Origin of the sequence: Serratia sp. 22278, assembly GCF_052045405.1 — a bacterium.
GTDB classification, from domain to species: Bacteria; Pseudomonadota; Gammaproteobacteria; order Enterobacterales; family Enterobacteriaceae; genus Serratia; species Serratia marcescens.
The window spans coordinates 1-56,570 of record NZ_JBQEOW010000015.1; the positions used below are offsets into that span (position 1 = coordinate 1).

A 56,570-nucleotide genomic window follows, 5' to 3' on the forward strand; every position below is an offset into this window, starting at 1 on the left:
GCTTCATAGATCATGCCCGGCTGCCGTTCGATGAAATGGCTCAATGCGTCGGCGCGCTGCGGTTGGTAATGCTCAACGCTGTGGTGATCGAACTCGACGCCCGGCTGCACCACTAGCGCGATAGTTCGCTGCCAGGCATCGTTCAGCTCGGCTTTTTGCCAGGCGATACGATGCGTTTCCAGCGTTTGCGCCACCGCCTGCGGCGTGGTGACCTGCAGACCCGCCAGCGCCTCCTGCGCGCCGCCCGGCACCGGCACCTCGGTGCCGATCACATAGACCGGCGCTTCGCCGCCGCTCTGCGCCCAGGCGCGTTCCGCCACCGCGCACAAACGCGCCGCCCGCTCGGCAACCGTGGCATCCCCCAGGGGCGAGGGATCATCGGCGCACGACATGGAACAATCGAGGTGAATTTTGCGAAATCCGGCGCGAACGTAATCGTCTATCAAGATTTCCGCCAGCGCCATCGCTTCCTGAGCCGGGCGATCTTGCCAGGCGTTTGGCCCCAGATGATCGCCACCCAGCCACACGCGCTCGCGCGCCAGGCCTACTTCATCCGCCAGACGCCACAACCCATCACGGAACTGGGCCGCCGTTTGGCCGGTATAGCCGCCGAATTGATTGACCTGGTTGGACGTCGCCTCCACCAACACCGGCGTGCCGCGGGCTTTGGCCTGCCGTAGCGCGGCCTTCAGAACCCAGGGATGAGCGGAACAGACGGAAAAGATCCCGACCGGCATACCGGCCTTGTGCTGCTCGACAAGCTGTAACAACTGCTGCATGAAGCCCCCATGCAGGCGCCCTGCTACCGATCGGCGATGATGACCTCCACGCCCAGCTCGGTTAACGCCCGCTCGTAATCGTCCGGAAGACGGCTGTCGGTGATCAGCCGATGGATTTGTCCGGCTTCGCGAATCATGCAAAAGCTCTTGCGACCAAATTTGCTGGCATCCGCCACCGCGATAATCTCGCGCGCCACCTCGCACATCACGCGATTGAGGTGCGCTTCACCGGGGTGAGGCGTGGTGATGCCGGCGCTCAGATCGAACCCGTCGACGCCCAAAAACAGCTTGTCGAAGCGGTACTGACGCAATTGCTGCTCGGCAGCCGGACCGTAGAGCGAGTAAGAGTTGCGGCGCACGCTGCCCCCCAGCACCATGACTTCCACCCCGTCGTTTCCCGAAAGCTCGTAGGCAATGTTCAGCGCATTGGTCATCACCACCAGATCGCGCCGCCCCTTCAGGAACGGCACGATCTGCGCGGTGGTTGAACCGGAATCGAGGATCAGCGCATCGCCGTCGCGCACATAGCCGGCCGCCGCGTTGGCGATCAGCGTTTTGACGTCGCGATTCAACCGCCCTTTGTCCCGCAGCGGCCGATCGAAAGCGAATTGCTGATTGAGCATCGCGCCGCCGTAAGCGCGCAGCGCACACCCTTTTCGTTCCAGAAAGCGCAGATCGTTGCGGATCGTCACCGTGGATACCGCAAACTGTTTGCTGAGCTGTTCCACGCGCACGCTGCCGTGCTCGCATAACAGATCGATAATGTGTTCACGTCGCTTTGCGGTATTCACTGGCATGAGCTGCGGTCCTCAGATTTCCGGCATCGCCGGGGAGAAGATGGCTTTCGCTCTACTGCGCTCGCATTACAGCAAAGCGAAAGCAATGAAATTGTGATCGGGATTACAGCCCCGTTTTAGCAAAAAAACCGCCAAAAAACCTTTCGAATCGAAACGGATCGAAAAGCCCAAAAGCGGAAGGGGGAAAAAGTGAAATGCCATGACGGGCGATACCCCCGGAGCGCTGAGGCGTGGGCTGCACGGAAAGCGAAAGCGGCGCATGGTGCGCTCCGCGCCATGACTTTTAGTTCACTCAGTGACCAAGATCACATAATGGCAATTATCCGGCGGCCGGCGGGGATTAACCGCCGCCATCCCGCCGGGCCGTACCCTTGTCAGCACGAGCCATCTTCCCTACACTGGCGATCGGATACCGTCGATTTTCGGTACGTAAGCGTTAACGTCAATCAACGCATCACGCCATGCAGCACTGATTGACTGCATGCCTTGGTGCGAGGAACCCATGCCGCAACCCGCTTCACCCCCAGCGTCCACCGCGACCCCGCGTCGCCGGTTACACCGCCCTATTCTGCTTATCGTCGGCATTATGCTGATCGCGGCCAATTTGCGCGCCGCCCTGACCAGCGTCGGCCCGCTGCTGGAGCAAATCCAGCAACAGCTGGCGTTGTCCGCCACCGCCGCCGGCCTGATCAATTCGCTGCCGCTGATCCTGTTCGCCATCCTCTCGCCGTTGACCCCGGCGCTGGCGAAACGCATCGGTATTGAGCGCACCCTGGGCCTCGCCCTCGCGCTGCTGATCTGCGGCATCGCCCTGCGCTCCCTGCCGCAAGACGCCATGCTATGGCCGGGCAGCATCCTGATCGGCGCCGCCATCGCCTTCGCCAACGTAGTGCTACCGACGCTGGTGAAAAGAGATTTCCCACATCGCGCCGCCGCGATGATCGCCGCCTATGCGGCGGTGATGTCGCTGGTTGCCGCCATCGCTTCCGGTCTGGCCGTGCCGCTGGCTTCGCTGGCCGACCTTGGCTGGCGGTTCTCCTTGTTATGCTGGGGCTTGCCTGCGCTGTTGGCGCTGCTGGTGTGGTTGCCGCAACTGCGGCGCTCCGCCACTCCCGCCACTAGGGAGCCGCAGCCGACGGAGCCGCAACGCTATCGCTCTCCCTGGGGCAGCGCGCTGGGCTGGCAAGTGGCGATGTTCATGGGGCTGCAATCGATCGCCTTCTACACCATCATCGGCTGGTTCAGCGCTTTTGCCGCCAGCCACGGCACCTCCGCTCAGCAGGCGGGTTTCGAACTGTTCGTTTACCAGGTGGTGGCGATCGTCGCCAACTTTGTCATGGTGGTGATTTTGCCGCGGGCGCGCGATCAGCGGGCGATAGCGTTGGGCAGCTCGCTGCTGATCTTCATCGGCGTCGGGGGATTATTGGTGCAACCCGCCAGTTCACTGGTGTGGCTGACGTTTGCCGGGTTGGGGGCGGGGAGTTCGCTGGTGCTGGCGCTGTCGTTCTTTGGATTGCGCAGTCAGCATCATCATCAGGCGACGCTGCTGTCGGGTATGGCGCAATCCGTCGGTTATCTGTTGGCGGCGCTGGGGCCCACCCTATTCGGCCTGCTGCACGATCTGACGGAAGGCTGGCGCTTGCCGTTGATCGCCCTGCTGGGCCTGACCGTCTTGCAAATGCTGTTCGGCGCGCTGGCCGGCCGCAGCCGCGTGATCAGCTAACGCTGCGGCGCAATGGGGGCCGCGCCGGCTCAGAGTCGGTGTCCTGCCATAAATCTTCAATAAAGGCGCGCTGCTCATCGCTCAGCACCCATGACGGCGGAATTTTGGACTGTGCGCGACGCTCAGCGCCCTCACGGTTTTTAGCCTGCTTTTTGTTCACGAATCGCCTTCCTGCTTAACCTGCTAACTCAGTAACCAATAAATCACGGCGGCGGTTAACAGCCAGAACAGCCCGCTACCGATAAACACACACAGCCATGCTCTACGTTTGATATCAGATCCATCCTTGCTCACCACAGCGCCCTCAACCAATAGATTAAACCATTCAAACCACAATTATCGATCTGTTTTAACGATCGATAAAGTCGTTTTTTCCTATGGAAATTTAAAAAACAGCTGCTAGCCATAGACCTGCATCACCGCCTCAGTAAGAACGGCACCGTGGATATCACTGTTATCGGCAGGCGATAACTTGAATTGATAGGCGAACGAACGTGCAGTGTGCCATATCTTTAAAGGTCAAAATTAAACCACTGGTAAATAATTCAACTATCAATTACTTGACTGGCCATAAGCCAAATCGGCAACAGACAGCGCTGAAGGCGGGGGATAAAATGAAGCGACGTACTGGGATCATGCGGAGAGAAGCACCGGCCCGCTTTAGTCTCGCTCGGGCCGGTGTGAGTTAACCGATTCTGCTGACGGAATCCCGGCTGGCGTGTTCACGCTCGCTGCCGGTCAGCTCACGTAAATGACCCGAGCGCATCTCAAGCAGCCGATCGGCGTGTTCGAAATAGTGATCGTCATGGCTGATGGCAAACACCGTTTTGCCCAGCGCGCGCAGTTCTGGCAACAGCTCGCGATAGAAAATGCGCCGGAATTGCGGATCCTGATCCGCGGCCCATTCATCCAACAGCAAGATATCGCGCTGTTCCGCCACGGCCAGTAGCAAAGCCAGACGCTTGCGCTGCCCCTGCGACAGTTGCGGGTTGGTCACCCTGGCGCCGTCGAACTGCAGTTTGCTTTTCATATTCAACCGCTCGAGCCAGCCGGCGACCAGTTCCGCATCGGGCTCGCCGCCTTCCGGCCCTTGCAAACGATCGAACTGATGAAAATCGGTGAAAATCGCCGAAAACAGCCGACGATAGCCCGGCATATCCGCCGCGGTCTGTGCGACGCCATCCAGAACGATGTGCCCGCTCACCGGCCGGTACAACCCGGTCAACAGCATCGCCAGCGTTGACTTGCCGCTGCCGTTGCCGCCGATCAAAAAGACCAGCTCGCCACGCCGCAGCGTCAGATTAAGCGGCCCGACGGCAAAACCGGGCTGTTGCTCCGTATCGGCATAGTGAAAAACCACGTCGCGCAGCTCCAGCGTCTGCCAGGAACGGCCTGCGGCGGCAGGAAACGCCGGTTGGTACTCGGCCAGGCGCAGCGTCTTCAGCTTGTTGAAGGCGACTTCGGCGCTGACCAGCGTCGGAAACGCCCCGACCGCCTGCAGTAATGGCGTGCGCAAGAACAGCAGCGTCAGGGAATACGTGGCGGCCACCGCCGAGTCCGCCCATCCCAGGCTGTTAGCCATAAAGAACACCAGTCCGATCGCCCCCAACATCATGATATTTGACCAGTTGAGCGCACTCAAATGGAAGGTATCGGCGCGAATGATATGGTGGCGGTAAGCTTGCGCATCGGGTTGATAGGTCTGTTCGTACAGCGCCTGCGCTCGCTTGCGGTTTAACGTCAGTTCCTTGCGACCGTCAATCACCGATTCGTAATGATGATAGAGGCGCTCTTCCGACTCGCGCAAACTGGCCATATGGCGATAAACCCGCGAGACCAGGCAGCCGCTGCCCACCACGGTGACGGCGACCCACACCGCCGTCACCGCCAGCATTTTCGGCGATAGCCACCCCAGATAGGCCGCCGACCCCAGGGTTAAAATCACCCCTTGCACCAGTTCGGGCAAGCGCACGAAGGCGACGGTGATATTGCGGACATCGCTGGAGAGGCTGGCCAACAATGAGGCGCTGCCTAACTGTTCAAGGCGTTCAATATCGGTATCCAGGATGCGCTTCACTAACTGCCCACGCAGGCGGTAGACGAAGTAATGGCCCAATGTCGTCAGCGCCAATTGCGATCCCAGCGTGACCGCCATCAGCAATGCCAGCAGGGCGAGAAACATCGGCAGCACAGCCAATGCATCGCCGCCGGCGTCCATCAGGTATTGATTGATAAACGCAATGATACCGATGCCCAAGCCGGCGCTGGTCATGGTCAATGCCATAACCGCCAGAAATGGCCAACGATACTGGTGATAAACCACCCGTAGCAGTTCCATGAAAAAACCTCTGAAGTCGCGATCTGGCAGGCATTGTAAGCGGCGCGAGAATGAGATCAAGACGAATTCTCATTGCTCGCGCAGCCTCTGATTTCGACGCCAAGGGCATTTTGATGATTGCTTATTGAAACGAGAGACTTACACTGGCGCCACTTGCCGCTGAAGAGAACAGCCGATTATGCTCGCGACTCACGAATACGCCAACGACCTGATTCTGTTTGCCCTGATTGTCGACTGCGGCTCGTTCAGCAAAGCCGCGGAGAGCGCCGGCATCACCAGCTCGGTGGTCAGCAAACGCATCGGGCGGTTGGAAAAATCGCTGGGCGCCCGCCTGTTGTACCGCACCACCCGCAGCCTGACGCTGACCGAAAGCGGCCAGGCGCTCTACCAGCAGGCCAAAGAGATCGGCGCCAAAGTGCAGGAGGCGCTGTACGCCGTCAGCGAAAAGAGCGAAGAGTTGACCGGCACCATCCGCATGTCGGTGCCGACCATTTCGGGCGAGCTGCTGCTGAGCGAAAGCGTGGCGGAATTTTGCGCCCTGCATCCCAGCCTGAAGGTCGAAATGCGGCTGGAAAACCGCTTCGTCGATCTGGTGGAAGAAGGCATCGATCTGGCGATCCGTACCGGGACCATGCCGGACTCCAGCCTGATTGCCCGGCCGATCTTCGATTCCCGCTGGGTGATCGTCTGCTCGCCGGGCTACCTGGAAAGCCACCCGGAACCGCGCAGCGCCGACGATCTGCTGAGCCACAACTGCCTGACCTACACCTACCAAGAGAGCGGCACCGCCAACTGGCTGATGAAGCGGCCGGGGCGCAACGACATCTACGAGCTGCAGGTTAACGGCAACCTGTCGGCCAACAATGCGCGGGCGATCCGCAAAGCGGTGATCGGCGGCCACGGCATCGCCATGGTGCCGCGCTGCATGGTGTATGAAGATTTGCAGGACGGTAAACTGACGGAGATCCTGGCCGGCCACTGCGGCAAAGTGCTGGGCATTTACGCCGTTTATCCTTACACCCGCAATCTGCCGTTAAAAACCCGTCTGCTGATCGAACATATCATCGGTTCCTACCAAAATATCAGCCATTATTTTTGAGTTTTCCTCTCGGATTATTTCCCCGCTACCGCAAAAGACCGCGGGGATTACGGCATTTTTGGACATAATCTATTGAACATTACTGCCTAATTAATGTGAGCTCGCGCACTTATCGCACATCAACACTCCCTATCATGCTGATTTTAAATCAATTAATTTAACCCCTTCTACCGGCGTTTTTCCCTGTCCCGACGCCGTTCGCCGATGTTAAAAAATTACCGCATGGCATCATCGCCAACGTTGTGATTAGAATGAAAATGTTGCGGTAATTAACCTTTCAGCTACATCTCTCTGCCCATAAAAATAATAACCCTGAGGATCTTATGCCCCTGCTTTTCAGTATTGCGCCCATCATCCTGCTGATTTGGATGATGACTAAAAGGAATGGCGTGCCCTCTTACCTCGCCCTGCCGCTGACGGCCGCCGTGGTGTATGCCGTACAGCTCCTGTGGTTCGATGCCTCGCTGCGGCTGCTGCATGCCAATATCATCACCGCGCTGGTGTCGACGCTGACGCCGATCACCATCATTGCCGGCGCCATCCTGCTCAACAAACTGATGCAGGTAAGCGGCGCGGAAAACGTGGTGCGCCGCTGGCTGGAAACCATCAGCCCCAATCCCGTGGCCCAACTGATGATTATCGGCTGGGCGTTCGCCTTTATGATCGAGGGCGCCAGCGGCTTCGGCACACCGGCCGCCATCGCCGCGCCGATTCTGGTCGGGCTGGGCTTCAACCCGCTGCGCGTCGCCCTGCTGACGCTGGTGATGAACTCGGTGCCGGTCTCCTTCGGCGCCGTAGGCACCCCCACCTGGTTCGGCTTTGCCAACCTCGGCCTGTCGGACGCCAGCCTGCTGGATATCGGCCGGCAAACCGCGCTGATCCACGTTGTCGCCGGCTTCGTCATTCCTCTGCTAGCGCTGCGCTTTATCGTTTCCTGGCAGGATATCCGCCGCAACCTGCCGTTTATCCTGCTCAGCGTGCTGAGCTGCACCCTGCCCTATCTGCTGTTGGCCCAGGTGAACTATGAGTTCCCAGCGCTGGTCGGCGGCGCGATCGGCCTGGCACTGTCGGTGCTGCTGGCGCGCGGTGGCATCGGCCTCGCCCGCGGCGACAAACCGCAGAGCGCCGCGCAGGCGGTGCCGTTCATGCAGGTGGTCAAGGCCATGACCCCGACCCTGCTGCTGATTGCTATTCTGATAGTGACGCGCGTCCACCAGTTGGGCCTCAAGGCGCTGCTCAACAACACCGCGCTGCTGTGGCAGGAAAACCTCGGCTGGCTCGGGGAGCTGCGCATCAGCCGGGCGCTGATCGTCGAACTGCAGCAGGTGCTGGGCACCGCCGCCGCCGCCGGCTACAAAACGCTGTATGTCCCGGCGCTGATCCCGTTCCTGTTGGTGGTGCTGCTGTGTATTCCGCTGTTCCGTCTGAATAGCGGCCAGGTGCGGCAAATGTTCAGCGAAACCGGCGGGCGCATCGCGCGGCCCTTTATCGCCCTGTTCGGCGCGCTGGTGATGGTTAACCTGATGATGCAGGGCGGCGACAACGCGCCGGTGATCCTGATCGGTAAAGCGCTGGCGGCGCTGACCGGCGACAGCTGGCTGCTGTTCTCGTCGTTCCTCGGCGCGCTGGGCTCGTTCTTCTCCGGCTCCAATACCGTTTCGAACCTGACGTTCGGCGGCATTCAGCAGTCGATCGCCCAGAGCAGCGGTCTTGATGTCAACCTGACGCTGGCCTTGCAGTCCGTCGGCGGCGCCATGGGCAACATGGTGTGCCTGAACAACATTATCGCGGTCTGTTCGATCCTCGGGATCGGCAACGCCGAAGGCAAAATCATCAGAAAGACCGTACTGCCGATGCTGGCGTACGGCGGGATTGCGGCCGGTATGGCAACGATCCTCACGCTCTGACCGAACACTCGTTATCGCAAGCAAGACAAGAAGGTAAACACTATGATCATCTCCGCGTCAACCGACTACCGGGCCGCCGCCCAGGCCAAACTGCCGCCGTTTCTGTTTCACTATATCGACGGCGGGGCCTACGCGGAGCATACGCTGAAGCGCAATACCGCAGATCTGGCCGATATTGCCTTGCGCCAGCGCGTGCTGCGCAATATGTCCGAACTCAGCCTGGAGACTACGTTGTTCGGCGAGCAGTTGGCGATGCCGGTGGCGCTGGGGCCGGTGGGGCTGACCGGCATGTACGCCCGCCGCGGCGAAGTGCAGGCCGCGCGCGCCGCGGCCAAAAAAGGCATCCCGTTCACGCTGTCCACCGTGTCGGTCTGCCCGATCGAAGAGGTGGCGCCGGCGATCGATCGGCCGATGTGGTTCCAGCTCTACGTGCTGAAAGATCGCGGCTTTATGCGCAACGCGCTGGAGCGCGCCAAAGCCGCCGGCGTGAAAACGCTGGTGTTTACCGTCGACATGCCGGTGCCCGGCGCCCGTTACCGCGACGCCCACTCGGGGATGAGCGGCCCCAACGCCGCCCTGCGCCGCGTGCTGCAGGCGTTTACCCATCCGCAGTGGGCCTGGGATGTCGGCCTGTTCGGCAAGCCGCACGACCTGGGCAACGTCTCGGCCTACCGCGGTAAACCGACCAGCCTGGAAGATTACATCGGCTGGCTGGGCGCCAACTTCGATCCGTCGATTTCCTGGAAAGATCTGGAGTGGATCCGCGAGTTCTGGGACGGCCCGATGATCATCAAAGGCATTCTGGATCCGGAAGACGCCAAAGACGCGGTGCGCTTCGGCGCCGACGGCATCATCGTCTCCAACCACGGCGGCCGCCAACTGGACGGCGTGCTGTCGACCGCGCGCGCCATGCCGGCGATCGCTGACGCGGTGAAAGGCGACATCACCCTGCTGGCCGACTCCGGCATCCGCAGCGGCCTGGACGTGGTGCGCATGATCGCGCTGGGCGCCGACAGCGTGCTGCTGGGGCGCGCCTTCGTCTATGCGCTGGCGGCGGCCGGCGAAGCCGGGGTGGCTAACTTGCTGGATCTGATCGACAAAGAGATGCGCGTCGCCATGACGCTCACCGGCGCGAAAACCATTGCGGAGATCAACGCCGGATCGCTGGTCAGAAACGCCTGAATCAAAGCGGCTGTACCCCTTCCGGGTAGGCGTTGTAGCTCATCTTGCTGATGAACGCCCCGGCCGGTGACACCAACACCCGGCCGGCGGCGTCCAACCCGAGGAAGGTGCCGGTGCAGCGCCCGGAGACAAAGTCGAAGAAGAACACCGAGCACACCGGGATAATCTTTTCCCGGAAGGTGAACAGGAACATCTCGTCCTCAAACTTGTAGTAAGTGGCGTAGTCCATGTCGCCGTGGCCGAATTGTTCGCCGCGCAGGTTTTGCCAGGCGTAGCGCTCGGTGTTGACGTAGAAGTGTTCGTAATAGTGGTTGGGGCTGTAGACATTCAGCGTGCGATAACCGATCAGCTCGCGGGTCAGATGCGGCGCGACGCCGCCCGGCGTGACGCCGGCAATCTGCCCAACGTGGAAGCTTTGCTTGAGGCGAGATCCCTTTTCCACCGTTTGCTCGGGCAGCAACGTGCTGCGCACCAGCAGCGCCCGGCCGCTGTCGCGGTTGAGCACCAGCGTCAGGCATTCGTTGCCCGGCGTCTGCAGCGGAATATTGAAGAAATAGCGCGCGGCGGAGGTTTGCACCTCTTCGTAAGCGTCCTCGCCGCTCTCCCCGCCCCAGGCCCACAGCACCCGCTGCCGATCGGCGCTGAAACGCAGCGTGATTTCCCCGCCGCCTTCAAAGGCGATCTGCAACGTTTTGCCACGCCAGTCCTGAGTGCCCGGCAGCCGGTTGGTATCGATGCCGCGCGCGAAATCGTCGTAATTCTTCCAGTCCGGTTCGGCATTTTGATTCAGTACGGATGGTTCTGCTGACATCTTCGCTCTCCTTGATTGAATGGGATGAAAACCGCCTCAGACGTCGGCGACGCCCGCCGGTTTCACCGCTCGGCGGTTCACCACGGCAGGGGCGGTTTCATCGAGAAAACAACTCAGTACGCCGGCGCACACGGCGCCGGCGGCCGCCAGCCACATCACGCTGACCAGCCCGTAGCGATCGGCGATCAGCCCGGCGATAAACGGCGCCAGGCAGCCGCCAATCACCTCGCCAATCCCCATCACCAGCCCCAACGCGGTAGCGATGCGAGCCGGCGATACCGTTTCAGACGGGATGGTGGCCATAAACAGCGTGAAACAGCCAAGGCCGGTATAAGACAGGAACACCAGCACGCCCAGCAGCCACGGGTTATCGACGTAGCTCAGGAACAGCGGGCAGCACACCGCCAGCAGCGAAAAGAAGATCAGCGTCGGCTTGCGGCCGAAGCGATCGGAAATCGCCGGCACCGCCACGCCCCAGAAGACCCAGGCGGCGCCGATGGCGCTCATGATGCCGCCCATCGTGCCTTCGCCGAAGCCGCGGTCGGTCACCAAAAAGTTGGGGGTGAAGGTAATGATGATCATGAACCAGGTGACGAACACGCAGGAGATCAGAATGCACAGCGCCACGTTCTTGATTTTGAACAGCTCGCCGTAAGCACCTTTGTTCGCCGCCTTGTCGACCGCCGGCGGGGCGCTGAAAGCGGGATCCTTCTTGCCGTTCACATAGCGATAGATCAGCCACGCCAGAATGATGCCCGGCACGGCGGTCAGGTGAAACGCCATGCTCCAGCCCCACTTCTGCGCCAGATAGATGATCAGCGGCGGCGCGATAATGCCGCCCAGCAGCCCCGGCGCCGCGCCCTGGATCAATCCCATGTTGAAACCGCGGCGCTGCGGCTGCGATTTTTCCACCATCAACGACTGTGCGATCGGCAATACCGGCCCTTCGGCGATCCCCATCAACGCTCGGAAGATCAATAGCATGGCAAAGCCGCTGACCAACCCCGACAGCGCGGAGAACAGCGAAAACACCAGGATCGACAAGATCAGCATCGGTTTACGGATATTAAAACGATCGGCTATCGCCCCCAGCCCGGCGCCAGACAGCGCCCAGGTTAACGCCAGCACCGCCGACAGGGTGCCGAGATGCACGTTGCTGAGCTTGAGGTCGGCGGCAATCATCGGAAACAGAAACGAGATGGTCAGACGATCGACGAACACACAGCCGAAAACGAAAAATAAAATAATCAGCAACCGGTTCTCTTCACTTAATGCGCTGCGAGGCTCTGGCGATGTATTCATAGCGTCATGTGTCCATAAGTTAACTTATGAATGGCAAGCCGCCATGGCATAAGTGTGTTAAGCGCACGGCCAAGAGAGATATTGGCCCTCCGTCACGACAACAACTCATTAACATGTTAATGACATAAAATTATCGTAAGCCGGCGGTCTGTCAACCGGCGCTTTCTTAGAGACGAATGAAGTTTTTATTCGGTACTATTTCAAAATCGCATTATCACAAAAAGATATTTTACCCCTCTGTTTTTACAGACAATAAAATAATAACGGGTATTTTTCTTCGGTTAAAAATGCCTATTTCCACGCCATTCCCGAATAATCTCAACGATCACTCTTCAGGCTTATTAATTTTTTATCCGTATTGAATGAACGCTGGGGAATATTCAGTTTTACTTTTATCTATTGAATCATTTAGTTTTATTTTATTTCCGCACAACAAACTAACTCTTATGAGGGAAAGGCTATTGGCAGGGTTACATAATTTCATCTGGACAATAGCAAAAGCGCAGAGCGTGACGTAAATCACGGCAATCATGCCGTATCCTGCAAAGCAATTATGCTCGCAACAGCAATTATCTATTGCGATTAGGGCTGTTTATCTCAATTTAGCGCCATGCAACACTTCGGGCCATCGTTCGACACCGCGCCGCAAGGCCTGAGACGGAGTGACACATGAGCATCGAAAGACTAACCCGGGAGCCGCTTTCCATCGGCATCGAGTTGCCGCTGGACAACGATTGGTCCACCAGCGGGCAGCTGAAACGCCAGCAGGACGGGCGACCGTTCGGCGTGCCGGACATGAGCGAACATGCTGCGCGCATCAAGCTGGCCGATGAGCTCGGCTTTCGCGCCGCCTGGGTTCGCGACGTGCCGCTGTACGATCCGGACTTCGGCGACGCCGCGCAGGTGTTTGAGACCTTTACCTACCTCGGCTACCTGTCCAGCCTGACGCGCAATATTCTGCTGGGCACCGCGGCCGTGGTGCTGCCGCTGCGCCAGCCGTGGCTGGTGCGCAAAGCGGCTTCCACGCTGCAAACGCTGAGCGGCGATCGTCTGCTGCTCGGCGTCGCCAGCGGCGATCGCCCCGTGGAGTACCCGCTGTTCGGCGCCGATTACGCCGCGCGCGGTGAAAACTTCCGCACCAGCGTCGGCATTCTCAAAGGGGAAGCCGACAGCGCGCTCCAGCCTGGATTGCGCCTGCTGCCGGCCACGCCGCCGCCGCCGCTGCTGGTCGCCGGGTTGGCGCAGCAAACGCCCGAGTGGGTGGGCAAAAATATGGATGGCTGGCTGTCGTATCCCGGCACGCCTGCGGACCACGTTTCGCGAGTCAAACTCTGGCGTAACGTAGCCGGTGACAAGCCCTACGTCAGCTTTATTCATCTCGACCTCACCGATAACGCCGACGCGCCGATTCAGCGCCATCGCTTCGGCATCAAGAGCGGCCGTAATGGATTGATTCAGGAACTGAGCGCCATGCGTGACGCCGGGGTCAACCACATCGGCCTGCATTTCCGCCGTAACCAGCGGCCGCTGGAAGAGACGATGCAGGAGATCGGTCAACTGGTGTTGCCGGAATTCCATCGCGCCTGACGCCCGCTTTAGCCCGCTATTCCGACCTGAGCTGGTCTTTGCCCCGTTACCGGGGCTTTTTTATTTCCGCCGCTGCTGGTTCATAACAACTCAGTCTAATCCCTGCGGCCAAACGGCGGCATGATGACGGGGAAACGAGCCACCATGAGGAATGAGCAATGACGGCAAAACTGACAGAAGCGGGCTTTTGGCGCAAAACCGCCGACTCTTCATCGCTGCGCGTGCCGCGCGTGCTGATCCGGGTCTACGTCGACGAAGGCGAGATCGACCGCGCCATCGCGTTTTACGAGCAGCTGCACGGCGTGGAAGCGGATATGCGTTTCGACTTTCCCGCGCATCGGCTGGTGCTGGCGGCGGTGGGGCCGTTTCTGATCCTGGAAGGCTCGGAAGAAAGCCTGCGCCCTTTCCGCAGCACCGTCGGCACATTGCTGGTCGATGACATTTATCCCTACCATCAGCGGCTGCTGGCCGCCGGAGCCGATATCTTCTTTGGCCCGGTGGAAGTGCCCACCGGCGCCTGTTTCAATGCCCGCCTGCCGGACGGCACGATTATCGAATACGTGCATCACCGGCCGCGCGCGGACGAATAAACCGCCTCAGGGGAGCGCCGGCGTCATGGCGTAACCGCGCAGATCCTTGCGCAGGCTGACCATGTACAACACGATCACCGCCGAGAACGGCAGGCCGCACAGCACCACCGCAGTCTGCATCGCGCTGAAACTGCCGGCGTACAGCAACCCGGCGCAGATCAACGTGGTGACCGCCGCCCAAAATACCCGCAGCCAGGCCGGCGCGTCATCGTGGGCGGAACCGCCCTGGCAGGAGAGGTTCGCTATCATCAGCGTGCCGGAATCGACCGGCGTCAGGAACAGCACGAAACTGATCGCCACCACAAAACCGGCGGTCAGCTGGGTATAGGGCAGGTATTCGAACAGCTTGAACACCGCCATCGGCGGATCGCTTTGCGCCACCTGCCCGAGGATCGCCTGCCCGCCTTCCAACACCAGGCTGATGGCGGTATTGCCGAAGATCGACAGCCACGCCAGCGTGAAGCCCAACGGGATCAGCAACACGCCGAAGATCAGTTCACGAATGGTGCGCCCTTTGGAAATGCGCGCGATGAACAGCCCGACAAACGGCGCCCACGCCACCCACCAGGCCCAATAGAACAACGTCCAGGCGCCCTGCCACTGGCGCGCCTTGCCGTACAGATACATATCGAAGCTGCGGCTGACCAGCGAAGTGAGATAATCGCCAAGGTTCTGCAACATGCCGTTGAGCAGATTCAGCGTCGGGCCGGCCAGAAACACGAACAGCAGCAACAGGCACAGGAAGCCGACGTTGATGTTCGACAGCATGGCAATGCCCTTCTCGACGCCGGTGACCGCCGCCAGCGTGGCCACCACCATCATCACCACGATCAGCGCCAGCAGCACGCCGGTGCTTTGCGGAATGTCGAACAGATAAAACAGCCCCGAGTTCACCAGCAGCGCGCCGATCCCCAGGTTGGTCACCATCGAAATCACCGTCACCAGAATGCCGAAACTGTCCACGAGATGGCCGGCGCCGCCGTGGATGCGCTCGCCGAAGATCGGGTATAACGCAGAGCGCAGCGCCAACGGCAGGCCGCGGCAATAGGCGAAATAGGCCAGCGCGGTGGCGATCAGCGCATACAGCGCCCAACCGTGCAGCCCCCAGTGCAAAAAGGTCAGCGCCATCGCCTGCCGCGCCGCCTGCACGGTGCCGCCGCTGCCTTCCGGTGGCGACAAGAAGTGATCCAGCGGTTCGTAGGCGCCGTAGTACACCAGCGCAATGCCGATGCCCGACGAGAACAGCATCGCCACCCACGAGGGATAGCTGAACTGCGGCGGTTCGTCATCCTGGCTGAGGCGAATATGGCCGAAGCGCGACAGCGCCAGCCAGAAGACGAACACCATGCAGGCGACCATCAACAGCATGTAGTACCAGCCGAACACGTCGGCAACCCAGCTTTGCGCGGCGTTCAACCACTGTTTGCTGGCGGCGGGAAACAGCACGACCAGCGATCCCAGCAGCAGGATCACCGCCGCCGAGCCGAAAAATACCGGAACATTCAATCTGACAGGTTCTTCGTCAAGCGATGGAGGAGTTTTTGTTGTCATTGGCAGGCTTCCATGATGCGAAAGACAGACGATTTAAATGCAACTTTTAATTAACATTCTATCGTCATTTATTTGACATTTTCGCAGCATATAGAGTATTGATTGACCGTTCAATCAATCAAATTCAAAGTGTGATTTGCCTATCAGTTGGGGAAAATATGTACCGCAGAGACATTCCTGAGCAGCGCAAGGAGCAGTTGATTAACGCCGCCTTCGAGACCATAAACGTCGTCGGGCTGGCCGGCGTCACCCTGTCTCAGGTGGCGAAAGAAGCCGGGCTGTCGACCGGCATCGTCAGCCACTATTTTGGCGATAAAGAGGGGTTGCTGAGCGCCACCATGCGCAAGATCCTGCGCGATCTGCGCGACGCGGTGGCCGAGTGCCGCGCGCAAGCGGCGAGCGACAGCCAGTCACAGCTGTTCGCCATTATCCAGGGCAACTTCCACCCCAGCCAAACCAACGCCGTGTCCATGCGCGCCTGGCTCGACTTCTGGGCCGCCAGCATGCATCAGCCGGTGCTGCGCCGCCTGCAGCGCGCCAACGATCGGCGGCTCTATTCCAATATTTGCAGCCAGTTCCGCCGCGAGCTGCCGCTGCAGCAGGCGCGCGACGCGGCGCGCGGGCTGGCGGCGATGATCGATGGGCTTTGGCTGCGCGGCAGCCTGGCCGGCGACGAGACAGACCTAAAACAGGACTGCCGCATCGCCTGCGACTACGTGGCGCAGCGGCTCAACGCCGCCCAGCAGCAGGGGTGAACGTGAACGGCGGCTCCATCAGTGCGGTTCCTGCTCTTCACTGTACTGGGTTTGCCACATGGCGGCGTAGCGGCCGTTCGCGGCCAGCAACGCCTCGTGCCCCCCGCGCTCGACGATCTCCCCCGCCTCCAGCACGATAATTTCATCGGCGTCCACCACGGTGGAGAGCCGATGAGCGATCACCAGCGTGGTGTGGTTGCGGCTCACCTCGCGCAGGTGCCCCTGGATTTCGCGCTCGGTCTGGGTATCCAACGCGCTGGTCGCCTCGTCAAACACCAGGATGGCCGGATTTTTCAGAATGGTGCGCGCAATCGCCACCCGCTGCTTTTCCCCGCCCGACAGCTTCAGCCCGCGCTCACCCACCCGGGTGTCGTAACCGTCGGGCAGACCGACGATAAAATCATGGATATGCGCCAGCCGCGCCGCCCGCTCGATTTCTTCATCGCTGGAGCCGGTTTTGCCGTAACCGATGTTATAACGCAACGTATCGTTGAACAGCACCGTATCCTGCGGCACGATGCCGATCGCCTGCCGCAGGCTGGCCTGGGTCAGTTGGCGAATGTCCTGGCCGTCGAGGGTAATGGCGCCCCCCTGCACGTCGTAAAAGCGAAAAAGCAGGCGCGACAGCGTGGACTTGCCCGCGCCGGAGGCGCCGACCACCGCCACCGTGTGGCCCGCCGGAATGGTAAAGCTCACCTTCTTGAGGATCGGCCGACGCGTGTCGTAACCGAAGCTGACCGCGTCGAACTTCACTTCTCCGCGATCGAGGCGCAGCGGCTGCGCATCCGGGCTATCGACGATCTCACGCGGTTCCTGCAGCAGATCGAACATGTTCTCCATGTCGATCAGCGCCTGGCGCACCTCGGAATAAATAAAGCCGAAGAAGTTCAGCGGCTGATACAGCTGCAGCAGATAGGCATTGACCAGCACGAAGTCGCCGACCGTCATCGTCCCCTGCGTAATGCCCTGCGCCGCCATGGTCATCATCACGATCAGTCCGATCGAAATAATGGCGGTTTGCCCCAGGTTGATCGCCGTAAAACTGAATTGGTTCTTGATGGCGGCGTATTCGTACAGCCGGCGCGAGAGGTCGAAACGCTCGGCCTCGAACTCTTCATTGCCGAAGTACTTCACGGTTTCATAGTTCAGCAGGCTGTCGATGGATTTGCTGTTGGCGTCGGCGTTGGCCTTGTTGAGCTCGCGGCGAAAGCGGGTGCGCCAGCTGACCGCCAACACGGTGAACAGGATGTAGCAGCCGACCGTCGTCAGGATCGCCAGCGCGAACCAGCCGTTCAGCATATGCCACATGATCGCCGTGACCAGCGAGAGCTCGAACAGGATCGGCACGATGGAGAACAGCAGCCGCGACAGCACCGTGGACACCGCCTGAGTGCCGCGCTCGATGGACAGCGACAACCCGCCGGTCTGGCGCTCCAGATGGAAACGTAGGCTCAGCGCATGCAGCTGGCGGAACACCCGCACGCCCAACAGGCGCGTGGCGTTCTGGCTGACGTGGATAAACATTACGTTGCGCAGTTCCTCAAACAGCGCGCCGCCCACCCGCGCCACGCCGTAGGCGACGATCAGCCCAAGCGGCACCGCCAGCATTTTCGCCGTCTCGCCGCTCAGCGCATCGACCATCGCTTTATAAGCCAGCGGCACCAGCGTGGTGCTGACCTTGGCCGCCACCATGAACACGAAGGCCACCACCAGATACCCCCGCAGCCGCGGGTTGTCTTTCGGCCACAGATAGGGCAGCAGGAATTTCAGCAAACGGGAACGATCCATCATGTAATATTCATCTTCTCGATCGGGATCGCGGCGCACAGCCGCGCGGGGTTATGAGTTTGGCCTGGCCGACGGCGAACGCCGCACCCTCCCATTTTCCTGCGGCGACAACTCAGCATCATCCGTCAGGAGAAGCGGCGGCGGCTCGGGCAAAGTTCAGGCATGGAGGAGACAATCACATGACCCAGACGTATGCAAGGCGCTTTGCGCTGGTCTTTGACTATATCGACCGCCACCTGGACGAGGCGCTCACCGTCGAAAAACTGAGCGAAGTGGCCCACTTTTCGCGCTTTCACTTTCAACGCCAGTTTAGCGCGTATTGTGGCATCTCGGTGTGGCGTTATATCCAGTGGATGAGGCTCAAACGCGCCTCGTACCGCCTGGCGTATAACCCGCTGGAGCCGGTGATTGACATCGCGCTGGACGCCGGTTTTCAAAACCCGGAGTCCTTCAGCCGCGCCTTCAAACAGGCGTTCAGCCAAACGCCAAGCCAGTTTCGCAAACGGCCGGCCTGGATCGATTGGCAGCAGCGCTTTCCCGAGCCGAAACACAAAAGGAAACAACCCATGAAAGTAGACATTGTCGACTTCCCGGCCACGCCGGTGGCGATGATCGAACATCGCGGCCCGTCCGCGCTGGTCAACGAAACCGCCGCACGCTTTATCGAGTGGCGCAAAACCAGTGGCCTGTCGCCGGTCAGAAGCAGCCGCACTTACGGTATCGCACCGCACGATCCGGCCACCACCGAAGCGCAGGACTTCCGCTTCTTCATTTGCGGCGAGGTCACTGCGCCGATCCCGGAGGACAACGCCTTCGGCGTGGTGAACGGCACGCTGCCGGCCGGGCGCTGTGCGGTGCTGCGCCATCTCGGATCGCTGGATGGGCTCTCGGAAAGCGCCCGCTATCTTTACAGCGAGTGGTTGCCGGCCAGCGGCGAGGAGCTGCGCGATTTTCCGCTCTATTTCCACTACCACAACTTCGTGCACGAGGTGGCGGAATATGAACTGGTGACCGATCTTTATCTGCCGCTGAAATAGCTGACATCCGGCTCCGCAAGGAGCCGGATTGACGTTAACAGGACGGCGACGATCCCTGCGGCGGCAGATAGCGCTGCGGATCGAGCGCGGTGGCGCGATAGCGGATCTGGAAATGCAGGAACACCGAATCGGTGCCAGTGCTGCCCATAGTGCCAATCTTCTGCCCCGCTTTCACATCCTGGCCGTTGCGCACCAATGTAGTGTCGTTGTGCGCGTAGGCGGTAATAAAGTCTTCGCCGTGCTTAATCATGATCAGGTTGCCGTAGCCGCGCAGTTGGTTGCCGACGTACACCACTTTGCCCTTGGCGGAAGCATAGATCGGCTGGCCGCGTTTACCGGCGATGTCGATGCCCTTGTTGCCGCCATCGGCATTGGAGTACGCCTGCACGATCCGGCCGCTGGCCGGCCAGCGCCAACAGCGGGCGGCGCCCGGCGGCGGCGTTTGCTTGGCGATCGCGGAGGAAGACGTTTTACGGCGCGTGGCGGCGGTTTTGGTCGGCGCGCTGCCGCTCAGCCGCAGCTTTTGCCCCACTTCTAGGCTATAAGGCGGGCGTATCTTGTTGATTCTGGCCAGATCGCTGACTTCGCTGTCGGTGATCCAGGCGATGTAGTACAGCGTATCGCCCCGTTTGACGGTGTAGGACTTGCCGGTGTAGCTGCCCTTCGGCAGTTTGTCGTAGTCGCGGTTGTAGGTATTTTTACCCGAACACCCGGCCAACAATAGCCCCAATGTCAGACACACCGCGATGCGGCGCCACCTCGCCAGCTTGCTTCCTGTGCTCAAATCCTGTCCCCAATCGTCTTTTCGGTTCTGATACGCCTCAGCCGCACAGTGTAACATTTGCGCCGGGTCAGTCAAAAAGCGGGAAAGAGGCAACTATCGGAAAACAGCGGGCACGGAGGCCGCTGCGGCGCGATCGGCGGGAGGAAAATGGCGCCATAAGGCGCCAAACCATGCAGCGATGCCGGGATTACTGTTTACCTGAGGTCAGCAAACTGAAGCTGGTCATCAGATTGCGATAGTCAGGAATATGTTGAGAGAACAGGTTCCCCAACCCTTCGATATCATTTCGCCAATCGCGGTGCAATTCGCACGCCGCGCCAAACCAACTCATCAGCTGTGCGCCGGCCTGGGACATGCGATCCCAAGCCGCATCGCGCGTAATCGCATTGAACGTGCCGGATGCGTCGGTGATGACGAAAACCTCATACCCCTCTTCCAGCGCAGAGAGCGCAGGAAACGCCACGCAAACCTCGGTCACCACGCCGGCGATGATCAGTTGTTTCTTGCCCGTGGCCTTTACCGCCTTGACGAAATCTTCATTATCCCAGGCATTGATATTGCCGGGACGAGCAATATAGGGGGCGTCAGGGAAAGTTTGCTTTAGCTCTGGCACCAAAGGGCCGTTCGGTCCGTTTTCAAAACTCGTGGTCAGTATCGTCGGTAAATTGAAGTATTTAGCCAGATCGGCCAGCGCCAAAACATTATTTTTGAATTTATCCGGATCCTGATCTCTAACCAGGGACAGTAGCCCCGTCTGATGATCGACTAATAAAACGGCGGCCTGTGTCTTATCTAATCGGTTATATTTAAAAGTCATTCCCTTCTCCTTTATCATCAAAATCATCAAATTCCGATCGCCCCATGCATTCCAAGCATGTAGCATGCTTTCAAACGCTCCGACATCAGGCTAGCAATGAACCAGCCGGGTAAATAGCACGATTATTGGGAATGAGTGTTTCACCACTGGGAAGGTTAATTTTATATGATAGATTTCAATGAGATGGTTATGTTTGCCAGAGTAGTTGAATGCGGTGGATTTCTTTCCGCCAGTAAGAAGTTTGGTATACCCAAATCGACGCTATCAAGACGAATATCCAATTTGGAAAAAAGGCTTAATGTCAGGCTTATTCAGCGCTCAACGCGAAACCTCATGGTCACCGATATAGGAAAAGAATATTTTCAGTACTGCCTGCAGATGATTAGCACCGCAGAGAAAGCGGAATGCCTTATTATTAACAAAAGCGAAAAACCCACTGGAAAAATAAAACTGACCTGCTCAAACATTCTCCTGGATCTTGGCCTAACGGAAGTGCTGGCGAGATTCATGCTGCAATATCCCAAGGTCAATTTGCATGTGAAAATATTTAATCGCAACGTGGATATTATTTCTGAAGGGTATGACCTCTCATTAAAACTCATCGCCGATGAGCCCAAAAACAGCAATTTGGTGATGCGTCGAATTTGCGCTGTGCCCACCGCATTTATGGTCGCCCCCTCTGCAGCTATTCAGTACCAAAGTATAAATACGCCCGAAGATCTCTCCAGTTTGCCAACGGTCGGGTGGTTATCGACCCATCTTCAGGCCGCCTGGACGTTTCAACAAGCCGATCGCGAAGTCAAAATAAACAACAAGTCGCGCATGGTGTGCGATGACATTCGCCTGATCAAGGAATCGATCGTAAAAGGCGTCGGCGTTGGCTGTCTGCCGCTGAAATTAGCCCGCCAGGAACTGCTCGACGGCAGCCTGAAAACGCTGCTCGACGACTGGACATTGGAACAACACAAGATTGTCGCGTTTTACCCTTCCAGACAAGGACTCCCCCCTTCGGTAAGGGCGCTGATTGATTTCATCGTTGATGAACTGGCCGAATAACACGCCGCTTCCAAGCATAAACGCCACGCCGGATTTACCGCAGCGATTAAAAAGTGACTACTATAATAGAGCGCTCGGAAAAATAGAGTGCCCCCGAGGATCGCAACAAAGAGAATGGAGCTGTAACATGCTAAACCTTGATCGCAATAATCTGCCCCTCCTGAGCGAAGAACTGCTCAAAAAGCAACGCACCACCCTGCTGATCATCGCCTTCCTGCTGCTGGCGGGCGGCATACTGTGCCTGGTCAACCCTTTCGCCTCCGGCGCGGCGCTGAGCATCGTGGTCGGCGTCCTGCTGCTGTTGAGCGGCGCCGGGCTGATTATCGCCATGATCGCCAACCGGGCGCAGAATACCTGGCCGATGATCGGCGGCATTCTGCTGGGCGTGGCTTACCTGATTATCGGCTATGTGTTCATCACCAGCCCACTGGCGGGCATTCTGGCGCTGGCGGTGTACCTTGCCGTGCTGTTCGCGCTCGGCGGCATCGCGCGCCTGGCGGCCGGCTATATGCGCCGCGGATTGCCGGGCAACTGGCTACAGTTCGTTATCGGCGTGCTCGATTTGATCATCGCCTGGATGCTGATCGGTTCAGGCCCGGCGGCGTCGGTCACGCTGGTGACGGCGATCGTCGGCATCGAAATGCTGGTCAGCTCCTTTGCGCTGTTCCAGGCGGCGAATCTGTTTAAACGCGCCTGACTCTACCGGCCCGCCATCGCGGGCCTCATCGATTTCGTCGCTTCCAGACACAACAAGGCGATACCCCCTCGGCTTGTCCGTGGTTATCTTCATCGGTAAGTGCCAATATAGGCGCAGACAAGGGAGCTGAAACCGATGACAACCCATTCCAACCCGTTGAACTCGCGGGAAGTCTGCCTGCAATTACGCCATTTCAATCAGGTAATCGGGCAACAATGCCGCAATATGGCGCGCCAAAATACCACCTGCCCGTGCTGCCTGACGGACATCGCCACCGGTTGCGACGCCGGTATCAAACTGTGCGGCCAGCAGTTGGCCAAACCCAACCCGCAAACCCCGTTATTCCGGCAGATTCGCAACTTGCTGCTCGATCTGCGCGCAGAAGCGATAGGGGTTCACAGAATAGACGTCCTGAACCGCACCAATAACGAAATATCCTGGCTGTTGCGCGAGCTGTATTTCGAGACGTTCTGACCCCGCATTTTATCGGGGCCGCTAAAGCGAAAACCGAAAGCGAGATACAGGCTTTTGGCGACGCGATTATGTTCATCAATCATTAACGTCACCGGCTCCACGCCATACAGCCTGAACTCCGCGAGCAGTCAGCGGGAGGAGCCCGTTTAAAAGCGGCTCTGGCAAAGGAAACGTCCACCGGCGCGGGGTTAACCGGCGGCAGCGGTTTTCGGCAACACGAAGTCAACCCGCCGATTCTTGGCCCGGCCCGTCGGCGTGTCGTTGGAAGCCACCGGTTCAGCCTCCCCTTTTCCCCGTTCACTCAGACGAGATTTTTCTACCCCATGTGCGATCAGCCAAACAGCCACCGCACGTGCGCGTCGCAGCGACAGATCCCGATTATATTTATCGCTGCCCACCGCATCGGTATGCCCCTCGATCACCACGTTCCCTACCGGTTCGGCCGCGATAAATTGCGCCACCTGTTGCAGCGCAGGCTCCGCTTTAGCAGCAATCGCATCGCTGTCGAAGGCGAACAGCACATCGCTGCGCATCGATAACGTTACGGCATTTTTGCTGTCTCTGACGGAAATGTCGGCGGATTGTTTAGCCAAATCCGCTGCCTTACTCTGCAGATCAAGGACGCCGGCATTCAGCCCCGAAGGCAAACCAACCAAATCCAGCCGGGTGGCCTTAAGATCGAGTATCACCGGTTTCCCCACGGATGCCGGCTCTCCGCTGTCAGCCCATGAACCCAATGACACCAACCCAAAGGCTAACATCCCCCCCACACAGGCGGCTTTCCTGAGGCCGTTCATCGCTCAACGATCCGTAATGGCTATCGGCCCGAGCGGCTCGACATTGGCGATCGTCAGGTACACCTCTTTCACATCAGGTGGAGGCGCAGGGAAGCTGCCAAACCAGGTGGCGACATAGGGAATGCCTGAACTTGAGCTGAATGACACGCTGGGAGAGGCCAGTGGGACATTATTGCTATCGGTAAGCAGCAGGTATTTTTTATTACCCACCAGAATATAGAAGGATTTCTCAAGACTGCTTTTATCCAGACTGCTATACAAGCCTTGTCCATTAAGGTTGTCTTTCAACCCTTTGAAACGCACTTTGATGGTCAGGATTTCACCGTGGCGCACGGCCTCGGTCACTTGCGCTTCGGCTACGCCGCTGCTGACGATCCCGGTAGCCAACGGTGTCACGGGGGGATCTTCCGCGAAGGCCATGCCGGGGAACATTATCGACGCAAACAGGCAGGAAATGACGAATTTTCTGACATGCTGCATGATCGGAGTCCTTATTCAGGGGGAATTGAAGATTGTTCTTTCAACAACCAGGCAATGCCACTGCGGTCACTCTGTCCCGGAATTATAGTAAAGCACCTCATATTCATGAGAGTTATCCCTGAAAGCGTAACCTTGGTCACGTTATGCTTGCGCATGAATTCTCCCCCGTTAGCGCTTATTTTGCTGAATGACGGCTTCATACCAGCATTCCCTTCCGCTCATCCTCTCTGCTGTTCATCCCACTTTACGACCGCCGTCACACCTCGCCACCGCTAAATTGCGTTGGTTATAGACTCGTCTACAATTCAATCGAATTACCCCCTACAACATCAGAAATTATTATTATTAGAGGTGATTATGTTACAGAAACACGAAAACGTAATAAGTATGACTGTACTAAGCCCGCAAGCCACCCAACAGCTGATGCCATCGTTCTCCTCCTTGCCCCACACGCAACACGCCGACGGCAAATATCGCCTGCGCCGTTATTCGGTCGTTAAATACCTCAACCCCAACGTCGCCGAAGTAGGGCCGCGCACTTTCATGCAGTCGGATCAGATCAACCATTTCCAGGGCAATGTGGTGCGCCGCTTTGAACCTATCGACAGCGCCGTGTTGCAGAGCGCCGGCATGGCAGAGATGTGCAACCTGTTTGCAGAGAGCAACGACCTGCCGGAAGGCGCCGAGATAGAGATCCACCAGATGCGCGTGGTCGCTATCGAGAAAGACACCCAGGTGGCGCCGGAAGGCATACACCAGGACGGTTTCGACCATATCGCGATGATCGCCATTCACCGGCACAACATCGTCGGCGGTGAAATCATGCTGTATGACGACAGCCGCCACGATCCTTTCTTTAAAAAAGCGCTGGCGGACGGTGAGGCCGTGCTGCTGGCGGACAGCAAACTGTGGCACAACGCCACGCCGATCAACGCCGTGAGCCCGGAAGAAGAAGGTCATTTGGATCTCTTTGTCCTCACCGCGCGGGGGGAGAAAGCATGACCTTTACCCCCGAGCTCGCCCGCGCCCAGTTCAGCGCCCTGTCACAGCAGATCGACGGCAAACCGGCCATCTTTTTCGACGGCCCCGGAGGTGCGCAAGTTTCACGGGGCGTGCTGGAAAAAATGACCGACTACCTGGGAAGGTACAACGCCAACCTGGGCGGCCACTATTTCTCGAGCCGGGTCACCGGCGAGGTGATGGGCCAGGCGCGGGAATCGGTGCGCGCCTTGTTAAATGCGCCGTCGCCCGACAACATCGTCTTCGGCATGAACATGACCACGCTGACTTTTCATCTCAGCCGCATCATCAGCCGCGACTGGCAGGCCGGCGATGAAGTCATCGTCACCGCGCTGGATCACTACGCCAACGTCTCCAGCTGGCAGCAGGCCGCCGCCGACAAAGGGGCCACGGTACATCAGATACCGCTGGAGAGCGCCGACTGCGCATTGGATGCCGCGAAAGTGTGTGAGCGCATCAACGCCAACACCCGTCTGGTGGCGGTCAGCTACGCCTCCAACGTCACCGGCGGCATCGTCGATATCAAAACCATCGTTGAAGCCGCGCATCGGGTCGGCGCGCAGGTGTATGTCGACGCCGTTCATTACGCGCCGCATAACCTGATCGACGTGCAGGCGCTGGGCTGTGACTTCCTGGTGTGCTCCGCCTACAAGTTCTTTGGCCCGCACGTCGGCATGGCCTACATCGCGCCGCAGTGGCTGCAGCGCCTGCGGCCGTACAAAGTCGAGCCGGCCACCGACGTCGGCCCCGGCCGTTTCGAGACCGGCACGCAAAGCTTCGAAGCGCTGGCCGGCGTCGCGGCCGCTATCGAGTATCTGGCGCAGTGGGGCACGCCCGGTGCGCCGTTAAGGCAGCGTCTGCAGGAGAGCTTCGCCGCCTACCACCAGCATGAAGAGGCGTTGTGCAGCCACTTCCTGCAGCGGCTGCAACAACTCGACGGCGTGCGGCTTTATGGCACCCCCCGGGCGGACAGCGCGCGCCGCACGCCGACCTTCGCCCTGACCTTCAGCGGCCATACGCCTGACGCGATCGCCCGCCGCCTGGGGCAGCACAACATCTGTGCCGGCAGCGGGCATTTCTATGCGTTGGGCTTGGTGCAACAGCTGGGGCTGCAGGACGGCGGCGTGCTGCGCATCGGCATGATGCACTACAACACTCAGGGCGAGATCGATACGCTGTTCAACGTGATCGCCGAAGATATTCTCAGTTAACCCGGCCATATCGGCCCGTTCATCTTATTGGGCAGGCCGAATAAGGTATCAAACTGCCCGTCTTTTCTTCCACCGCGTCCACGGCACGCAGATGCGTGCCTTTCTTTCCCCGCGTTACGAAATGCGGAGATAACGGACATATAATGCCGGAACGGGAAAAGAGGCCGGGATCGGCGCATCGTGCGGTTGTCACCGGATACGGCCGGGGCAGCGCATTGCGCGCATTCTCTTTTGGCTCAGCAGTGGGCATAATGACAAACACGGTCTGGGTCAGATGAGTATGAATGGTGAAGTCGCAGCGAATTACGTTAAATGACATTGCTGTACTGGCTGGTGTCACCAAAATGACGGTCAGTCGCTATCTGCGCACGCCGGACAGGGTTAAACCGGAAACGGCTGCGCGCATCGCCGCCGTGATCGAGGAAGTCGGCTATCAGGCCGATCCCGACAATCCCGCCCTCTATTCCAATAGCCCTCCCCTCATCGGCGTTCTGGTTCCTTCTTTTAACAATCTGATATTTGCTGATGTCCTCGCCGGCATTGAATCCGTGACGTCTATACAGGGTTATCAGACGCTGGTCGTCAATTATGACTACAACAGCAAACGCGAAGAGGAGCAAATCGCCGCGATCCTGGCTTTTAAGATTAAAGGGCTGCTGCTGACCGAGTCGGTCCATAGCCTGCGGGCGGAAAAACTCCTGAAGGCGGCAAAAATACCCGTTGCTGAAATCATGGGGCTGTCAGGCAATGCAGATCGAATTAACGTGGGTTTTGATAATGTGAAAGCCGGCTACGATATGACCACCATGTTGCTGGCCAGCGGTAAAAAACGCATTATCTATTTTGGTTCAATGTCTGATATCCGCGATGAACAGCGTTACACGGGATACTGTCAGGCAATGGCTAACCATGATTTGCCTACCGGTCGCATTTCCCCCAATAAGATCTCTTCCATTTCGATTGGGACAGGCATGATGACGCTTGCGAGCCAAATGTATCCGGATATGGACGGTATTCTCTGTACCAACGACGATCTGGCCGTGGGAGTGTTACAGGAATGCCTGGCAAACGGTATCGGCGTTCCAGCGCAAATTGCCATTGCCGGATTTCACGGTCTTGAGATCGGGCAGATCATTACCCCCCGGTTAGCCAGCGTACTGACGCCACGGTATGAGATGGGGAAAGTGGCGACAGAGATCATAATAAAAAAAATTAAAGGGCTGCCGACCATTGAACATGTCGATCTCCACTTCCGCCTGTCAATGGGGGAGACAATATAGCGTTCCCCGCCAGTGACTTCATCACTGGCCATAGCTGCCCGCGTCGTCAGAAGAACATCACTCGCTATCCCGGCCAGAAATTCGGCCAGATGGCGTCACCCACCTGACCGAATGCCCCCTCAACGTGCCTTGCGGCGCCGGAGCCAGAATAGGATCAGCAGAATAATGACGACCGCCATGGTGGCCATGCCAGGCAGAATCATCGGCTGTGCGCGCGCCAACAGCGGTTTCGGACCCCCGGCGCGCACCTCACTCACGTCGGCCTCGCTCACGCTCAGCGTGCTGTTGCCGTATTTCTGCAGCACGAAGTTAGCGATATCGGCAACCTGCTTATCCGTCAGTTCTCCGACATAGGAACCGGCGCCAAAGCTCGGCATCAGGACGTGCTTACCGTCAACCCGGCGATCAACCCCCTGCAAAATGGCGGCAATCAGGTTTGACGGGTTGTTCGCGGCCGTGGTGGAGTTGTTGAATAGCGAAGGGTAAGCCTGGTTCAAACTGCCGCTGCCGTCCGGCTGATGGCAACTGGCGCAGTAGCCGCTGTAGAGCGCCTCGCCGCTATTGAGCGTGTGGTTGGCGTTGGGCGAATTCATTCCGCGGAGATGGTGCTCAACGTTGTAGTGCGCCTGACTGAGGCCATTGCCCTGGCGCCCCTCGCCCTGTGACGGCACGGTCTTCAGATAAGTTGCAATCGCCTGCAGCTGCCGGTCGGTCAGGTATTGGAAGCTGTGCTCAACGGCTTCAGCCATTGGCCCCGCAGCTTGTGCGCGCCCTTCCGCCCGACCGGTTTTCAGATAGTTCACTAACTCCTGCTCGCTCCAGTCGCCGATCCCTTCCTGGCGATCGGCGGTGATATTCGGCGCGTACCAAGAACCCAACGATGCCCCCATCAGGAAGCGCGAATTGTCTTCCGCCATCAGCACATTACGCGGCGTATGACAGGTTCCGCAGTGAGCCGGCCCCTGCACCAGCGCGGCCCCCTCGTTCCACGCCTCACCTTTCGTCACATCCGGGGTGAAACGCCGATTATCCAAATAAAGCATGTTCCACACCGCCATGGAGAGACGGATGTTGAACGGAAACGGCAGATCGGTTTGGCGCTTGGCTGGCTCATCGACCGGGGCAACGCCATGCATGAAATAGGTATACAACGCGTGGATCTCGTCATCACTCAGACGGGTGTAGGCGGTGTAGGGCATTGCCGGATAGAGATACGTCCCATCTTGCCGGATCCCCGAGCGCAGAACGTCGGCAAACGCCGCTTCGGAATAGCCACCGATGCCGTATTTTACCGATGGGGTTATATTGGTGGCGTAGATAGTGCCCATGGGAGAAGCAATGCCGTACCCCCCGGCAAAAGGCTTGCCCTGCTGCTGCGTATTCGTATGGCAGGCCATGCAGTCCGAGGCGATAGCCAGCGCTTGCCCTTTAGCGATCAGATCGCCGTCCTGGGCATGCGCCGCGAAGCCGCTTCCCAGCAGCAGCGTCGCTGCCAACGAATGGGTGATTTTATTCATTTGCTCTCCAGGGCTCGAAGTACGTCATTGGCCGCCTTGAGTCCAAGCGCCGCCATCGTCAACGTGGTGTTGACAACGCTGGCTGAAACCATGGCGCCTCCACCCGGGATCCAAAGGTTGTCATGATCGTGGGCGCGGCAATTGCCGTTCACCACCGAGTTCGTGGGATCGCTGCCCATGATCGTGCCGCCCATAATGTGGTTGTTGGCATTCAGCTTGTCGTTAATCACAAACTCTTGCGCATCGAACAAGTCGCCAATCTGCCGTAGCTGGGTTTTGACCACTTCCAGCCCTTTGCGCACGTACTCGCCGACGTCGTAGTGGATGTCCGGGCAGGCCAGGCCATGCTTGTCTTTGCGGGTAGGGCTCAGGGTCAGACGGTTGTTCGGATCCGGCAGCGGTTCCAGGCTGATGGAGAGATCCACCGAGCGGCTGGCGCGATCGCGCACTTCATCCTGCAGCGCCTTGCCGACCTTGCCCGTTTTCAGGACTTCAAGGGCGGAGGGGATCACCCGGTTGATGTTGTTGATGATGATCTTGTTGGCGGAGTGGTCGCTGCGGAACGCGCCGTCACGGTACCCCACCATGCAGCTGCTCTGCGCCGGGCCGCGGCCAACCCACAGAGCCTCTCGCGCCAGGAAGGAACAGTGCAGGCCAGAGTGATCCATCATGTTGCGCCCCACCTGATCCGAGCTGTTCGCGATGCCGTTCGGGTTCTTTTCGTTGGCCGCCAGCAGCAGCAAGCGCGGGTTCTCAATCCCATTGCAGGCCAGAACGAACGTTTTACCGATCGCCCGATGGGAGTTATGCGCCGTGTCGTACCAGTGAACGGCGGTGACGCGGTTATTGTCGTCGGTGTCAATTTTGTACACCACCGCCTCGGGGATCACCTTCGCCCCCTTGTGTTCGGCCCGTTCAACGTGGTGAATGCCGTTGTACATCGCCCCGATAGGGCAAATCGGCTGGCAATTGTTATTGCCGCAGCAGGTGGGCCGTCCGTTCCAGGGCCGGGTGCTGCGGCCTTGCGGAATGGGCACCGATTTAAAGCCGTGAGGATTAACAATCTCAGCAATGCGTCTGTCGCCGTAGGCCCAGGGCACCATGTCCATCGGGTAAGGCCCGCTGCGTTCCGCAGGGGACTGCCACTCCGGATTATTCGGGCCGGCAACGCCTATTTCCTCTTCGGCTTTCGCGTACCACGGTTCGATATCTTCGTAGGAAATAGGCCAGTCTCTCCCCACGCCATAGAGGGATTTCATGCGAAAATCATTGGGATGGTTGCGCCAGCAAGAAGCGGCCCAGTGCCAGGTGGTTCCCCCCACCACACGCAAATAGCCCTGTTTAAAGCCTGAGCCATTGGGGCCGGTCAGTTTGATATAGTCGTTCTCCGGGAAATAGAGCGGCGCGGTGGCGTACTCCGATTGCGGGTAAAGCCCCTGAAAATCCGACCCCGCACGATTGTGCAGTGGCATATTGCGCCAGTTTTCCACAGCCTGTGCGCGCTCAATGCGCGGGCCTGCCTCAAGTACCAGCACCGAGTAGCCCTGGCTCACCAAAGCATCCGCCATCAGACCGCCCACAATACCGGAACCGACAATGACGACATCGGCCTCTGCATCGCCGGAAGCATTAATTATTGGGCTTTTCACACGCGATCCTCATATTTTTTATCGGCTACGGCAGGCAAATCTGTTGCGGGAATGGAAGGTTGGCGGGTAACGCCCGGCGGCAAGCCGGTCCACCACAGCGGGCCAAAATTGCACCAGGTCGGCACAATCAGGGCATCCTGAACCGTGCGATACATCAGCGCTTCTTTATAACTAATCAACTGCCCCTGCTCGGCGCTTGAAGGATCTACGGTTCCGGTATACCACGCGGTCACGATCGCCTGGATAAGCTCCCTTTGCCCCTGTTCAATCGCATGTCGGTTCAAGGTTTCCGCATCGGTGGCTTGCTGGCTCAGGATGAACAGGGCGTTGAGTTGCGAGTTCAACTGCGGAAAATGTTCGCGCAGTGCGGAAAAATAGCGGGCGGAGAGTGTGACGTCCAAATCGTCAAACTCGGTAATTTTTCTCGAAATTTGTAAAAATTGCGCGTATTCAACGGGCGAGGCGGCAATTTGCGCCCGTTCGGCATAGGTTATATTTGAATAAGGCAACAGGCTGGCGGCGACGATGACGCCCACCATTTTCCCCAGCGCCTCCCTGCGGGTAAGCACGATTTGCAACGACATTATTAGCTCCGAAATAATTTATTTTTATATAGTTTTTTTAATATCTATCAGAACGCAGGCAAACCAAAATAAAAAATTGTGCTAATGGGGAGGAATCGCATTAAAAGATCAAGGCGTTATGAGATTGGCTACATCTACGACAGAGGTAAACTCACGGCCTTTAATGATGTAATCTGAACCTGAAGCAAATATCCCTGTAAATAATACGGCGTAATCTCTGCCGTAAATTTATTCAACCCAACTCAATTTTTAAAAGTTAGGGGCTATGGCGTTGACGGGAAAGGCGTATTCTTCGGAATCGCGGCAGACGGCGGATGAGCGAGGCTTTCCGCCGGCAGCCTGAAGTAGCGATACCAGCCGCCGCTGAACATCTTGCTACGTCAGCAGGGCGCCGTCGATTTTCGCCACAATTTTGCGCAGAACTGCCGGTGTTGTGCAGGTACTCATCGGGCGATGCAGCTCCCCCGGAAAGATAACGGCAAGTTCACCGGGTTGCAGGTGGATGAGAGTCTCACCGGGGATCGCCGGGCTAAACCCAAGGTCGTGCGCCTCGTTAAATGGCTCACTCAGGGGCAAAGGCAGCCCCAGAACCCCGGCGCCAATCACTTCTCTCCCTTCCAGGACAAGATGGATATCCAGATACTGGCGATGAAACTCCGGCTTCTGGTCGGACAATAGTTTGGTTTCCCCTTCAACGACGTTAAAGAACATCTGTTTACCCTGCACCTGATAGTGGCCGATAGGTAAATTGTACGGCTCACTTTCAATAATGCTGGCCAGCATTTTTCGAATGGCTGCCGGATAGAATCTATTATTTACGGCAGTGGTTAAGGCATCAATTATCATAATATTTTCTCTGGTCAATATCGGCTCGGTATTTCACCGACAAAAACAATGACTGGGTAGTTTTATGGCAACACGCAATCTCGGCGTAATTACGGTAGAATCGCTATTAGTTCGCTCTACGGGCGCCACTATGAATAAGCAACAAAGCAAACCGCTTTGTTTCTAATATTTACAACCTATCTCCACTGTGAGTAAACTCCACCTGAAAGGCTATTCGGCATGGTGAAATAAGTCATGGCCTATCTCACGGTTTTTAGCCGCTTAAAACTGTGACAAAAGTCACTTAATTAAGTGTTACGAAACAACGTTACTTATCCTGTGATCCACGGCAGAAAATCACTGGTTATTCACCGCTCTCGCCAAAATCGATCGATTTCGCATTCTCCTCCTACGGGCATAATGGGTTATTTGCCCCGATAGTCACTGACAGAAGCCATGAAATTGCACACGAGATCACGCCAGCAGTAACATGCTTTTTTAACACTCTTTGGCGTGATGCAGATCGCAAAAATAAGCGGTAAAAAAACGTCTGATACAGGGTATCCCCTATTTTTCAGACAGGATCGCAACGATGCACACTGACACTCAACCTACCATTTTGCTTATCGCGCCGGTGATGGATGCTTTACAGGCCGCGTTGGACGCCCGTTACCGGGTATTCCGTCTCTATGAACAATCAGATATTCCAGCCTTCCTGGTTCGCCATGGCGCAGACGTTCAGGCGGTGGTCACCCGTGGTGATGTGGGGGTAACCCGGGAGACGCTGGAACAGCTGCCGCAGGTGGGCATGATTGCCGTCTTTGGCGTGGGGACTGACGCTATCGATCTCAACTACACCCGGGAACGCCATATCAGCGTCGGGATCACCGCCGGCGTGCTGACCGATGATGTGGCAGATCTGGCTCTGGGGCTAATGCTGTCCGCCAGCCGCCGCCTCTGCCAAGGGGACCGATTTGTACGTGAAGGCCGCTGGGAAACGACGCCGCCACCGCTGGCGACCAAAGTGAGCGGTAAACGCATCGGTATTTTCGGCATGGGGAATATTGGCCAAGCCATCGCCCGCCGGGCAAAAGGCTTCGATATGACCATCCTGTATACTGACCGCCAGCGCAAAGACGGCCTGGATTACCAGTGGTGCGCCGATCTGCACACGCTCGCAGCACAGAGTGATTTCCTGGTGATCGCGGCATCCGGCAGTGCGGAAAACCGCGGGATTGTTGATGCCAGCGTATTTAACGCCATGCCCGAACGCGCCTGGCTTATCAATATCGCCCGCGGCAGCCTGGTCGATGAGACGGCGCTGATAAAGGCGTTACAAAATCATGTTATCGCCGGGGCCGCTCTGGATGTCTTTGAAAACGAACCCCATGTCCCGACAGCGTTCTTTGCGCTCGAGAATGTTCTGCTTCAACCCCATGTGGCCAGCGCTACCGTAGAAACCCGTCAGGGAATGAGCCAATCCGTTTTGGATAATCTGGCAGGTTATTTTTCACATCAGGATATTCCTGGGTTAATTCAATAAAAATGATCGTTTGAGTTACGAATAATCATTTTTATCCGCCAACACAATATTCTCTGTGAATGGCGGATATCATCGAGACGCTATTATGACCGATAAAATACCAGGAACTCGCTGGCTGCGGGTTATCGCGCCGATCCTTATCACCTGTATTATTTCATTTATGGATCGCGTTAACATCAGCTTTGCTCTGCCGGGTGGCATGGAACAGGATTTAGGCATTACCAGCCAGATGGCTGGCGTGGCCAGCGGTATCTTTTTTATTGGTTATTTATTTCTGCAAATCCCTGGCGGACGACTTGCGGTTTACGGTAGCGGAAAACGTTTTATCGCCTGGTCGCTCGTGGCCTGGGCGATTGTCTCTATCGCCACCGGGTTCGTCACCCATGAATATCAACTGCTCGTGCTGCGTTTTATTCTCGGGATCTCCGAAGGGGGAATGTTGCCCGTTGTGCTGACCATGGTCAGCAATTGGTTCCCGGAAAAAGAACTGGGCCGGGCCAATGCCTTTGTCATGATGTTTGCCCCACTAGGAGGGATGCTGACCGCCCCGGTTTCCGGCGCAATTATTGCCGCCCTCGACTGGCGCTGGCTGTTCATTATCGAAGGCTTATTGTCGATCGTGGTGTTGACCATTTGGTGGCTGGTGATCAGTGACCGCCCGGAAGAAGCGCGTTGGCTGCCGGCGAAGGAACGCGACTATTTATTGACCGAACTGGCCCGGGAGCGCAAAGCGCGGGAAGGGATGGGGCCGCCGGCCAAAGCGCCGTTAAAAGCGGTATTTCGCAACAAGGGATTGATGCGCCTGGTCGTGCTGAATTTCTTTTACCAGACCGGAGACTATGGGTATACGTTGTGGCTGCCCACCATCTTGAAAAACCTGACCGGTGGCAGCATGGCCAATGTGGGGGTATTGGCGATCCTGCCGTTTGTTGCCACTCTGGCGGGGATTTATGTGATTTCGATGTTCAGCGATCGCAGCGGTAAACGCCGTTTGTGGGTCAGGATCTCCCTGTACTGTTTTGCGGCGGCGCTGATAGCCTCGGTGATCCTGCATGAGCACGTGGTGGCCGCCTATATCGCGCTGGTGGTGTGCGGCTTCTTCCTTAAAGCGGCGACCAGCCCCTTCTGGTCAATTCCCGGACGCATTGCGGCGGCGGAAGTGGCGGGCAGCGCACGCGGGGTGATCAACGGGCTGGGCAACCTCGGTGGGTTCTGCGGCCCCTATCTGGTCGGCGTCATGATTTATCTGTACGGACAGAACGTCGCGGTTTGCGCGCTGGCGGCATCGCTGCTGCTGGCAGGAAGTATCACCTTCCTGCTGCCGAAAGAATGCGATCGCACCTGCGAAGAAGCGGACAACCGCCTGCCATCCGGGGCCAAACAGAAATGGAGTTAAGCGGCAATAACGCGGTGTGGGCAGCGACGGCGGCTCACACCCGCATCAGGATTGGGCGGCGCGTTGTGTTATCGCGGTTAAATGCCAGGCCAATGGCTTGAGCGACTCACACGTCAACCCGCACCAAACGGTGATGCATCGTTGAGAATCAGCTTTTCTGAAAACGGTTATAACTCAATGGGGTGATGCATAGGGAGATTTTGGAGCGGGTGAAGGGAATCGAACCCTCGTATGCAGCTTGGGAAGCTGCCGTTCTACCATTGAACTACACCCGCATCGGTGTGCGACAGGCATTATAACCGGTTATCGGCGGCGGGCAAGCGGAGATGGCGCGTAACTGCCGATGTTTTAAGCGGTTAAGTCCCGTAGACGAAAAAAAACCGGCGCAGTTGCCTGCACCGGTTTTTGCACGCTAAACGGAATTATTTCTGTGGGCGCATCGCCGGGAACAGAATCACGTCGCGGATGGTGTGGCTGTTGGTGAACAGCATCACCATGCGGTCGATGCCGATGCCCAGACCGGCGGTCGGCGGCAGGCCGTGCTCCAGCGCGGTGACGTAGTCTTCGTCGTAGAACATCGCTTCGTCGTCGCCGGCGTCTTTGGCATTCACCTGATCGGCGAAGCGCTGCGCCTGGTCTTCGGCGTCGTTCAGCTCGGAGAAGCCGTTGCCGATTTCACGGCCGCCGATGAAGAACTCGAAGCGGTCGGTGATTTCCGGGTTCACGTCGTTGCGGCGCGCCAGCGGCGACACTTCAGCCGGGTACTCGGTGATGAAGGTCGGCTGAATCAGATGGCTTTCCGCCACTTCTTCGAAGATCTCGGTCACGACGCGGCCCAGGCCCCAGCTCTTCTCAACCTTGATGCCGATGGATTCGGCGATGGCCACCGCTTTGCCCATGTCGGCCAGGTCAGCCAGATCGGTTTCCGGACGGTATTTCTTGATCGCCTCGGTCATGGTCAGCTTCTCGAACGGCTTGCCGAAGTCGAACACTTCATCGCCGTACTGCACCTGAGAGGTGCCCAGCACTTTCTCGGTCAGGGTGCGGAACAGGGTCTCGGTCAGCTCGATCAGGTCTTTGTAATCCGCGTAAGCCATGTAGAGTTCCATCATGGTGAACTCTGGGTTATGGCGCGGAGAAACGCCTTCGTTGCGGAAGTTGCGGTTGATTTCGAACACGCGCTCGAAGCCGCCGACCACCAGACGCTTCAGATACAGTTCCGGCGCGATGCGCAGGTACATGTCGATATCCAGCGCATTGTGGTGAGTGATGAATGGACGCGCGGACGCGCCGCCCGGGATCACCTGCATCATCGGGGTTTCGACTTCCATGAAGCCGCGTTCCACCATGAAGTTGCGGATAGCCGACATCACCTGCGAACGCACTTTGAAAGTGTTGCGCGATTCTTCGTTGGCGATCAGATCCAGGTAACGCTGGCGGTAACGGGTTTCCTGATCCGCCAGGCCGTGGAATTTATCCGGCAGCGGACGCAGCGCTTTGGTCAACAGACGCAGTTCGGTGCAGTGGATCGACAGTTCGCCGGTCTTGGTTTTGAACAGCTTGCCGCGCGCGCCCAGGATATCGCCCAGGTCCCACTTCTTGAACTGCTCGTTGTACACGCCTTCAGCCAGATCGTCGCGCGCGACGTACAGCTGAATGCGGCCGCCCACGTCCTGCAGCGTGACGAAGGATGCCTTGCCCATAATGCGGCGGGTCATCATGCGGCCGGCGACGGTCACTTCTACGCCCAGCGCTTCCAGCTCTTCGTTGTCTTTATCGCCGTACGCAGCGTGCAGTTTGTCGGAGGTGGAATCGCGACGGAAGTCGTTCGGGAACGCAATGCCGTTCTCACGCAGGCCGGCCAGTTTCTCGCGGCGGGACTGCAGTTCGTTATTGAGATCCAGCGCCTGATCGGCGCCCTGTACTTGTTGTTCAGACATTTCTATTCCTCATAACCCGGCTTTCAAACTTGCCTCAATGAATTTATCCAGGTCGCCATCCAGTACGGCCTGCGTGTTACGCGTTTCGACGTTGGTGCGCAAATCCTTGATGCGGGAGTCATCCAGCACGTAAGAACGGATTTGGCTGCCCCAGCCGATGTCGGACTTGTTGTCTTCCATCGTCTGCTTATCAGCATTTTTCTTTTGCATCTCAAACTCGTACAGCTTGGCTCGCAGCTGTTTAAACGCTTGATCCTTGTTCTTATGCTGAGAACGATCGTTCTGGCACTGCACCACGATGTTGGTTGGCAGGTGAGTAATACGTACGGCGGATTCGGTTTTGTTGACGTGCTGACCGCCCGCACCGGAGGCGCGGTACACGTCGATACGCAGATCCGCCGGGTTGATTTCGATATCGATATCGTCGTCCACTTCCGGGTAGATGAACACCGAGCTGAACGAGGTGTGGCGACGGCCGCCGGAGTCGAACGGGCTCTTGCGCACCAGGCGATGCACGCCGGTTTCAGTGCGCAACCAGCCGAACGCGTAGTCGCCGATGATCTTGATGGTGGCCGATTTCAGGCCAGCGACGTCGCCGTCGGATTCTTCGATCACTTCGGTCTTGAAGCCCTTGGCTTCGGCCCAGCGCAGGTACATGCGCAGCAGCATGCTGGCCCAGTCTTGCGCTTCGGTGCCGCCGGAGCCGGCCTGGATATCCAGGTAGCAGTCGGCGCTGTCGTATTCGCCGGAGAACATGCGGCGGAATTCCAACTGATCCAGTTTGCTCATCAGTTGATCCAGCTCGGCGACCGCTTCGTTGAAGGTCTCTTCATCGTCGGCTTCCACCGCCAGTTCCAGCAGCCCGCCAACGTCTTCGCCGCCCTGCTCCAGCTGATCGATGGTTTCAACGATGGCTTCCAGCGCAGCGCGCTCTTTACCGAGCGCCTGTGCGCGCTCCGGCTCGTTCCAAACGTCCGGCTGCTCCAGCTCGGCGTTGACTTCTTCTAGGCGTTCCTTCTTGGCATCATAGTCAAAGATACCCCCTAAGAACCGCAGTCCGCTCGGACAGGTCCTGAATTCGGTTTTTTACCGGGTTAATTTCAAACATGGTTTCGTTCTTTTACGTTGATGTCGTCGATGGCGGAATGCCATTGGAACCGCTAATTCTAACGGATCCGGGCGGCAGTTTATAGCGAGTTGGTCAGTTTTTGTGGCGATCGGGAAGGATGCCGGGGATTGGAGAGCCCAATCCCCGAATTGTGTTCAATTTCGCCTCAGCGCGGCCAAAGATGCTGGATCAGCAGCTGCACGTTGCGGTTGCCGCGAAACTCGTTGACGTCGAGCTTGTAGGCCAGTTCCACTTCGCGCACGCTGCTGTCCGGCCACAGCGTGGTATCCACGTTGAACGCGATGCCGTCGAGCAGCGGGCCGCCGCCGAGCGGCTCCACCATCAGCTTCAGGTGTTTCTCGCCCACCAGCCGCTGCTGCAGGATGCGGAACTTGCCGTCGAAGGTCGGTTCCGGGAACGCCTGGCCCCACGGGCCGCCCTCGCGCAGCAGCTCCGCCGTGGTCAGCGACAGCTCCTGCATCGCCAGTTCGCCGTCGGACCAGATCACCCCTTCCAGCATCGCCGGATCGAGCCATTCGCCCACCAGCTCGCCGAAACGCTGGCGGAACTCGTCGAATTTGGCTTCTTCCAGCGACAGCCCGGCCGCCATCGCGTGGCCGCCGAACTTCATCATCAGCCCGGGGTTCAGCATATCCAGCCGCTCCAGCGCGTCGCGCATGTGCAGGCCGGGCACCGAACGGCCGGAGCCTTTCAGGATGCCGTCACCCGCCGGCGCGAACGCGATCACCGGGCGGTGGAAACGCTCTTTGATGCGCGAAGCGAGGATGCCCACCACGCCCTGGTGCCATTCCGGGTGATACATCGCCAATCCGTAAGGCAGCTCGGTGCTGGTGCGCTCCAGCTGATCGCACAGCTGCAGGGCTTCCACCTGCATGCCCTGCTCTATCTCGCGTCGCGTCTGGTTCAGCGCATCGAGATCGTTGGCCAGCATGCGCGCCTGCGCGATGTCGTCGCTCAGCAGCAGCGCCACGCCGATCGACATGTCGTCCAGCCGGCCGGCGGCGTTGAGCCGCGGCCCGAGAGCAAAACCGAGATCGTTGGCCGCCAGTTGACGGGCGTCGCGGTTGGCCACCTCAAGCAGCGCGCGGATGCCCGGTCGGCATTTGCCGGCGCGGATGCGGTTTAATCCCTGATACACCAAAATGCGGTTGTTGGCGTCCAGCGGCACCACGTCGGCCACGGTGCCGAGCGCCACCAGGTCCAGCAGCTCCGCCAGATTGGGCATCGCCAGCGCGCGCTGCTCGAACCAGCCGCTGTCCCGCAGGCGGGCGCGCAGCGCCAGCATCAGGTAGAACGCGACGCCTACCCCCGCCAGCGATTTGGACGGGAAGGCGCAGCCGCGCAGGTTGGGGTTAACGATCGCTTCGGCCGCCGGCAGGGTCTCGCCCGGCAGGTGGTGATCGGTCACCAGCACCTGCATGCCCTTGGCGTGCGCCACGTCGACGCCGGCGTGGGAGGAGATGCCGTTATCGACGGTGACAATGAGTTCTGCGCCGCGCGCCGCCGCCTGCTCCACCACTTCGGGGCTCAGGCCATAACCGTCTTCGAAACGGTTAGGCACCAGATAATCGACGGCTGCGCCGCCCATGCTGCGCAGCGCCAACACCGTCAGCGCGGTGCTGGTGGCGCCGTCGGCGTCGAAATCGCCCACCACCATGATGCGGCGGCCGTCGGCCAGCGCCTGTTGCAGCAGGCCGACGGCGTCGTCGATGCCGTCCAGCTGTTGCCAGGGCAGCATGCCCTTGACGCCGCGTTCCAGCTCTTGCTCAGCCTGCACACCGCGCAGGGCGTAAAGCCGACGCAGCAGCGGCGGCAAACTGGCGGGCAGATGCGTGTCGTCCGCCGCCGGGCGGCGGCGTAGTTGCGTTTTGATACTCACCGGCGATTAACCACCGGCTTTGGTGGCGGCCTGGTGCGCATCCAGCATGGCGGCCATCTCTTTCGGCCCCTGATAGCCCGGGATCATCATGCCGTTCTCCAGGATGATGGCCGGCGTGCCCTGAATGCCGAACTGCACGCCCAGCTCGTAATGCTTGCTGATGTCGGTTTTGCAGGTCGCCGGAGAAACGGCGTCGCCTTTCATGGCGGCGTCAAACGCCTTGGCCTTGTCGGCGGTGCACCAGATCGACTGCATGTCTTTTTCAGCCTGGGAAGCCAGCCCCTGGCGCGGGAATGCCAGATAACGCACGGTAATGCCCAGATCGTTGTACTCTTTCATCTGCTGATGCAGTTTGTGGCAGTAACCGCAGGTGATATCGGTGAACACGGTGATCACGTGTTTCTCTTTCGGCGCTTTGTAAACGATCATCTGATCTTTCAGCGCGTCCATCTTGCTGCTCAGCAGTTGGTTGGTCACGTTGACCGGCTCTTTGCCGCTGACGTCAAACAGCGGGCCCTGCAGGATGTGCTTGCCGTCTTCGGAGGCGTACAGCACGCCGCTGTCGGTCAGCACGGTTTTCAGGCCGTTGACCGGCGAAGGCTGCACGTCCGCCTGCTGGATGCCCAGGCTGGCGAGCGCTTTTTTGATCGCCGCGTCATCGGCATGGGCGGCGCCGGCCACCGAAGCCACCAGCAGAGAGAGCAGCATTAAACCTTTTTTCATTGTTCCAATCCTTTCGAACCCGCCGCTCAGGCGCGCGGGTGATGCTGTTGATGTAGCTGTTTCAGTCGTTCGGTCGCTACATGTGTATAAATTTGCGTGGTCGAGAGATCGCTGTGCCCTAACAACATCTGTACGACACGGAGATCGGCCCCATGGTTCAGCAAATGGGTAGCGAACGCGTGCCGCAACACGTGCGGCGACAGACGCTCGCTGTCGATGCCCGCAAGGATGGCATAGTGTTTGATGCGATGCCAGAACGTCTGTCGGGTCATTTGCTGGCAGCGGGTGCTGGGGAACAGCACATCCAGCGTCTGACCGTTGACCAGCCATGGGCGGCCGTGCTCCAGATAATTTTCGATCCAGTAGACCGCCTCTTCGCCCAGCGGCACCAGCCGCTCCTTGTTGCCCTTGCCGATCACCCGCACCACGCCCTGACGCAGGCTGACGTCGCTGATGCTCAGCCCCACCAGCTCGGAAACCCGCAGCCCGGTGGCGTACAACACTTCGAGCATCGCCTTGTCGCGCAGCTCCAGCGGCTGATCGACGCAGGGCGCCTGCAGCAACGCATCGACCTGCGCCTCGCTCAGATCCTTCGGCAAGCGCTGCGGCAGTTTGGGGGACGCCAGCTGCGCGGTGGGATCGTCGGCGCGCAGCTTTTCGCGGTACAGATATTGAAACAGGCGCCTCATGGCGCTCAGCAAACGCGCGGAGCTGGTGGCCTTGTAACCGCCATCCACCCGCTCGGCGAGAAACGCCTGCAGATCCAACGCCTGCGCCTGCAGCAAATCGGTCTTCTGCTGGCCAAGCCAGGCGCCCAGTGCCTGCAAATCCAGCCGATAGGAGGCCAGCGTATTTTCCGCCAGATTGCGCTCAAGCCACAGCGCATCCAGGAATTGTTCAATCAGCGCATTGTCTTGCTGTTGCACGCGGTCCTCTCTTTGTTGCATTTCCACCCGCGCCATTATGCCTTAAGCCGGAGCAAATCAGGTATACTCGCTGCAATTCTCTAAACAGCAACGTAACGGTTTACACATGAAGATTGGTCTGTTTTACGGCTCCAGCACCTGCTACACCGAAATGGCGGCAGAAAAAATCCGTGAGATTCTGGGTGAAGACCTGGTCGACCTGCACAACCTGAAAGACGTCTCGCCCAAGCTGATGGAGGACTATTCCATTCTGATCCTCGGCATCCCGACCTGGGATTTCGGCGAACTGCAGGAAGACTGGGAAGCGATCTGGCCGCAGCTGGCGGCGCTGGATCTGAAAGGCAAAATCGTCGCCATGTACGGCATGGGCGATCAGCTCGGTTACGGTGAGTGGTTCCTCGACGCGCTGGGCATGCTGCACGATCACATCGCGCCGCTGGGCGTACAGTTCATCGGCTTCTGGCCAACTGAGGGCTTCGAGTTCACCAGCCCCAAACCGCTGAGCGCCGACGGCAAACATTTCGTCGGCCTGGCGCTCGATGAGGTCAACCAATACGATCTGAGCGAAGAGCGCCTGCAGCAATGGTGCGAACAGATCCTGTTGGAGATGGAGCCGCTGCTGTAGCCGCTATCGGGCGCGTAACGCGCCCGATTTCCCTCACTTATTTCCACAGACGAAAGCGTGGCTCGTCTTCCCCGGCCGGCGTTTCCTTGGTCAAACGCGCCGGATCGGCCACCTGATACCAGTCCAGCTTGCGCGTCAACAGCATAATGCCCGCCAGAATGGCGAACAGCAGCCCCGCCCCCAGCACCAACGCATTGTCCTCCGACTGCAACAGCAAATAGAGCACGCCGTACAACAGCAATAGGCTCGCGGCGAACAGCGCACCGCGCAGCTTGCCGCGCAGCACGGCGCTCAGATAGAAGCCGATCAGTCCGCTGCAGGCGATGCTGGCCGCCAGGTAAGCGGGAGCGAATCCCAGGTGTTCGGAGAAGGCCAGCAGAATCAGGTAGAACAACACCAGCGCCGCACCGACCAGCAGGTACTGAATCGGGTGCACCCGCAGCCCGGTCAGGGTTTCGAACAGGAAAAACGCCATAAACGTCAGCCCGATAAACAGTAGCGCGTATTTGACCGCACGCTCGGTCAGCTGATAGTGATCGACCGGTTCGACCAGGCTGGCGCTGAAGGCCGGCAGCTTGTCCTCGTCGATAATGCCATCGTCGTAATGGAACGCACTGTTAATGTTGTTGGCGAACCAGGTGCTGCGCCAGCGAGCGCTAAACCCTTGATCCGTCACCTTACGTTCGTCCGGCAGGAAGTTGCCGAGAAAATTCGGGTGCGGCCAGTTGCTTTGCAGTTGCAGCTCGCTGCTGCGCCCCAGCGGCACCAGCGATAGGCTGCTGGTGCCCGCCAGCGTCAGGGTGAAGTCAGCGTTCAGCCCCTCTTTTTGTTGCAACGCCGCCAGCGTCAGCGGTGCGTGGATCCCCTGGCGCAACGAACCCACGCCGGTGCCCGGCTCAAACGCCACCGGCTGCGGTGTTGCCAGCGGGGAAATGCGCTTGATGCCGCGAGAGTCGCTCAGCGCCACCAGCAGGAACGGCTGGCCGACGGCCACGTTGGCGCGCTGCAAATCCGTCAGCTCCGGCTGGCCGAAACGCACCTTGAAGTTCAGCGGCCCCTGATAAACCTGCGTCTGATAGATGCCCAGCTTGCGCACTTCCACCTTCGGCGCGCCCTGCACCTGAAGCGACTCCGGCAGCAAATAGCGGTAATGCTGCACCCGCTGCACCACCGTTTGCCCTTTCTCGTCTTTCTTCTCTTCGCGTTCGATATAGGGAATGACAATCAACGGGCCGAGCACGCGCTGCGCCCCGCTGGTGCTTTCGCTCACCTGCCCGACCACGCTTTGCCGATAGCCGCTGCGTTCGTCGATCACGCTCATCAGTTGGGCGATGGGGATCAACATCACCACCATCAATCCCAGCAACGTGGTTATTTTCCAGAAAAGTACCGATTTCATCATGCTCGCTCCTCGTAGGTAATGAGGCCACGATAAAACCCGCAGGTGAAATCAGAATGTGGTTATGTGAAGGGAAGGTGAAGTCACAGCGATAACATGAAAGTCGCTTCCACCCCGTGCGGCCGGCGGTTGCGCAGGCGAATGCCGCCATGATGCAGACGGGCGACCTCCTGCACGAAGTTCAGGCCCAGCCCGCTGCTTTTAGGCCGTTCGGCGCGCGGCAGCGAATAAAAACGCTCGAACACTTTATCGAGCGCATAGTCCGGAATGCCGCTGCCGTCGTCACAGACGCTGATGCAGTAATGCTGTTCCCGCCGTTCCCCTCGCACGCTGACGCAACCGCCCGGCGGGGTAAAGTCGATCGCGTTGTCCAGCAGGTTGGTCAGCGCCTGGCTGATCAGCAATGCATCGCCGTTCAGCGTCACCTCCGCCAACGCCTCCAGTTGCAATCTGACGCCGCGCTGCGTCGCCTGCGCCTCTTTGCCCGCCATCGTCTGGCCGATCAGCGCCGCGATCGCGATGGGCGCGGTCTCCATTTCTGGCCGGCTCTCCAGCCGCGCCTGCACCAGCAGTTTATCCACCAGTTGCTGGATGCGTGCGCTTTGCTGTTCGATATTGGTGAGAAAACGCCGGGCGGTCTCCGGCGGTGGCAGCTCCTGCAACAGTTCCGCCGCCCCCCGGATCGCCGCCAGCGGACTTTTCAGCTCATGCGTCAGGGTATGTGCATACTGTTCGATATAAGCTTTGCCTTCCAGCTTCAGACGCATGCTCTCCAACGCCTGCGCCAGCTGCGTCAATTCCCGGCCGCCCACTTTGGGCAACGGCGCGTTTTCTCCCTGCGCCACCCCGTCGGCATAACGCACCAGACGGCCTATGGAACGGTTGATCCACCAGACGAACGCCGCCCCGATCAGCAGCGCGATCCCCAGCAGCAATGCGCCGGCCCACAAAATGCGCCGTTCGCTGCGTTTGATCACCGGCGCCATGGTGCTGTTGGGTTTGCCCACGGTAAGCACGCCGATAATGCGCCCTTGTTCTATCACCGGCGCGGCCACATACATCACCGAACTGTTTTCATCCTGCGGGTCGCTGCGGGTGCTGCGGGCGCCGTACTGGCCGCGCAGCGTCCGATAAACGTCATTCCAGCGCGAATAATCCTGCCCCTGCGCGCGGCCGGCGGAATCGAAGATGACCTTGCCTCGCGCATCGGTAAGATAGACGTGGTATTCGCTGCGATCCTTGCGGATGCCGGAGATATTGGCGCCGATCGGCCGCTGGTTCAGCTGCGTAAACGCCTGCGCCAGTTGGCCATGCGCCGCATCGCCACGCTGCATGTCCTGACGGGCGATCTGCGCCAGCAGGTTGGCGGTGTCCACCAGTGTGCCTTCGGTAGCGCGCCGCACGCCGGGCTTCACTTCCTGGACGAAAATGCTCAGCACGAAGTACCCGGCCACCGCCACGATCAGAAAATATCCCAGCAGCAGGCGCAGGCCAATTTTCATGGCTGGCGGCTCACGCTGTAGCCCAATCCGCGGTGGGTGTGGATCGGCGGCTCACCGGGATCCACCGCACGCAGTTTGGCGCGCAGGGTTTTGATGCGGGTATCGACGGTGCGATCCAGGCTTTCTTCCGCCTGCGCCCAAACGCTTTCCATCAGTTGCTGCCGCGAGAACACCCGTCCAGGCGCCAACAACAGCGTCTTCAGCAGCAGGTATTCGTAACGGGTCAGCGGCAGCGGCCGCTGATGGTAGGAGATGGTGGCCGCGTCTTCGTCGAGGGCGAAAGCGCCGAAATGGTAGCGCGCGCTCTGTTGCAGGCGCTGCTGCTTATGCAGGCGGCGCAAAATGGTGCGCACCCGGGCGCTGACCTCGCGAGGGGAGAACGGCTTGGCGACATAGTCGTCGGCGCCGATCTCCAGCCCGATCAGGCGATCCACTTCATCACTGCGGGCGGTAAGAAACAGAATCGGCAGGTCGGCCGCCTGAGCCAGCAGGCGGCGACACAATTCAAAGCCGTTGATATCCGGCAAACCGACATCGAGGATAGCGAGCGCTGGCGCGCCTTCTTGCGCCAGCGCCTGCAACGCCGGCTCCGCGCGTTCGAACCAGCGTACTTCGAAGCCTTCGCTCTCCAGCGTGTAAACCAGCGTATCGGCAATGCTGGGTTCATCCTCCACCAACCAGAGTACGGGTTTCATCAGGGTTCCTCGCCGTTACCCGCCGGCGGATGCAGCAACAGCTGCCGCAGGTGGCGCCACTCCTCTTTGCTCATGCAGTCGGAAGCCAGCCACAACCGGCGGCGCTTTTTGCCCTCCATCGGCTGCAGCGTCAACAGCATGCCGTAACCCGGCATCCACGGTTTTTTCGCCAGCCGCCACTCGCGGCCGTGCCAGCTGAAACGCCTGTCCGCCAGCAGCCGCAGCTCGCCCTGCACCGCGGCGATGCGCTTCTGGCTACGAATGCACTGAAACACCACCAGCGTCAGCAGCACCAGCCAGAGCGGGCCAAAGCCCTCCGGCCAGGGCGAAATCAGGATCAGCAGGATCAGAACGCCGTGGGTCAACAGTGAAAACAGCTGGGTGCGCCAGGAAATGCGGATATCACATCGCCACTGGGCCACGGTCTTTATTTCGCGTTTGGATCAGGGTCACCATTCTCTGCAGCTCGCCGTCCTGCGGCGCGCCATGATTCATCAGCCAGTTGAACAAATCGGGATCGTCACACTCCAGCAGGCGGATAAACAGCGCCTTGTCCGCGTCATTCAGGCTGTCGTATTCGTATTCGAAGAACGGCATGATGGAGATGTCCAGCTCGCGCATGCCACGACGGCAAGCCCAGTGAATACGTGCTTTGTTGTTAATATCCATGTTGTTATGACTCACCTCTTTTCAGCGCGGCAGCGCCAGCGCAGGGTTCAAATGACACACTGTATGGCAACGCCGTCGCAATATAATTCCATCAGCCGGGGATCTGTCTGCAAGGGTGCCCTGGCCGCAAGCCTATAGAGTAACAATTTGACATACACGCCGGGAAGGCGCTTTGCTGCGGAAAACGCAATAAAGCGCAAAATGCCAAAAAAAGCGCACCCCGGCGCCACGGCGCGAATAACAGTTTGCAAAGCCCGCCGCCTCTTTTACCATGGGCTCAATACCCTTCAGGTAAGCTAAACGTTGAGCAGGAACTTACTATGGCGCATAACATTCCATTCCCACCCCGTCAGCCCTCCGCTTCCACCCATCTGCCCCTGACGCTGATCTCGCTGGAAGATTGGGCGCTGGTGACGCTGAACGGGCCGGACACGGTGAAATATCTCCAGGGCCAGGTGACGGCGGACATCGACGCGCTTGCGGCCGATCAACACGTGCTGTGCGCCCACTGCGACGCCAAGGGCAAAATGTGGAGCAACCTGCGTCTGTTCCACCGAGGCGAAGGCTTCGCCTATCTGGAACGTCGCAGCGTGCTGGACAGCCAACTGGCGGAAATCAAAAAATACGCGGTGTTCTCCAAAGTCACTATCGCCGCCGATAATGACGCGGTATTGCTGGGCGTCGCCGGTTTCCAGGCGCGCGCCGCGCTGACGGGCCTGTTCGCCACGCTGCCGAGCGCCGAGCACCCGGTGGTGCAGGACGGCGAGACCACGATTCTGCACTTCGCTGCGCCGGCGGAACGTTTTCTGCTGGTGACCCGCCCCGCCGTAGCCGAACAGCTGATCGGCAAACTGCATGACCAGGCGGAACTGAATGACAGCAGCCAATGGCTGGCGCTGGAGATCGAAGCCGGTTATCCGGTTATCGACGCCGCCAACAGCGCGCAGCTGATCCCGCAGGCCACCAACCTGCAGGCGCTGGAAGGCATCAGCTTCAGCAAGGGTTGCTATACCGGTCAGGAGATGGTGGCGCGCGCCAAATTCCGCGGCGCCAACAAGCGTGCGCTCTACTGGCTGGAAGGTAAAGCGGCCCGCGCCCCGCAGGCGGCGGAGGATCTGGAGCTGCAGCTGGGGGAAAACTGGCGCCGCACCGGCACCGTACTGGCGTCGAGTCAGTTGACCGACGGCACGCTGTGGGTGCAGGTGGTGATGAACAACGATCTGGATGCCGACAGCAAGCTGCGGGTGCGCGACGATGCCGCCAGCCAGTTGGCGATCAAACCGTTGCCCTACTCGCTGGCCGAAGATAAATAATCCGTCGGCCGCAGGCCCCCTGCCTGCGGCCATCTTCGTTACTCGTCCAATTCCCCGTCGCGCTGCACCAGATAAATCAGCACCAGAATGATGGTGACGAAGAAGCGAAACGCATCCGGCACGCCATTCCACTGCTTCGACATCCACATGCCAAACCACTCGCCCCCAATCGACATAAAGCCGACCTGCCAGGTGAGGAAGCCCAGCGTCAACCCCGCTACCGCCAGCTTTTTCCGGCCGTTAAAGGCGTGCGCAGGCAGTTTCAGGCCACACAGCAGGCGCAGGCCGCCAATCCAGCACAGCAGCGCGGTCAGGCCCTCCAGCGCAATGATGAAAATATAACCGGCGTGATGCAGCCACGGCGTCTGTATCGAGCGGTAGCCGATGGTGGCGTCGGGGAAAATCGTGTCCATCATAAAGACGTGGCGCACGAAGGCGAAGTTGGAACCGTAGTCGGTGATGTTGCCGAAGGCGACCAGCGAAGCGAACAAGGCGATAGCGCAGACCAGCAGCGCTTTGGATAAGCGAACGATCATCTTGGTGAGTCCTGAACAGAGGTTAAAGAAACGGTATGCGGGCTCAGAAATGAAGGAACGGGCTTGCTGGATACCCGAAAGAAGCAAGCGCCTCTTTTTTAAAACAAAAGAGGCGCCAGTTCAATACGCATTCAGACGTAGCGTGAACGCTTAGACGTACAGGTAGATCGCCATGAAATGGCAGGCGCTGCCGCCGAGCACGAAGGCGTGCCAGATGGCGTGGCCAAAGCGAATGCGCTTGGAGGCGTAGAAAATCACGCCCAGGGTATAGACCACCCCGCCGATCGCCAGCAGCGTGACGCCGCCGGCCTCCAGCCGCGTAACCAACTGATAAATCACGATCAGCGACAGCCAGCCCATCGTCAGGTAGGTCACCAACGACAGGGCTTCAAAACGGTGGGCGAAGGCCAGTTTGAACAGCACGCCGAGCAGCGCCAATCCCCAGATTACCGCCATCAGGCCCTTCGCCAGCGGTGAATCCAGTCCCACGAGTAAAAATGGGGTGTAAGTGCCGGCAATCAGGAGATAAATGGCACAGTGGTCAAATTTTTTCAGCCAATGCTTGGCCTTCTGATGCGGGATCGCATGGTAGAGCGTGGAAGCGAGAAACAGCAGGATCATGCTACCGCCGTACAGGCTGTAACTGGTGATGGCCGTCGCATCGGCGCCGGTATTCACCGCCTGCACCAACAGCAATACCAGGCCGACGATGCCGAACACCAGCCCGATACCGTGGCTGATGCTGTTGGCGATCTCTTCCGCCCACGGATAAGCCGCGGCGACCATCTTATTGCTTCCGGCTTTCACTACGTCCGTTTTCCCCATAACGCGCAACCCCTCAAAATGCCCTGCTTTGTGCGAAATTAACGCAAAGCAGCTTAACTGAGAATAATTCCAGTGTACACGTGTACGCTAAAATAAAAATGTGAACGCGTGTAACCATCGAAATCCCCCGCCCGCTGGTCTACAATCGTCAGGCTTCAACCCACCCATCTTGAGGTTTACACCATGTCATCCGCTGTACCCGCGTTAGATTTCGGTTCAATGACCCAGACCATCCAGTTCCTGATGGAAATCGATAAGTTGAAAGGCGTACAACGCCGCACCAAGGTACTGGGCACCCAGCGCCAGGAAAACTCCGCCGAACACAGCTGGCACTTCGCCATCGCCGCCATGAGCCTGGCGCCCTACGCCGGTGATGACGTAGACATTCAGCGCGTGATCCAGATGGCGCTGCTGCATGACATCGTGGAAATCGACGCCGGCGACGTGCTGGTCTACGATCTGGCGGCTCGCGCGGCGATCCACGATCAGGAAGTGGCGGCGGCGCGCCGTCTGTTCGGCATGTTGCCGGAGGCTCAGCGCGAGTATTTCACCGCTTTATGGCAGGAGTATGAAGATGGCGAAAGCGCCGATGCGCGCTTCGCCTTGCTGCTGGATCGCACCATGCCGATGCTGATGAATCTGCACAACGAAGGCCAGAGCTGGGTGGAAAACGGCATCAGCCTGGAGCAGGTGCTGGCGCGCAATGCGTCTATCGCCGACGTACACCCCGAACTGTGGCACCATATGGAGCAACATCTGCGGGACGCGCAGCGCAAAGGCTGGTTGAAGTAAGGGAACCGGGCTGCCGCCTCTTGGCCGCAGCCCGTCTTTGTCACGCGAACGCCTGCTGGCGTTCCAACGCTTCCTCATAGCTCGGCATCGACCCCGCCGCCCCGGCGCGTTCCACGCAGACCGCCGCGTAGGCGGCGGCGAAGCGCACCGCATCGGCTAACGGCACCTGATTCGCCAACTGCGCCGCCAGGGCGCCGTTAAACGCATCCCCCGCGCCGGTGGTGTCTTTCGGCTGCGCCGGAAACGCCGGGATCAGCTCACTGTGTTCCCCATCCGAGAACAACGCCCCCTGCGTGCCCAAGGTCACGATCAGCAAACGAATGCCCTTGGCGTGCAGCACCTGCGCCGCCTGGCGCGCCGAAGCCACATCCCGCACCGGCACGCCGGTCAGCAATGTGCATTCGGTGGCGTTGGGCGTCAGCAGATCGACCTGCGCCAACAGGCTGTCCGGCACCGGTTGAAACGGCGCCGGGTTGAGAATGATGAACGTCCGCGCCTCGCGGGCGATGGCGATCACTTGTTCGATCGCCGGCAGGTTGTTCTCCAGTTGGGTCAACAGAATATCCGCCGCGGCGATCGCCGGGCGGCACTGGCGCACCTCGTCCTCACTGACCGTCAGGTTGGCGCCGGGATCGACGGCGATCATGTTCTCCGCATCCTCGCCGGCAACGTAGATAAGCGCATTGCCGGTCGGGCAATCGCCGGTCGAGAACAGCGTCACCGCATCGAAACCGGCCGCGGCGAGATGGCGCCGGGCGAAGGTGCCGAAGTCGTCGCGCCCCACCTTGCCGATATAATGTACCCGCGCCCCGGCGCGCAGGGCGGCGGTGGCCTGGTTGGCGCCCTTGCCGCCCGCGCCCATCATGCTGTTACGGGCGATCAGCGATTCGCCGGGCTGCGGAAACCGCGCCATGCCGGCGACGATATCCAGGTTGAACGAACCGAACACGCAGACTTTGCCTTTCATTGCTGGTACTCCCTGCTTAATTGGAAGTGGCGCCGTGCGGCCAGACAGGCGCCTTTGCTGCCGGTTTCATCGGTCAGGCGGCTGATGGAGATCGCCAGCCCCTGTGCCGGCTGCGGCCCGCGCAGATGACGGCGGATCTCTTGATCCAGCCGCGCCAACGGAAAACCGCGCATGGCGATCACGCCGCCGCCCAGGATCAGCCGTTGGGGGTCGATCACGTTCATTTCGATGGCGATGGTCTGCGCCAATCGTTCGACGAAACGCTGCAAATCCGGATGATCGCCGTGGCGCTCGAACAGCCGGTCGAACGGCGTTTGCGCCGCGTTGGCGCGCGCCCAGCCGGTCAGCCAATGGCCGGAGGTCAAACTCTCGACGCAGCCCCGTTTGCCGCACGGGCACTCGCCCAGATGGCCCGGCCAGGGAATGTGCCCCAACTCGCCGGCGGCGCCGTGCGCCCCGTGGTAAAAGTCGCCGTTAAGCCACAGGCTGTTGCCCATGCCGGTGCCCAGATACAGCCCCACCGCCACCTGCGGCAGCGCCGGCAACTGCTGCAAATCCCACCACAGCAGATGGTTGACGTCCTTGTCCATTCGCACCGGCAGCGCCAGCAAATCGGCCAACAGCGCCGCCACCGGCTGGGCATCCAGCGCCGGAATGAACGGCAGCGACAGCACCCGCGAGCGATCGCGGCTGAGGATCCCCGGCAACCCAAGCATCACCTGCGCCACCTGACGATCCTGGCTATGCCCGGCGATCAGGCTGCCCAACGCCGCCAGCGGATCGGCCTGCCGCGCCCAGTCGGCGGTCGCTATCTTGCGGTAAGCGCTAAACTCGCCGTCATCATCCATCAACAGCAGGCGGGTATTGGTGCCGCCAACGTCAACGCCAAGAAAATGCCGCATCATATCCCCCGCCTCAGGCCGCCTGCCGCATCTGATCCAGCATTTTTTCCCATGCCGCCTCCAGATCCGGATCGAGGTTGAACAACCCGGAGCTGCCGACGATCAACACTTCCGCGCCGGCGCCCATCAGATCGCGGTAGGTGCGCTGATTGCAGGATCCGTCGATCTCGATCAGATAGCGCAGATTTTGTTGGCTTTTCAGATCGCGCAACTGGCGGATCTTGTCCAGCATTTCGGGAATGAACGGCTGCCCGGCATAGCCGGGATCGACGGTCATCACCGTGACCTTGTCCAGCAGGTGAAGGTAGTGGCGAATAAACTCCACCGGCGTGGCCGGGTTCAGCACCACCCCCACTTTTTTGCCCAGCGCGCGGATTTGATTGATCACCCGAAACGCGTCGCGGTTGATGGTTTCGGCGTGAGGGCAGATAAAGTCCGCGCCGGCGCGGGCGATCGGGTCGATGAAATCGGTCGGGTTCTCCACCATCAAATGCACGTCCAGCAATAACGAGGTATGCGGGCGGATCTGTTCGATAAAGAACGGCGACAGCGTGATGTTTTTAACGTAGTGCCCGTCCATGATGTCGATATGCAGCATATCGGCGCGGCGATTCAGCACCGCCAATTGCTGGCGAATATCCATCAGGTTCATGCACATCAGTGAAGGTGAAATCTGGTATTTCATTAGCGTTATCCTGCGCAAAAGGGAAAAGGGATCAGTGGCCCGCCGCGGTTCTGGCCTGGGCCGCGCTGCGGCGCATCGCCCGCCGCTGCCGATAGCGATGTCGGAAAAACTTCATCGCCAGCACCGCAATCAGCACCGCGCCCCACATCGCCAGACTGAAATGCGGGCTGACATTCATCAGGTTCAAACCGGTCGCGATCACCTGCAGCACGATCAGCGCCAACACCACGCCGCTGACCCGGCCAAAGCCGCCGAACGGATCGGTGCCGCCCAGAATGATCGCCAGCACCGTGAGCAGCAGGTAGGAGTCGCCGTAGCCCATGCGCGCCGAGTTGAAGCGCGCCATCATCACCAGCCCGGCAATGACGCACAGCAGGCTGGAGAGGGTGTAAATGGCGATCAGCACCCGATGGGTATTCACGCCGCTGAAGTGGGTGGCGTTGATGTTGCTGCCGCTCATGTAGATGCATTTGCCGAGCCGGGTTTTCTGCAAGAACAACGCCAGCAAGGCGGCGACCGCCAGGAAGATCCACAGCGGTACCGGCACGCCCAGCACGCGCTCAGCGCCGATAAACCGCACGATCTCCGGCATGCCGCTCAGGGCCGCGCCGCGCGTCAGGTAGATGCCGATGCCGTTGACCGTGGTCATGGTGGCCAGCGTCACCAGAATCGGATGCGCGCCGACGTACGCCACCAGTGCGCCGGTCGCCGCGCCGATAAGCCCGGCCAGCAGCATCGCCGCCGCCAGCGCCAACGCCAGCCACAGCGCCTGCAAGCCCATCCCGGCGTCCGCCGGCAGATAGCTGATGAACAGCCAGGCCATCAGCAGGCTGGTCAGGTTGGCGCTGGCGATAATGCACAGGTTCAGGCCGCCGCTGAGGATCGGAATGAACATCGCCAGCGTCAGCAGGCCCAGCTCCGGCAGCTGGAAGGCCACGCTGGTGAAGGTGGCGCCGCTTAAGAAGCGCCCCGGCATCAGCAGGCTAAAGGCCAGCACCACCGCCAGCAGCAATGCCAGCAGACCGACGGCGACCCCGTCCGGACGAAATTTCAGGTTGTTGCCCATCAGGCGCTCCTCAGGCGAAACCAACGTCGGTTTCTTTGCGTTTCTTGTAGTGAGTGACGGTGATCGCCGCGACGATCACCAGACCGATCACCACGTTCATGAAGTAGCTGGACACGCCGATCAGGTTGAGGCCGTTTTTCAGCACGCCGATCAGGAAGACGCCCATCAGCGTGCCGACCACGCTGCCCTTGCCGCCATTCAGGCTGGCGCCGCCCAGCACCGCCGCCGCCAGCACGTCGAGCTCCCCGCCCACCAGCGCGTTGGGCACCACTTCCCCCATGCGATACACCTGCACCAGGCCGCCGATCGCCGCCATCGCGCCCAGATAGCCATAGGCGAACAGATGCAGCAGGCCAACGCGGATGCCGATGCGCCGCGCCGACTCCGCATCACCGCCCACGGCAAACAGCTGGCGCCCGAGGTGCGTTTTGTTCAGCAGCAGCCAGGTCAACAGCGCCACCGCCAGCATCACCAGCGTCGGCAAACCGAGCTGATAGCTCTGTTCACCCAGTTGGAACGGCAGCACGCTGCGCGGCAACGTCCACCAGTCCGGCAATGCGTACAGGCTGCGGCCGTTGGTCAACCACATCAGCATGCCGAACAACAACGCCTGCATGCTGATGGTGACAATGATCGAGACGATACGCAGGCAGTAGATCAGCAGCGCGTTGACCATGCCGAGCGCGGCGCCGAACGCCAACGCCAGCAAAATGCTGCCCGCCGGGTTGGCCAGGCCGTAGTGCGTCGCCAGCGTGGCGATCAGGTACTGCACCACCGAGGCGACCGCGGCGAAGGAGATATCGATGCCGCCGGTCACCAGCACCACAAACAGGCCGAGGGCGAATATGCCGCTCACCGCGTAGCTTTCGCTGAGATCGAGCAGGTTTTGCACCGTCAAAAAACGATCGCTAAGCAGTGAAAAGACGATGACCGTCAGCAGCAGTACCCAGGCCAGATAGCCTTCGTTGCCGCGCGGTTTCAAACTGAATCTACGCATTGACCGCCTCCGCCAGCTGTTGCTGGCTCACCTGCCCCGGCAGGTATTCGCCGATCACGCTGCCGCCGCTGAAGTGCAGCACCCGATCGCAGTTGTAATACACCTCCGGCACCTCGTCGGAGATCAGCAAAATGGCGATCCCCTCCTGCGCCAGCAGATGGATCAGTTGGTAGATGCTGGCCTTGGCGCCGACGTCGACGCCGACGGTCGGCGAATCGAGGATCAGGATCCGCGGCTGGGTCAGCACCCACTTGGCCAGCACGATCTTTTGCTGATTGCCGCCGGACAGCGTCGAAACCGCCTGATCCGGATCCGCCACCCGCACGCCGAGCTTGGCGATCCACTCCGCGACGATGCGATTCTTGCGGTAGTCGTCGATCAGGCGAAAGCGCCCGCGCAGCTTATCGAGAATGGTCAGCACCGCGTTATCCGCCACCGACTGTTGCTGCACCAGCCCCAGCGTCAGGCGATCCTCCGAGACGTAGCCGATGCCGGCCTTGATCGCGTCCTCATGGCCGCGAAAGCGCACCGGTTTGCTGTCGAGGTAGAGTTTGCCGCTGTCCGGCCGGGTCATGCCGAACAGGCTCAGCGCCAGCTCGGTGCGCCCGGAGCCGAGCAACCCGCACAGCCCGAGCACCTCCCCCTGATGCAGCCGGAAGCTCACATCCTGATACTGCCCGGCGCGGCTGAGACGATCCGCCTCCAGCATCACCCGATCCTTATTCATGCTCGGTGACTTCAGGCGATAATCCAGCTTCAAGCCGGTCATCAGCTCGGTCAGACGATCGCCGGTGATCTCCGCCGCCGGCCAGGTGCCGACTTTGTTACCGTCGCGGATCACCGTGACGCGATCCGAGATCTCCAGCACTTCGTCCAGCCGGTGGCTGACGAACACCACGCAGATGCCCTGCGCTTTCAGATAGTCCACCGTACGCAGCAACTGGTTGACTTCGGTGCGGGTCAGCGAGGCTGTCGGTTCATCCATGATCACCAGCCGCGCTTCCGCCACCAGCGCGCGGCAGATCGCCACCTGCTGGCGCTGGGCGATCGGCAACTCCGCCACCCGTTTGTCGAGATCCAGATTAAAACTCAGCGCCTGCAGCAGGCGCTCGGCGGCGCGCCGCAGCCTGGCCGGGCGGTGCCACCCCAACAGCCCGCGCAGGTTGTGCTCAAAGGCGATGTTTTCCGCCACCGTCAGGTTGGGAAACAGCGACAGATCCTGATAGATCACCTGAATGCCGAAGGCGCGCGCCTGATCCGGCGACAGTCGGCCGAAGGTTTGCCCATCAAGAGTAATACGGCTGCCATCATCCGGTTGATACACGCCGGCGATCGCCTTGATCAGCGTGCTCTTGCCGCAGCCATTGGTGCCGGCCAGGCAGTGCACCTCCCCCGGCATCAGCGCCAATGAAATATCGTTCAGCGCGCGCTGCCCGCCAAAGGTCATCGACAGCTGTTGCAGTTCGATAAGCGGCGCGCCCTGCATTGCCGTATTGCCGGAAATCGCCATGATTACAGCCCCATCTTCACCAGCTTCGGCAAGTTTTGCTTATCCAGGCTTTCGGTGGCGTTGCCGAGAATGGTGTGCTGCTGCGCATCCACCTGCACCTTGCCCATGCCTTCG

At 59.4% G+C, this 56,570-nt stretch carries 55 protein-coding genes and 1 tRNA gene (1 of these 56 running past the window's edge); 19 read left to right on the forward strand and 37 right to left on the reverse strand.

Features of this window, described 5'->3' with window-relative positions:
* Positions 1-779, reverse strand: a 779-nt coding sequence (locus ACTJJ6_RS20750) for a class II D-tagatose-bisphosphate aldolase non-catalytic subunit (protein ID WP_440827428.1), incomplete at its 3' end; no start/stop codon positions are given.
* Between the two features lie 23 nt (positions 780-802).
* A complete protein-coding gene (agaR, locus tag ACTJJ6_RS20755; protein WP_004931804.1) occupies positions 803-1,576 on the reverse strand; it encodes a transcriptional repressor AgaR in 774 nt (257 codons plus the stop codon).
* A 502-nt stretch (positions 1,577-2,078) separates the two neighbouring features.
* Between agaR and ACTJJ6_RS20760 the strand changes: the two genes are divergently transcribed.
* Positions 2,079-3,299, forward strand: coding sequence for a CynX/NimT family MFS transporter (locus ACTJJ6_RS20760; RefSeq protein ID WP_028127676.1), 1,221 nt, complete (start codon positions 2,079-2,081; stop codon positions 3,297-3,299).
* Here the strand turns inward: ACTJJ6_RS20760 and ACTJJ6_RS20765 are convergent.
* The 3 genes from ACTJJ6_RS20765 to ACTJJ6_RS20775 all read right to left on the reverse strand — a co-directional run bounded on the left by ACTJJ6_RS20765 (position 3,292) and on the right by ACTJJ6_RS20775 (position 5,637).
* The gene (locus ACTJJ6_RS20765; protein ID WP_016929940.1) at positions 3,292-3,459 is read right to left on the reverse strand and encodes a hypothetical protein; all 168 of its coding nucleotides are present in this window, start codon (positions 3,457-3,459) and stop codon (positions 3,292-3,294) included. The two genes, ACTJJ6_RS20760 and ACTJJ6_RS20765, sit on opposite strands and share 8 nt — an antisense overlap.
* A 23-nt stretch (positions 3,460-3,482) precedes the next feature.
* Positions 3,483-3,596, reverse strand: coding sequence for a YmiA family putative membrane protein (locus ACTJJ6_RS20770; RefSeq protein ID WP_049232362.1), 114 nt, complete (start codon positions 3,594-3,596; stop codon positions 3,483-3,485).
* Between the two features lie 388 nt (positions 3,597-3,984).
* Positions 3,985-5,637, reverse strand: coding sequence for a multidrug ABC transporter permease/ATP-binding protein (locus tag ACTJJ6_RS20775; protein WP_060445383.1), 1,653 nt, complete (start codon positions 5,635-5,637; stop codon positions 3,985-3,987).
* A gap of 178 nt (positions 5,638-5,815) precedes the next feature.
* Between ACTJJ6_RS20775 and ACTJJ6_RS20780 the strand changes: the two genes are divergently transcribed.
* The 3 genes from ACTJJ6_RS20780 to lldD all read left to right on the forward strand — a co-directional run bounded on the left by ACTJJ6_RS20780 (position 5,816) and on the right by lldD (position 9,825).
* Positions 5,816-6,736 carry a LysR family transcriptional regulator gene (locus ACTJJ6_RS20780; RefSeq protein WP_016929942.1) on the forward strand — a complete coding sequence of 307 codons (921 nt, stop codon included), beginning with the start codon at positions 5,816-5,818 and terminating at the stop codon, positions 6,734-6,736.
* A gap of 323 nt (positions 6,737-7,059) precedes the next feature.
* Complete coding sequence (locus ACTJJ6_RS20785; protein ID WP_420276703.1) at positions 7,060-8,643, forward strand: L-lactate permease; 1,584 nt, start codon at positions 7,060-7,062, stop codon at positions 8,641-8,643.
* A gap of 42 nt (positions 8,644-8,685) precedes the next feature.
* A complete protein-coding gene (gene lldD / locus ACTJJ6_RS20790; RefSeq protein WP_033632193.1) occupies positions 8,686-9,825 on the forward strand; it encodes an FMN-dependent L-lactate dehydrogenase LldD in 1,140 nt (379 codons plus the stop codon).
* 1 nt (position 9,826) lies between these two features.
* On the opposite strand, the gene ACTJJ6_RS20795 is transcribed toward lldD, so the two are convergent.
* Entirely contained in the window at positions 9,827-10,636 is an 810-nt protein-coding gene (locus tag ACTJJ6_RS20795) for a MoaF C-terminal domain-containing protein (protein ID WP_016929945.1), read from the reverse strand.
* A 36-nt stretch (positions 10,637-10,672) separates the two neighbouring features.
* A complete protein-coding gene (locus ACTJJ6_RS20800; RefSeq protein ID WP_079450546.1) occupies positions 10,673-11,890 on the reverse strand; it encodes an MFS transporter in 1,218 nt (405 codons plus the stop codon).
* Positions 11,891-12,607: 717 nt separating this feature from the next.
* Here ACTJJ6_RS20800 and ACTJJ6_RS20805 point away from each other — a divergent pair.
* Together ACTJJ6_RS20805 and ACTJJ6_RS20810 are read left to right on the forward strand one after the other, a co-directional pair.
* Positions 12,608-13,525 carry a TIGR03571 family LLM class oxidoreductase gene (locus tag ACTJJ6_RS20805; protein WP_004931740.1) on the forward strand — a complete coding sequence of 306 codons (918 nt, stop codon included), beginning with the start codon at positions 12,608-12,610 and terminating at the stop codon, positions 13,523-13,525.
* Between the two features lie 158 nt (positions 13,526-13,683).
* Entirely contained in the window at positions 13,684-14,115 is a 432-nt protein-coding gene (locus ACTJJ6_RS20810) for a VOC family protein (RefSeq protein ID WP_016929947.1), read from the forward strand.
* Positions 14,116-14,121: 6 nt separating this feature from the next.
* On the opposite strand, the gene ACTJJ6_RS20815 is transcribed toward ACTJJ6_RS20810, so the two are convergent.
* Positions 14,122-15,666: a BCCT family transporter gene (locus tag ACTJJ6_RS20815; RefSeq protein WP_033639490.1), complete on the reverse strand. Its 1,545-nt coding sequence runs from the start codon at positions 15,664-15,666 to the stop codon at positions 14,122-14,124.
* A gap of 158 nt (positions 15,667-15,824) precedes the next feature.
* Between ACTJJ6_RS20815 and betI the strand changes: the two genes are divergently transcribed.
* Positions 15,825-16,421 (forward strand): transcriptional regulator BetI, encoded by a 597-nt coding sequence (betI, locus tag ACTJJ6_RS20820; RefSeq protein ID WP_033639489.1) that lies wholly within the window; start codon positions 15,825-15,827, stop codon positions 16,419-16,421.
* An 18-nt stretch (positions 16,422-16,439) separates the two neighbouring features.
* Here betI and ACTJJ6_RS20825 read toward each other — a convergent pair whose 3' ends face one another.
* Positions 16,440-18,209 carry an ABCB family ABC transporter ATP-binding protein/permease gene (locus tag ACTJJ6_RS20825; RefSeq protein WP_440804124.1) on the reverse strand — a complete coding sequence of 590 codons (1,770 nt, stop codon included), beginning with the start codon at positions 18,207-18,209 and terminating at the stop codon, positions 16,440-16,442.
* A gap of 179 nt (positions 18,210-18,388) precedes the next feature.
* Between ACTJJ6_RS20825 and ACTJJ6_RS20830 the strand changes: the two genes are divergently transcribed.
* The gene (locus ACTJJ6_RS20830; protein ID WP_440804039.1) at positions 18,389-19,246 is read left to right on the forward strand and encodes an AraC family transcriptional regulator; all 858 of its coding nucleotides are present in this window, start codon (positions 18,389-18,391) and stop codon (positions 19,244-19,246) included.
* A gap of 34 nt (positions 19,247-19,280) precedes the next feature.
* Here ACTJJ6_RS20830 and actS read toward each other — a convergent pair whose 3' ends face one another.
* Together actS and ycaC are read right to left on the reverse strand one after the other, a co-directional pair.
* The gene (gene actS / locus ACTJJ6_RS20835; protein ID WP_048324756.1) at positions 19,281-20,030 is read right to left on the reverse strand and encodes an amidase activator ActS; all 750 of its coding nucleotides are present in this window, start codon (positions 20,028-20,030) and stop codon (positions 19,281-19,283) included.
* A 187-nt stretch (positions 20,031-20,217) separates the two neighbouring features.
* Positions 20,218-20,847: an isochorismate family cysteine hydrolase YcaC gene (gene ycaC, locus ACTJJ6_RS20840; RefSeq protein WP_016929953.1), complete on the reverse strand. Its 630-nt coding sequence runs from the start codon at positions 20,845-20,847 to the stop codon at positions 20,218-20,220.
* A 165-nt stretch (positions 20,848-21,012) separates the two neighbouring features.
* Between ycaC and ACTJJ6_RS20845 the strand changes: the two genes are divergently transcribed.
* The 3 genes from ACTJJ6_RS20845 to ACTJJ6_RS20855 all read left to right on the forward strand — a co-directional run bounded on the left by ACTJJ6_RS20845 (position 21,013) and on the right by ACTJJ6_RS20855 (position 23,074).
* Positions 21,013-21,903, forward strand: a complete 891-nt coding sequence (locus ACTJJ6_RS20845; RefSeq protein ID WP_440827431.1) for a LysR substrate-binding domain-containing protein — start codon at positions 21,013-21,015, stop codon at positions 21,901-21,903.
* 127 nt (positions 21,904-22,030) lie between these two features.
* Positions 22,031-22,600 carry an HdeD family acid-resistance protein gene (locus ACTJJ6_RS20850; RefSeq protein ID WP_004931723.1) on the forward strand — a complete coding sequence of 190 codons (570 nt, stop codon included), beginning with the start codon at positions 22,031-22,033 and terminating at the stop codon, positions 22,598-22,600.
* A 135-nt stretch (positions 22,601-22,735) separates the two neighbouring features.
* Positions 22,736-23,074, forward strand: coding sequence for a hypothetical protein (locus ACTJJ6_RS20855; protein WP_015378954.1), 339 nt, complete (start codon positions 22,736-22,738; stop codon positions 23,072-23,074).
* 188 nt (positions 23,075-23,262) lie between these two features.
* On the opposite strand, the gene ACTJJ6_RS20860 is transcribed toward ACTJJ6_RS20855, so the two are convergent.
* Positions 23,263-23,871, reverse strand: a complete 609-nt coding sequence (locus ACTJJ6_RS20860) for an OmpA family protein (protein WP_016929955.1) — start codon at positions 23,869-23,871, stop codon at positions 23,263-23,265.
* Positions 23,872-23,874: 3 nt separating this feature from the next.
* Complete coding sequence (locus ACTJJ6_RS20865; RefSeq protein ID WP_004931717.1) at positions 23,875-24,351, reverse strand: hypothetical protein; 477 nt, start codon at positions 24,349-24,351, stop codon at positions 23,875-23,877.
* Positions 24,352-24,738: 387 nt separating this feature from the next.
* Between ACTJJ6_RS20865 and ACTJJ6_RS20870 the strand changes: the two genes are divergently transcribed.
* The 3 genes from ACTJJ6_RS20870 to ACTJJ6_RS20880 all read left to right on the forward strand — a co-directional run bounded on the left by ACTJJ6_RS20870 (position 24,739) and on the right by ACTJJ6_RS20880 (position 27,862).
* Positions 24,739-25,353, forward strand: a complete 615-nt coding sequence (locus ACTJJ6_RS20870; protein WP_004931716.1) for a 2OG-Fe dioxygenase family protein — start codon at positions 24,739-24,741, stop codon at positions 25,351-25,353.
* A complete protein-coding gene (locus ACTJJ6_RS20875; protein WP_440804049.1) occupies positions 25,350-26,582 on the forward strand; it encodes a cysteine desulfurase-like protein in 1,233 nt (410 codons plus the stop codon). Before ACTJJ6_RS20870 ends, ACTJJ6_RS20875 begins: the two co-directional genes overlap by 4 nt.
* Before the next feature lie 287 nt (positions 26,583-26,869).
* Positions 26,870-27,862 (forward strand): LacI family DNA-binding transcriptional regulator, encoded by a 993-nt coding sequence (locus ACTJJ6_RS20880; RefSeq protein ID WP_004931713.1) that lies wholly within the window; start codon positions 26,870-26,872, stop codon positions 27,860-27,862.
* Between the two features lie 119 nt (positions 27,863-27,981).
* On the opposite strand, the gene ACTJJ6_RS20885 is transcribed toward ACTJJ6_RS20880, so the two are convergent.
* The 4 genes from ACTJJ6_RS20885 to ACTJJ6_RS20900 all read right to left on the reverse strand — a co-directional run bounded on the left by ACTJJ6_RS20885 (position 27,982) and on the right by ACTJJ6_RS20900 (position 32,458).
* Positions 27,982-29,379, reverse strand: a complete 1,398-nt coding sequence (locus ACTJJ6_RS20885; RefSeq protein ID WP_049300379.1) for a c-type cytochrome — start codon at positions 29,377-29,379, stop codon at positions 27,982-27,984.
* On the reverse strand, positions 29,376-31,028 hold the full coding sequence (locus ACTJJ6_RS20890; RefSeq protein ID WP_197817773.1) for a GMC family oxidoreductase: 1,653 nt from the start codon (positions 31,026-31,028) through the stop codon (positions 29,376-29,378). The genes ACTJJ6_RS20885 and ACTJJ6_RS20890 overlap by 4 nt, the downstream gene beginning before the upstream one ends.
* Entirely contained in the window at positions 31,025-31,612 is a 588-nt protein-coding gene (locus ACTJJ6_RS20895) for a sugar dehydrogenase complex small subunit (protein ID WP_004931706.1), read from the reverse strand. Before ACTJJ6_RS20895 ends, ACTJJ6_RS20890 begins: the two co-directional genes overlap by 4 nt.
* A gap of 375 nt (positions 31,613-31,987) precedes the next feature.
* Entirely contained in the window at positions 31,988-32,458 is a 471-nt protein-coding gene (locus ACTJJ6_RS20900) for a YhcH/YjgK/YiaL family protein (RefSeq protein ID WP_016929962.1), read from the reverse strand.
* Between the two features lie 571 nt (positions 32,459-33,029).
* Here ACTJJ6_RS20900 and ACTJJ6_RS20905 point away from each other — a divergent pair.
* Together ACTJJ6_RS20905 and ACTJJ6_RS20910 are read left to right on the forward strand one after the other, a co-directional pair.
* The gene (locus tag ACTJJ6_RS20905; RefSeq protein WP_079450547.1) at positions 33,030-33,980 is read left to right on the forward strand and encodes a 2-hydroxyacid dehydrogenase; all 951 of its coding nucleotides are present in this window, start codon (positions 33,030-33,032) and stop codon (positions 33,978-33,980) included.
* Positions 33,981-34,065: 85 nt separating this feature from the next.
* Entirely contained in the window at positions 34,066-35,376 is a 1,311-nt protein-coding gene (locus tag ACTJJ6_RS20910) for an MFS transporter (RefSeq protein WP_440804055.1), read from the forward strand.
* Positions 35,377-35,577: 201 nt separating this feature from the next.
* Here ACTJJ6_RS20910 and ACTJJ6_RS20915 read toward each other — a convergent pair.
* From ACTJJ6_RS20915 to xerD, 6 genes are all read right to left on the reverse strand, one after another.
* Positions 35,578-35,651, reverse strand: a tRNA-Gly gene (locus tag ACTJJ6_RS20915).
* A gap of 147 nt (positions 35,652-35,798) precedes the next feature.
* A complete protein-coding gene (gene lysS / locus ACTJJ6_RS20920) occupies positions 35,799-37,316 on the reverse strand; it encodes a lysine--tRNA ligase (protein ID WP_004931697.1) in 1,518 nt (505 codons plus the stop codon).
* A gap of 9 nt (positions 37,317-37,325) precedes the next feature.
* Positions 37,326-38,424 (reverse strand): peptide chain release factor 2 gene (gene prfB, locus ACTJJ6_RS20925; RefSeq protein ID WP_096242572.1). Its coding sequence is split into 2 segments (ribosomal slippage): positions 37,326-38,348 and positions 38,350-38,424, totalling 1,098 coding nucleotides; the frame shifts between segments, so codons are not numbered across the junction.
* Between the two features lie 166 nt (positions 38,425-38,590).
* On the reverse strand, positions 38,591-40,324 hold the full coding sequence (gene recJ / locus ACTJJ6_RS20930; protein ID WP_016929971.1) for a single-stranded-DNA-specific exonuclease RecJ: 1,734 nt from the start codon (positions 40,322-40,324) through the stop codon (positions 38,591-38,593).
* Between the two features lie 6 nt (positions 40,325-40,330).
* Positions 40,331-41,047: a bifunctional protein-disulfide isomerase/oxidoreductase DsbC gene (dsbC, locus tag ACTJJ6_RS20935; RefSeq protein WP_004931688.1), complete on the reverse strand. Its 717-nt coding sequence runs from the start codon at positions 41,045-41,047 to the stop codon at positions 40,331-40,333.
* Positions 41,048-41,073: 26 nt separating this feature from the next.
* Entirely contained in the window at positions 41,074-41,973 is a 900-nt protein-coding gene (gene xerD, locus ACTJJ6_RS20940) for a site-specific tyrosine recombinase XerD (RefSeq protein ID WP_048795302.1), read from the reverse strand.
* Positions 41,974-42,079: 106 nt separating this feature from the next.
* Here xerD and fldB point away from each other — a divergent pair, with 106 nt between their 5' ends.
* Positions 42,080-42,598 (forward strand): flavodoxin FldB, encoded by a 519-nt coding sequence (gene fldB, locus ACTJJ6_RS20945; protein WP_004931683.1) that lies wholly within the window; start codon positions 42,080-42,082, stop codon positions 42,596-42,598.
* Between the two features lie 37 nt (positions 42,599-42,635).
* Here fldB and creD read toward each other — a convergent pair whose 3' ends face one another.
* The 5 genes from creD to sdhE form a co-directional block, all read right to left on the reverse strand.
* Positions 42,636-44,000, reverse strand: a complete 1,365-nt coding sequence (creD, locus tag ACTJJ6_RS20950; RefSeq protein ID WP_193843065.1) for a cell envelope integrity protein CreD — start codon at positions 43,998-44,000, stop codon at positions 42,636-42,638.
* An 80-nt stretch (positions 44,001-44,080) separates the two neighbouring features.
* Positions 44,081-45,499 (reverse strand): two-component system sensor histidine kinase CreC, encoded by a 1,419-nt coding sequence (gene creC / locus ACTJJ6_RS20955; protein WP_016929974.1) that lies wholly within the window; start codon positions 45,497-45,499, stop codon positions 44,081-44,083.
* Positions 45,496-46,194: a two-component system response regulator CreB gene (gene creB, locus ACTJJ6_RS20960; protein ID WP_440804062.1), complete on the reverse strand. Its 699-nt coding sequence runs from the start codon at positions 46,192-46,194 to the stop codon at positions 45,496-45,498. The genes creC and creB overlap by 4 nt, the downstream gene beginning before the upstream one ends.
* Positions 46,194-46,616 carry a protein YgfX gene (locus ACTJJ6_RS20965; protein ID WP_016929976.1) on the reverse strand — a complete coding sequence of 141 codons (423 nt, stop codon included), beginning with the start codon at positions 46,614-46,616 and terminating at the stop codon, positions 46,194-46,196. Before ACTJJ6_RS20965 ends, creB begins: the two co-directional genes overlap by 1 nt.
* Entirely contained in the window at positions 46,597-46,863 is a 267-nt protein-coding gene (gene sdhE / locus ACTJJ6_RS20970; RefSeq protein WP_004931679.1) for an FAD assembly factor SdhE, read from the reverse strand. The genes ACTJJ6_RS20965 and sdhE overlap by 20 nt, the downstream gene beginning before the upstream one ends.
* Positions 46,864-47,183: 320 nt before the next feature.
* On the opposite strand from sdhE, the gene ygfZ reads away from it, so the two are divergent.
* Positions 47,184-48,176 carry a tRNA-modifying protein YgfZ gene (gene ygfZ, locus ACTJJ6_RS20975; RefSeq protein ID WP_440804066.1) on the forward strand — a complete coding sequence of 331 codons (993 nt, stop codon included), beginning with the start codon at positions 47,184-47,186 and terminating at the stop codon, positions 48,174-48,176.
* Between the two features lie 38 nt (positions 48,177-48,214).
* Here the strand turns inward: ygfZ and ACTJJ6_RS20980 are convergent, their stop codons facing one another.
* Positions 48,215-48,712 (reverse strand): DUF2165 family protein, encoded by a 498-nt coding sequence (locus tag ACTJJ6_RS20980; RefSeq protein ID WP_143778659.1) that lies wholly within the window; start codon positions 48,710-48,712, stop codon positions 48,215-48,217.
* Positions 48,713-48,862: 150 nt separating this feature from the next.
* On the reverse strand, positions 48,863-49,537 hold the full coding sequence (gene trhA, locus ACTJJ6_RS20985; protein ID WP_028127690.1) for a PAQR family membrane homeostasis protein TrhA: 675 nt from the start codon (positions 49,535-49,537) through the stop codon (positions 48,863-48,865).
* A 183-nt stretch (positions 49,538-49,720) separates the two neighbouring features.
* Here trhA and ACTJJ6_RS20990 point away from each other — a divergent pair, with 183 nt between their 5' ends.
* Positions 49,721-50,329 (forward strand): HD domain-containing protein, encoded by a 609-nt coding sequence (locus ACTJJ6_RS20990; RefSeq protein ID WP_028127691.1) that lies wholly within the window; start codon positions 49,721-49,723, stop codon positions 50,327-50,329.
* Between the two features lie 40 nt (positions 50,330-50,369).
* Here ACTJJ6_RS20990 and rbsK read toward each other — a convergent pair whose 3' ends face one another.
* The 7 genes in view from rbsK to ACTJJ6_RS21025 are tightly spaced (at most 31 nt apart) and all read right to left on the reverse strand, a layout consistent with a single transcriptional unit that may run on beyond the window.
* The gene (gene rbsK / locus ACTJJ6_RS20995) at positions 50,370-51,296 is read right to left on the reverse strand and encodes a ribokinase (protein WP_033639466.1); all 927 of its coding nucleotides are present in this window, start codon (positions 51,294-51,296) and stop codon (positions 50,370-50,372) included.
* Positions 51,293-52,201: an allose kinase gene (gene alsK, locus ACTJJ6_RS21000; protein WP_440804072.1), complete on the reverse strand. Its 909-nt coding sequence runs from the start codon at positions 52,199-52,201 to the stop codon at positions 51,293-51,295. Before alsK ends, rbsK begins: the two co-directional genes overlap by 4 nt.
* Positions 52,202-52,211: 10 nt before the next feature.
* Positions 52,212-52,883 (reverse strand): D-allulose 6-phosphate 3-epimerase, encoded by a 672-nt coding sequence (gene alsE / locus ACTJJ6_RS21005; protein WP_016929984.1) that lies wholly within the window; start codon positions 52,881-52,883, stop codon positions 52,212-52,214.
* A 31-nt stretch (positions 52,884-52,914) separates the two neighbouring features.
* Entirely contained in the window at positions 52,915-53,949 is a 1,035-nt protein-coding gene (locus ACTJJ6_RS21010; RefSeq protein ID WP_049300369.1) for an ABC transporter permease, read from the reverse strand.
* Between the two features lie 10 nt (positions 53,950-53,959).
* Complete coding sequence (locus tag ACTJJ6_RS21015; RefSeq protein ID WP_016929986.1) at positions 53,960-54,946, reverse strand: ABC transporter permease; 987 nt, start codon at positions 54,944-54,946, stop codon at positions 53,960-53,962.
* Positions 54,939-56,456: a sugar ABC transporter ATP-binding protein gene (locus ACTJJ6_RS21020; RefSeq protein ID WP_028127692.1), complete on the reverse strand. Its 1,518-nt coding sequence runs from the start codon at positions 56,454-56,456 to the stop codon at positions 54,939-54,941. Before ACTJJ6_RS21020 ends, ACTJJ6_RS21015 begins: the two co-directional genes overlap by 8 nt.
* Positions 56,457-56,458: 2 nt before the next feature.
* A protein-coding gene (locus ACTJJ6_RS21025; RefSeq protein WP_079452408.1) for a substrate-binding domain-containing protein crosses the window boundary here: on the reverse strand, positions 56,459-56,570 show its 3' end. The gene runs 872 nt beyond the window's last position; 112 of the gene's 984 nt are visible here — the last part of the coding sequence; the start codon falls outside the window, past its right edge; the stop codon is at positions 56,459-56,461.

Bases quoted from the DNA above. Each gene is read 5' to 3' on its own strand.
- agaR (WP_004931804.1), bottom strand. From the start codon at position 1,576: ATGCCAGTGAATACCGCAAAGCGACGTGAACACATTATCGATCTGTTA.
- ACTJJ6_RS20760 (WP_028127676.1), top strand. From the start codon at position 2,079: ATGCCGCAACCCGCTTCACCCCCAGCGTCCACCGCGACCCCGCGTCGC.
- ACTJJ6_RS20775 (WP_060445383.1), bottom strand. From the start codon at position 5,637: ATGGAACTGCTACGGGTGGTTTATCACCAGTATCGTTGGCCATTTCTG.
- ACTJJ6_RS20780 (WP_016929942.1), top strand. From the start codon at position 5,816: ATGCTCGCGACTCACGAATACGCCAACGACCTGATTCTGTTTGCCCTG.
- ACTJJ6_RS20785 (WP_420276703.1), top strand. From the start codon at position 7,060: ATGCCCCTGCTTTTCAGTATTGCGCCCATCATCCTGCTGATTTGGATG.
- lldD (WP_033632193.1), top strand. From the start codon at position 8,686: ATGATCATCTCCGCGTCAACCGACTACCGGGCCGCCGCCCAGGCCAAA.
- ACTJJ6_RS20795 (WP_016929945.1), bottom strand. From the start codon at position 10,636: ATGTCAGCAGAACCATCCGTACTGAATCAAAATGCCGAACCGGACTGG.
- ACTJJ6_RS20805 (WP_004931740.1), top strand. From the start codon at position 12,608: ATGAGCATCGAAAGACTAACCCGGGAGCCGCTTTCCATCGGCATCGAG.
- ACTJJ6_RS20810 (WP_016929947.1), top strand. From the start codon at position 13,684: ATGACGGCAAAACTGACAGAAGCGGGCTTTTGGCGCAAAACCGCCGAC.
- ACTJJ6_RS20815 (WP_033639490.1), bottom strand. From the start codon at position 15,666: ATGACAACAAAAACTCCTCCATCGCTTGACGAAGAACCTGTCAGATTG.
- betI (WP_033639489.1), top strand. From the start codon at position 15,825: ATGTACCGCAGAGACATTCCTGAGCAGCGCAAGGAGCAGTTGATTAAC.
- ACTJJ6_RS20825 (WP_440804124.1), bottom strand. From the start codon at position 18,209: ATGGATCGTTCCCGTTTGCTGAAATTCCTGCTGCCCTATCTGTGGCCG.
- ACTJJ6_RS20830 (WP_440804039.1), top strand. From the start codon at position 18,389: ATGACCCAGACGTATGCAAGGCGCTTTGCGCTGGTCTTTGACTATATC.
- ycaC (WP_016929953.1), bottom strand. From the start codon at position 20,847: ATGACTTTTAAATATAACCGATTAGATAAGACACAGGCCGCCGTTTTA.
- ACTJJ6_RS20845 (WP_440827431.1), top strand. From the start codon at position 21,013: ATGATAGATTTCAATGAGATGGTTATGTTTGCCAGAGTAGTTGAATGC.
- ACTJJ6_RS20850 (WP_004931723.1), top strand. From the start codon at position 22,031: ATGCTAAACCTTGATCGCAATAATCTGCCCCTCCTGAGCGAAGAACTG.
- ACTJJ6_RS20855 (WP_015378954.1), top strand. From the start codon at position 22,736: ATGACAACCCATTCCAACCCGTTGAACTCGCGGGAAGTCTGCCTGCAA.
- ACTJJ6_RS20860 (WP_016929955.1), bottom strand. From the start codon at position 23,871: ATGAACGGCCTCAGGAAAGCCGCCTGTGTGGGGGGGATGTTAGCCTTT.
- ACTJJ6_RS20865 (WP_004931717.1), bottom strand. From the start codon at position 24,351: ATGCAGCATGTCAGAAAATTCGTCATTTCCTGCCTGTTTGCGTCGATA.
- ACTJJ6_RS20870 (WP_004931716.1), top strand. From the start codon at position 24,739: ATGACTGTACTAAGCCCGCAAGCCACCCAACAGCTGATGCCATCGTTC.
- ACTJJ6_RS20875 (WP_440804049.1), top strand. From the start codon at position 25,350: ATGACCTTTACCCCCGAGCTCGCCCGCGCCCAGTTCAGCGCCCTGTCA.
- ACTJJ6_RS20885 (WP_049300379.1), bottom strand. From the start codon at position 29,379: ATGAATAAAATCACCCATTCGTTGGCAGCGACGCTGCTGCTGGGAAGC.
- ACTJJ6_RS20895 (WP_004931706.1), bottom strand. From the start codon at position 31,612: ATGTCGTTGCAAATCGTGCTTACCCGCAGGGAGGCGCTGGGGAAAATG.
- ACTJJ6_RS20900 (WP_016929962.1), bottom strand. From the start codon at position 32,458: ATGATAATTGATGCCTTAACCACTGCCGTAAATAATAGATTCTATCCG.
- ACTJJ6_RS20905 (WP_079450547.1), top strand. From the start codon at position 33,030: ATGCACACTGACACTCAACCTACCATTTTGCTTATCGCGCCGGTGATG.
- ACTJJ6_RS20910 (WP_440804055.1), top strand. From the start codon at position 34,066: ATGACCGATAAAATACCAGGAACTCGCTGGCTGCGGGTTATCGCGCCG.
- lysS (WP_004931697.1), bottom strand. From the start codon at position 37,316: ATGTCTGAACAACAAGTACAGGGCGCCGATCAGGCGCTGGATCTCAAT.
- dsbC (WP_004931688.1), bottom strand. From the start codon at position 41,047: ATGAAAAAAGGTTTAATGCTGCTCTCTCTGCTGGTGGCTTCGGTGGCC.
- fldB (WP_004931683.1), top strand. From the start codon at position 42,080: ATGAAGATTGGTCTGTTTTACGGCTCCAGCACCTGCTACACCGAAATG.
- creD (WP_193843065.1), bottom strand. From the start codon at position 44,000: ATGATGAAATCGGTACTTTTCTGGAAAATAACCACGTTGCTGGGATTG.
- creC (WP_016929974.1), bottom strand. From the start codon at position 45,499: ATGAAAATTGGCCTGCGCCTGCTGCTGGGATATTTTCTGATCGTGGCG.
- creB (WP_440804062.1), bottom strand. From the start codon at position 46,194: ATGAAACCCGTACTCTGGTTGGTGGAGGATGAACCCAGCATTGCCGAT.
- sdhE (WP_004931679.1), bottom strand. From the start codon at position 46,863: ATGGATATTAACAACAAAGCACGTATTCACTGGGCTTGCCGTCGTGGC.
- ygfZ (WP_440804066.1), top strand. From the start codon at position 47,184: ATGGCGCATAACATTCCATTCCCACCCCGTCAGCCCTCCGCTTCCACC.
- ACTJJ6_RS20980 (WP_143778659.1), bottom strand. From the start codon at position 48,712: ATGATCGTTCGCTTATCCAAAGCGCTGCTGGTCTGCGCTATCGCCTTG.
- trhA (WP_028127690.1), bottom strand. From the start codon at position 49,537: ATGGGGAAAACGGACGTAGTGAAAGCCGGAAGCAATAAGATGGTCGCC.
- ACTJJ6_RS20990 (WP_028127691.1), top strand. From the start codon at position 49,721: ATGTCATCCGCTGTACCCGCGTTAGATTTCGGTTCAATGACCCAGACC.
- rbsK (WP_033639466.1), bottom strand. From the start codon at position 51,296: ATGAAAGGCAAAGTCTGCGTGTTCGGTTCGTTCAACCTGGATATCGTC.
- alsK (WP_440804072.1), bottom strand. From the start codon at position 52,201: ATGATGCGGCATTTTCTTGGCGTTGACGTTGGCGGCACCAATACCCGC.
- alsE (WP_016929984.1), bottom strand. From the start codon at position 52,883: ATGAAATACCAGATTTCACCTTCACTGATGTGCATGAACCTGATGGAT.
- ACTJJ6_RS21010 (WP_049300369.1), bottom strand. From the start codon at position 53,949: ATGGGCAACAACCTGAAATTTCGTCCGGACGGGGTCGCCGTCGGTCTG.
- ACTJJ6_RS21015 (WP_016929986.1), bottom strand. From the start codon at position 54,946: ATGCGTAGATTCAGTTTGAAACCGCGCGGCAACGAAGGCTATCTGGCC.
- ACTJJ6_RS21020 (WP_028127692.1), bottom strand. From the start codon at position 56,456: ATGGCGATTTCCGGCAATACGGCAATGCAGGGCGCGCCGCTTATCGAA.